Source organism: Streptomyces sp. NPDC048751 (assembly GCF_043198595.1).
Classification (GTDB): Bacteria; Actinomycetota; Actinomycetes; order Streptomycetales; family Streptomycetaceae; genus Streptomyces.
This window is the reverse complement of the sequence record NZ_JBICUX010000008.1, coordinates 281,579-337,269: the sequence shown is the minus strand read 5'-3', so window position 1 is coordinate 337,269 and position 55,691 is coordinate 281,579. Positions and strand designations below refer to the sequence as shown.

Sequence of the window (55,691 nt, the reverse complement as noted above, 5' to 3'; positions counted from 1 at the left end):
ATTTCGCCGACGTGCGAATCCCCGAGCGCACACTGAGCGAAAGGCCCTGGCGCTTATGAACACCACGGTCAGCTGCGAGCTGCACCTGCGCCTCGTTGTGTCGAGCGAGTCCTCCCTGCCTGTCCCCGCAGGCCTGCGGTACGACACGGCCGACCCCTACGCCGTGCACGCCACCTTCCACACCGGAGCCGAGGAGACCGTCGAGTGGGTGTTCGCCCGCGACCTCCTCGCCGAGGGTCTCCACCGGCCCACCGGCACCGGCGACGTCCGCGTCTGGCCGTCGCGCAGCCATGGTCAGGGCGTCGTCTGCATCGCCCTGAGCTCGCCCGAGGGCGAGGCCCTGCTCGAGGCCCCGGCGCGGGCCCTGGAGTCGTTCCTGAAGCGGACGGACGCCGCCGTGCCCCCCGGCACGGAGCACCGCCACTTCGACCTCGATCAGGAGCTCTCGCACATCCTGGCGGAAAGCTAGGGCGGGGCCCCCTCTGAGCCGCCCGGCGCCGTCCACTCGGGGAGACGGCTCGGGCTCGGACAACCGCATACGGCACGCGCAGGCGCCGTCACCGTGGGACACCCCGGTGACGGCGCCTGTCGTCCGTGCCGCCTCCGACCGCCGGCCAGGCGGGCCGGTGCCCCGTCCGGAGGGTGGTCCGGCGCGCCGAGCCATTACCATCGGCCAGCATCGGCGGGCACCCGCCCGACCCACAGGCCAGGGAGCGTAACGTGCTGATCACCCACGACACCCGGTGTGCGCTCGACGCCGTGGTGGATCTGGTGAACACCGCCCCGGAGGACGAGACGACCCCGGAGGGGCTGCCGGACGTCGCGGCCCTCTCGGAGTTCGTACGAAGCCACGACATCAGCGACGTTGGAGTGCTCTCGGAGTTCGATCTCTCGGCGGTGCGCAAGATCCGGGGGCGGTTCGCCACGGTCTTCGCGGCTCAGGACGCCCGGAGCGCTGCCACAGTGATCAACGAGCTGGTCGCCGCCGCGGGTACGACGCCCCGGCTCACGGACCACGACGGCTACGACTGGCATGTGCACTATTTCGCCCCCGGCGCCTCCATCGCCGACCACCTGGCGGCCGACTGCGGGATGGCGCTGGCCTTCTTCGTGGTGGCCGGGGAGCAGGAACGGCTGCGGCGCTGCGAGGCGCCCGACTGCCGACGCGCCTTCGTCGACCTCTCCCGCAACCGCTCACGCCGGTACTGCGACAGCCGCACCTGCGGCAACCGGCTGCACGTGGCCGCGTACCGGGCGCGCCGCAAGGAGGCGGCGGGCTGAGGCCGGGCCGAGGTGTCCCCGGGGTGAGGTGGACGCGGCCCCGGCGGGTGGCGCCGGGGACCGCGGGTAGGGCTCACAGCAACAGCAGATCGTGCAGCGAAGCGATGAGCAGCAGACACCCGATCACCGCAAGGAAGATCATCAGCGGTGGCTGGGAAAGGGCGAAAAGGCATCCGCGAGGCTCGTCCTGAGGCGGCGCGGCATCGCTCTGTGTCGTGTCCAGCATCTCGCGGCGATGATGGCGCAGGTGATGCGGTCGACGCGATCCGGGCCGCCGATTGAACGGGAGTGCGCCGGATTCCGCGCGTCGGCTTTCAGGAAGAGATCGTTTCCGCGCGGGCCAGTGCGCTCTGTGTCGTTTCGGCGGTCACACGCGAGTCATATGCCGTGCTTCTTCAGAATGGCCTCGATGTCGCTGAAGTCGTCCGCCGAGCCGCCGCGGGGTGCTGCGGCGGGCTTGGCCGCCGCCCGGGAGCCCTGTCCCAGGGAGGGCGCGGAAGCCGTCGGGGCCACAGCCTCGTCCCGCGCCTCGGCCCGGGCGGCGGCCCTGCGCTCCCGGCGGGTCCCGCCGCGGCGGCGTTCCACGGCGCGGGTGGTCGTGAACAGCAGCCAGGCCCCGCCCAGCACGACGAAGCCGGCCCACGCCGTGGGGCTGAAGGCGGTTTCGGCGACCCACTCCACGGCACCGGTCATCACCAGGCCGAGCGGCACGAGGGCGTAGGCCGCGATACGGGCGGCCGCGAGGTAGCGCTTGCGCCAGGCCGTGACCACCGCGATGCCCAGACCGGCGGCGGAGACGGCGGCACAGACGGTCTCGGCAATCATCCGGTCCTCCAGGCAGTCGGGCGGGCGAGCGGTCGGACAGACGTCGGCGGACGTCGCTTTCGTCCCCTCCATCCTGCACCTCCCGCACCCCGGCGGGCCATGCCACGGCCGCACATCAGGGACATCTCCGGGTCGGCTCCTCCGCAGGTGCCGGTAGGCCGTACGCCCCCTACGGGCCCCGGAGCCGGCCCCGCGGCCGTCCCGGTTGGGGTGGGGGAACCGGGGCTGGGAGACTGTGACCATGAGCGACTCCCCCGTATCCGCCCCCGTAGGTCCGACCGCCGTTCTCGACGTCTGGTGCGAACTCCAGTGCGCCGACTGCCGCAGCGCCCTGGCCGACCTCCACGCCCTGCGCGAGCGCTACGGCGACCGGCTGGAGCTGCGGCTGCGGCACTTCCCGCTGGAGAAGCACAAGCATGCCTTCGCCGCCGCGCAGGCCGCCGAGGAGGCCGCGGAACAGGGCAAGGGGTGGGCGTACGTCGAGGCGGTGCTCGGCCGGGTCGAGGAGCTGGACCGTGAGGGAGAACCCTTCCTGGTCGAGGTGGCCCGGGAACTCGGCCTGAGCGCTGAGGAGTTCGACACCGCGCTGATCGACGGCCGGCACATCCTGATCGTGGACGCCGACCAGGCCGAGGGCAAGGCGATCGGCGTGACCGGTACCCCCACGTACGTCATCGACGGCGAACGCCTCGACGGCGGCAAGAGCCAGGAGGGGCTGCGCGAGCGCATCGAGCAGATCGCGGACCGGCTGCTCGCCGAACAGGGGTGAGACCGCCCCGGCGGTCTGTTCAGTCGATGACCGCGGTGGCCTCGACCTCGACCAGGTGGTCCGGTACGTCCAGTGCCGCGACACCCAGCAGCGTGGCCGGCGGGACCGGGGTGCCCCCCAGCTTCGCGGCTGCCCGGGAGACGCCCTCCAGGAACAGGGGCAGCTTGTCGGGGGTCCAGTCGACGACGTAGGCAGTGAGTTTCGCCACGTCGTCGAAGGAGGCGCCGGCCGCGGCCAGGGCGGTGGCGATGTTGAGGTAGCACCGCTCGACCTGCGCGGCGAGGTCACCTTCGCCGACCGTGACCCCCTTCTCGTCCCAGGAGACCTGCCCGGCGACGAAGACCAGCTTCGACCCGGTCGCGATCGACACCTGCCGGTACGCGTCGATCTCCGGAAGTCCGCCGGGGTTCACCAGGGTGATGGCCATGCTGTGGGCCCTCCTCGGCATGAGCGTTCGCTCTCTTGTGGTTACTGGGAAACCGTAGGAGAGTGACCGCTGACGTGGAAGAACGCACTTTTCAGTGACGGGGGAACCTTCTGGTGACCAAGCAGTTCAGGAGCCTGCCCGAAGAAGCGAACCTCCGGCGCGCGGACTCCTTGGCGCGGGAGATCTTCTCGGACGTGGCCAACAAGTGGGCGCTGCTGATCATCGAGGCGCTCGGTGAACGGACCCTGCGCTTCAGCGCGTTGCGGGACGAAGTCGAGGGGGTGAGCCACAAGATGCTCACCCAGAACCTGCGCATGCTGGAGCGCAACGGCCTGGTCGAGCGGACCGTGCACCCCACCGTGCCGCCGAGGGTCGAGTACACCCTCACCGAGGCGGGCCGAGCCCTGCGAGCGACGGTCGACACCATGTGCGACTGGACCGTCCGGTACCTCGGTCACATCGAGGCCTCCCGTCTCCGCTTCGACGCATGACTGGTCGCGCTCCGCATGGGCCGCGAGGTCAGAGGAGGTTCTTGTACATCGAGTACGCCACCGGCACGTACCCGAGTGACGCGTAGAGCCGCTCGGCGGGAGTGTTGCCCGCGAAGACGTTGAGGCCGATCACCTGCTTGCCGGCGGCCAGTGCCTGAGCCTCGGCGAGCAGCATGAGGGAGCGGCCGTGCCCCTTTCCGCGATGGCGCTCGTCGGTCTCGACATCGAAGACGTATGCGTTGTCCCCGGTGAGCGACACCCACAGGGCGCCGACCCGGGTGCCCTCGTGTTCCAGGATGCTGATCAGCACGTTGTCCGTGAACAGGCCCTGTGGCAGCAGCTCGGTGTGGTCCCGCTCCGACCTGGCCCGTGCCTCGCCCTCGGGCACTCCGCGGTCGATCCAGCTCTGGGCGTAGTGCGCGACCCCGTGTTCGAGCCACGGCCCGAACTCGGCCTCCGTCATGGGTCTGCCCAGGGTGCCCGCAGGCAGCTCGGGCGCGGTGGCATCGAGTTGCTTCTCCATGCCGTAGTTCCGGCGGACGTAACCGAGGGCAGTGGCCAGCCGCAGCGCGGTCTCGGCGCCGGCCGGCACCCTGAGCTCGACGCGCTTGCAGCCCCAGCCCCGCGCCACCTCCTCGGCGGCGAGCGCGGCCACGGTTCCCCGGCCGCGCCGACGGTCCGGCTCCTCGATGCGCAGGTCGTCGATCCGGGCGACGGAGGGGCCGAAGGCGGGAGACGTCGAGAGGTGTATCGCCCCGACGGGACGGCTGTTCACGCACACCTGGTAGTGGCGTGAGAGCGCCCCGTCGGTGGCACGCTGAAGCGGCTCGGTCGGCCGCAGGGTCGTGGTCATCAGTGGGTTTCTACCCGCCGTGACGACCTGCGTCAGCCCAATTTCCGAGGCCTTTATGGATCTTGATCGTTCCCGGACCGCTCGTCGAAGACGCGCATGGCCTTGGCGGTCACCGGGCCCGGCGCGCCCGGCAGTTCGCGGTCGTCGACGCGGTGCACGGCCTGGATGTCGCGCAGGGTGGAGGTGAGGAAGACCTCGTCGGCCCGTGCGAGCACGTCCAGCGGCAGGTCGGTCTCCCTGGCTCCGGTCCACTCGACGGCCAGCGCGCGTGTGATGCCCGCGAGGCAGCCGGAGGCGAGGGGCGGTGTGTGGATCTCGCCGTCGAGGACGACGAAGACGTTCGAGCCGGTGCCCTCGCAGAGCTGTCCGAGGGTGTTGGCGAACAGCGCCTCGGACGCGCCGTGTTGGCGCGCGCGGGCCAGGGCCACGACGTTCTCGGCGTACGAGGTGGTCTTCAGGCCGGTGACCGCGCCCCGCTCGTTGCGGGTCCAGGGGACGGTGATCACGGCCGTGGAGTCGGGGCGGCGGGTGGTCTCGCCGAGGGCCACCACGAGCGTGGGGCCGCGCTCACCGCGGTCGGAGCCGAGCGGGCCCTGGCCGCCGGTGTAGGTGATGCGCAGCCGGCCGAGCGGCATCGGATTGGCCTCCAGGACGGCGGCGCAGGCGCGGCGGACCTCGTCGAGGTCCGGGTCGGGCAGGCCGAGGCCGCGTGCGGAGCGGGTGAGCCGGTCCAGGTGGCGGGTGAGCGCGAACGGCTTCCCGTCGGCCGCCTTCACCGTCTCGAAGATGCCGTCGCCCACGGTCAGCCCGTGGTCGAAGACGGAGACACGGGCGGACTCGGTGTCCCGCAGTCCGCCGTCGAGCCAAAGCTTCACTGGTCGCCACCTCGCAACGTTGTACCGGGGACTCGGCAGGCGGGCCGGGGGATGCCCCCGGGTTCGGCACGGCGCGTCGGTCCCTCTTCACTCACCTCGTACGTTCCCGACGCTATCGCGAGCAGCCGGGACGCCTTCAGTTCGGTCTCCCTCCACTCCCCCTCGGGGTCCGAGCCCCAGGTGATTCCGGCGCCGGTGCCGAAGCGCAGGACGGCCGTGTCCCCCGAGCCCCGGTCGATCCAGAAGGTGCGGATGCCCACGGCCAGCTCTCCGGTGCCCCGGTCGGCGTCGATCCAGCCGATGCCGCCGCAGTACGGGCCCCGGGGAGCCGCCTCCAACGCGTCGAGGATCCGCAGCGCGCTCGACTTGGGCGCGCCGGTGACCGAGCCGGGCGGGAAGGCGGCGTCGATGAGTTCCGGCCAGCCCGCGCCGTCGCGCAGCTCGCCGCGGACCGTCGACACGAGGTGGACGAGGCCGGGGTGCTTCTCGACGACGCAGAGATCCGGGACGCTCACGCTGCCGGTGGCGCAGACGCGCCCGATGTCGTTGCGGACGAGATCGACGATCATCACGTTCTCGGCGTAGTCCTTCTCCAGGAGGTCCGCCTCCGTGCGCCCGGTGCCCTTGATCGGTCCCGACTCCACGACCCTGCGGTCGCGGCGCAGGAAGAGTTCCGGGGACGCGGTGGCCGTCTCGACACCGTGGTCGGGCAGCCGAATCGTTCCTGCATACGGTGCCGGGTTGCCGCGGGCCAACAGGGCCGTGAGGGCGTCGACGTCGGCGTCGGGCCGCACCGGTGCGGACAGGACGCGGCAGAGGTTCGCCTGGTAGACGTCGCCGGCCGCGATGTGCTCGCGGATGCGTCGAACCCCCGCCGTGTACGCGGCGCGGTCGAGCGACGACGTCCAGTCGCCCGCCGCCGGTCCGCGCCACCGTCCCGGCACCGGCGTCGGTACGGGTTCCTCCCTCACGTCCCGGAAGCGGGCGCAGGTCAGACGGCCTTCGTAGTCGGCGCAGACGGCCCAGAAGCCGGTGGAGTCGAGGGCCGCGGGGTCACTGGTGACGTCGAGGAGACCGGTGGCGACCCGGCCGCCGAAGCGGGCGAGGGGAGGGAGGCGGTGCACGATGTCGAGTCTAGGGCGGGTGCCCCGGGGGTGGCCCCGGCGTGGCTCCCGGCCCCAGGTGGCGAGGTCGCACGGGGTGTGGTGGGGCGCCCGTCGGGTGTTCTTCGGCTGCCGGTCGGATGTGCTTCGGATGCACTTCGGCTGCCGGTCGGAAGTGCTTCGGATGTGCTTCGGACCGCCCGTCGGGTGCGCTGACCTCGTCATCGAGGGGACGTAGCGCAGCACGCTGCACAAACGCGTTTTTGTGCTGGCCCAGGAATCCGCTAGAGTTCAACACGTCGCCGGGCCGCGGGAGCGGACCGAAACGACAGGCGGACGTAGCTCAGTTGGTAGAGCGCAACCTTGCCAAGGTTGAGGTCGCGAGTTCGAACCTCGTCGTCCGCTCGAAGGAAACCAGGGGATCTTCCCGAACCCCTGCACTCCTGGTGGAGTGGCCGAGAGGCGAGGCAACGGCCTGCAAAGCCGTCTACACGGGTTCAAATCCCGTCTCCACCTCCAAGGACGATTAGCTCAGCGGGAGAGCGCTTCCCTGACACGGAAGAGGTCACTGGTTCAATCCCAGTATCGTCCACTGGAGCCTCATGGCTTCGCCCCGCGCGATTAGCTCAGCGGGAGAGCGCTTCCCTGACACGGAAGAGGTCACTGGTTCAATCCCAGTATCGCGCACGCAGTCCCGAGGACGATTAGCTCAGCGGGAGAGCGCTTCCCTGACACGGAAGAGGTCACTGGTTCAATCCCAGTATCGTCCACACTCCGAAGCCCCCAGCCTTGTGACTGGGGGCTTCTTCATGTGCCGGTCAGCTGGAGAACAGCATGTGCCCGAAGCTCTTGTGGCGCTGGTGGCCGTAGTGCCCACCGTGTCCCCCATGCCCACCGTGGCCGCCGTGCGGGGCACCCCAGGCGGGGGCCTGCGGCGCGGTCGGGTACGCCTGCGGGGCGGACGGGGGCGGCGGGGCGGGCTGGGTCCACTGGGACTCGAGGCGGGTGAGTGCCTCCAGCTCGCCGTAGTCGAGGAAGATCCCTCGGCAGTTGCTGCACTGCTCGATCTGGACGCCGTTGCGGTTGTACGTGTGCATCGGCGCATGGCACTTCGGACACTGCATGGTCGGCTCAACTCCTCGCCGGTCGGTCCTGCTTCGTATGTCGCCAGGACAGACTCTGTCCGGCTGCGGTCGGTTGCACCCTACTTCGCGGGATTCGAGAGCAACTGGGGAGGGACCGGACGCATTCGGGCGCAGGCGTCGACGAGCGACTGCTCGACCTCGTCCAGCGGCCGGTCCTGAGTGATGGCCTTCGTGAGGGCCCGGGCCGCGGTCTGCACGGTCAGGGCGCGGGCCGGGACGTCGAGAGCGGGCCAGGGATCGCCTTGGGCCGGTACGGCCGGGCCGTGCGCCTCCCGGTAGGCGGTGAGGAAGCGGCTCCACTCGTCGGGCGGCAGCAGTCCGCAGGCGTACCAGGCAGCGGGCCGTGCGAGGTCCCACGCCGGGACGCCCACACCCAGGTCGTCCACGTCGATGAGGAGCCAGGGCCCGTCGGGGGCGGGGCTCCGGACGAGCTGGCCGAGGTGGAGGTCGCCGTGGCACAGGGTGGTGGTGTCGGGCATGGGGGCTTCGGCGCGGGCCCAGGGGGGCAGCAGGTCCCAGGCCTGAAGGATGGGAGCGGCTGCGGGGTGGGGGTCGGCTTCACGGAGGCGCGCGACGGCTCGGGCTGCTTTGAGGGGGCCGCGCATGTGCGGGAGCGGGGGTGTGGGGGTGGGGGTGGGGCTGTGCGTCGAGGGAAGCGGGGCCGGGGCGGGGCTGTGGACCGGAGGTAGCGAGGTCGGAGCGGCGTCGCCCGTCGGACGAACCGAGGTCGGATCGGCGCCGTGGACCGGACGAACCGAGGTCGGATCGGCGCCGTGGACCGGACGAACCGAGGTCGGATCGGCGCCGTGGACCGGACGAACCGAGGTCGGATCGGCACCGTGGACCGGACGAACCGAGGTCGGATCGGCACCGTGGACCGGACGAACCGATGTGGGCGCAAGGTCGCGCGTCGGACGAGACGGTGTCGGGGTGGGGATCGGGGTGCGGTGGAGGTGGGCGAGGAGGGTGGCCGCCGCTTCCCAGGGGGCGGCGTCCGGGTCCTGGGGGTCCACCGGGGTGCCGTACGGCCAGAGGGTGACGAGGCGGCCGTGGAGGACGGTCGGGGTCGGGGTGAGGGGAGGGAGGAGGACCTCGGGGAGGTGGGTGGCCAGGGCCAGGCGGAGCGCGAGGTCGGCGGTGCTCGTGTCGGAGGCGTGGGCCTTGGCGACGGTGTCGGCGTGGCGGACCACGGTGGCGTCGGGGCGGTCGGCGAGGGTGTCGGTCCCGCAGGCACAGTGATCGAGGGAAGGGTGCGCGGTGCTGCGCACGCGGGCGGTGAGAGCCAGGAGCAGGGGGTCGGCTGGCATGGGGCTCCCTTGGCGGCGCGTGCGATGGGCTCGCTGGTGAGGGTACGGGCACCGGCGGGTCACTGGGCGAAGAGGCCGCGGCGGATGCGCGCCCCCTCCCCCAGCACCCGCACGTCGTCGTGTCCTCAGTGGCGAATCGGTGCCTGTGGGACCCGTGGTGGGGAACGTCATGTGAGCCCCGGAGGGCGGCCGGCGACGGTGTGGTGTCGCCGCAGCAGCTCGTGCGGCCAGTCGATAACGGCGCGCACGAAGCCGGGTTCGACGAAGGCGCCGCTCACAGTCGCGAACGCCAGGCGCGGTGAGGGAACCGTCGGCTCACCGACGAACCCGTCCGAGGGAAAAGCAATGCCGGCGCAGCTCCCCAGCTGCGCCGGCATTTTTGCCGTCCGCCGCACCCCCGTCCCCACGGGGTTTCATGGATGGATGTCCCCGCCCGGACCGCTCTTCCGGGCCTGGGGTCGCCGCTCAGCGCCCCAGCATCGCACCCACGGACGACGCCTGTGTGGCCACTGACTCCCAGCCGTCGAAGACGAAGAGGAGAAGGGCCGCCAGGGGAAGAGCCATGAGTGTCGCCACCACGGGGTGGCGGCGGCCCGTGCGGCGGGGGCGCGTGGTGCGTCCCTGGGGGCGGATCATCGTCCGCGGTGCCGTGTGGGCCATGGTCCCTCTCCTGACCGTTCTTACGTTGTCTTTGGCAGCGGCGGGTGTCTGACCTCGGGGGACGAGTGCTGCACCCGCCGCTTGACATCAAATCTAGGCCTGGGGGCCTCCCGGGTCGTCATGCCCTCGTACCGATTGCCGGGCCTCCCGGAGGATGAGCCGTGACCTGCGGAGTACTCCTCTGGGTGGAGACGTGGGCCTAGGTCTCGGGGTCTTCCCGGAGGGGGTGTCCGCTCCGGCCCGCTATTTCCGAGCTGTCCTCGCGCGGAACCGGCTGCTCGACCAGTGCGAGCACCCGGTTCGCCATGAAGCGGGCAGTCCGGACGACCGAGCCGTTCCGGGTGACTTCGCTCACTTCCACCACCCCTCGGCGTACCGCCGTCTCCACTCGGCGGCCCGCCCTGCTCGCCACCACCTCATAGGTACGTGTGGTGTCCCCTGCGTCCACGACTATCTCCACGCGATCACCCTTCACGCGTCCAATCCCCCTTCGTCGACGGATGGTTGAGGTGGTGAACAGGGCGAAGTCGCCCGGTTCGCCCGTTCTCTGACCACCTTTCAAGTCTCCCACCCGGCACTGACAATCGACCGGGCCGAGAGGGCGCGGCCTCTGCGCGCGAACGGCCGTGGAAACGTAAGCTGTGCCACGTCACACGGACCGGGCAGCGGGGATGAACATGGCGATGATGCGCCTGAGGCGCGAGGACCCGCGCGTCGTCGGCTCGTTCAAGCTTCACCGACGGCTCGGCGCGGGCGGGATGGGCGTTGTCTATCTGGGCTCCGACAAGAAGGGACAGCGGGTCGCCCTGAAGGTGATCCGGCCCGACCTGGCGGAGGATCAGGAATTCCGGTCGCGGTTCGCGCGTGAGGTCTCGGCCGCGCGACGGATCAGGGGTGGCTGCACCGCCCGGCTGGTCGCGGCGGATCTGGACGCCGACCGGCCGTGGTTCGCCACGCAGTACGTGCCCGGGCCCTCCCTGCACGACAAGGTCGCCGACGAGGGTCCGCTGGGGGCCGCGCAGGTCGCCGCCATCGGGGCGGCCCTGTCCGAAGGACTGGTCGCCGTCCACGAGGCCGGGGTCGTCCACCGGGATCTGAAGCCGTCCAACATCCTGCTCTCCCCCAAGGGACCGCGGATCATCGACTTCGGCATCGCCTGGGCCACCGGCGCCTCCACACTCACCCACGTCGGTACGGCGGTCGGCTCCCCCGGCTTCCTCGCGCCGGAGCAGGTGCGCGGAGCCGCGGTCACCCCGGCCACGGACGTGTTCTCGCTCGGCGCCACGCTCGCCTACGCCTCGATGGCCGACTCCCCCTTCGGGCACGGCAGTTCCGAGGTGATGCTGTACCGCGTCGTGCACGAGGAGGCACATCTGCACGGCGTGCCGGACGCCCTGGCCCCGCTCGTCCGGGCGTGCCTCGCCAAGGACCCCGAGGAGCGGCCCAGCACTCTCGACCTCTCGCTGCGGCTGAAGGAGATCGCCGCCCGTGAGGCCCAGGGCCAGTCGGACGTGCGGCCGCCCGCGCCGCGCGCCGGTGAGGCGGACCGGCCCACCGGGCGGCTGCACGACACGACGTACCCGGACCGCGCCCAGCGGCGTCCGCAGGGACAGCCGGGTGGCGCGCCGGGGACTCCGGCCCCCCGTGGGGCGGCCACCCCCTCGCGGGGACCGGCGCCGGTGCGCGGCGGCGGGGCCCCCTCACGCGGCGGCGGCCCCTCGCGGGGCGGCACACCGTCACGCAATGGCAGCGCCTCGCGGGGCGGCAGCGCCTCACGCGGTGGGGGTACGGCGTCCCGGCCGGGGGCCCGGCCCACGCCCGCCTCGCGGAACACGCCGGTGCCCCGCTCCCGCCCCGGCACCGGGAGCCGTCCCGCGCCGCGCAGCGGTACCGGTCGTCCGGGCCCCAGGAACACCGGGACCGGGCGACGGCCGGCCAATCCGCGGCTGCTGCGGCAGCGGCTGTTCGTGTTCGTCGTGGTGACGCTGCTCGTGGCGCTCGGCATCGGCGTGGTGCAGGGCTGCCAGGGACCGGCCCGGGGGCTCGGGGGCAGCGGTGGCGGTGACGTCGTACGGCCGGGGCAGGCGGAACAGGTGCGGCAGGGCGCGTACGACGGTGAGGGCCGGAGCCCGCAGCGCTAATGCGTGGGGCGGCCCGTCGCCACCGCGTAGAAGGCGACCGCCGCCGCGGCGCCCACGTTGAGGGAGTCGACGCCGTGTGACATCGGGATGCGAACCCATTCGTCGGCGGCGACCAGGGCCTGGGTGGACAGGCCGTCGCCCTCGGCGCCGAGCATGAGGGCGACCCGGTCCATCTTGTGGGGGGCGGCCTCGTCGAGGGACCTGGCCTTCTCGTCGGGGGTGAGGGCGAGCAGGGTGAAGCCGGCCTCGCGGACCGAGTCGAGGCCCTTGGGCCAGGTGTCGAGGCGGGCGTAGGGGACCGAGAAGACCGCGCCCATGGAGACCTTCACGCTACGGCGGTAGAGCGGGTCCGCGCAGTCCGGTGAGAGCAGGACCGCGTCCATGCCGAGGGCGGCGGCCGAGCGGAAGATCGCGCCGATGTTGGTGTGGTCGTTGACCGACTCCATGACGACGACGCGGCGGGTGGTGCGCAGCAGTTCGGCCGCCGTCGGCAGGGGCTTGCGCTGCATGGACGCCAGCGCGCCGCGGTGCACGTGGTAGCCGGTGACCTGCTCGGCCAGCTCGGGGCTGACCGCGTAGACGGGGGCCGGGAGCTCGTCGATGACGTCGCGCATGACGTCGACCCACTTGGCCGAGAGCAGCATCGAGCGCATCTCGTAGCCCGCTTCCTTGGCCCTTCTGATGACCTTCTCGCCCTCGGCGATGAACAGGCCCTCCGCGGGCTCGCGCTTGCGGCGCAGCTCGACGTCGGTCAGGCCCGTGTAGTCGCGCAGGCGCGGGTCGTCGGGATCCTCAACGGTGATGAGATCGGCCACAGGGTGATACTGCCTTGTCCTGGGTGTGGTGCCAACGGCTTGGTACAGACTGGGTTACCCGCGGTTACTCGGTGGCCCGCGGCCCCACCCCGACCACCTCGCCGATGACGATGACCGCCGGGGGCTTCACGTCCTCGGCGCGGACCGTCTCCGCGACCGTGGCGAGGGTCGCGTCGACCCGGCGCTGGGCTGCCGTGGTGCCCTCCTGGACCAGGGCGACCGGGGTGTCGGCCGACTTCCCGTGCGCGACGAGCGTCTCCGCGATCCTGCCGATCTTGTCGACGCCCATGAGGATCACCAGCGTGCCGGTGAGCCTGGCGAGGGACGGCCAGTCGACCAGGGAGCGCTCGTCGTCGGGGGCGACATGGCCGCTGACCACCGTGAACTCGTGGGCGACGCCGCGGTGGGTGACCGGGATGCCCGCCGCGCCCGGAACCGAGATCGAGCTGGAGATGCCCGGGACGACGGTGCAGGTGATGCCGGCCTCGGCGAGGGCCTGGAGCTCCTCCATGCCGCGGCCGAAGACGTACGGGTCGCCACCCTTGAGGCGGACGACCGACTTGCCCTGCTTCGCGTGCTCGATCAGCGCGTTGTTGATGGCCTCCTGGGCCATGAAGCGGCCGTACGGGATCTTCGCCGCGTCGATCACCTCGACGTGCGGCGGGAGTTCGGCGAGGAGGTCGCGCGGGCCGAGGCGGTCCGCGATGACGACGTCCGCCTCGGCGAGGAGGCGACGGCCGCGGACCGTGATCAGGTCGGGGTCGCCGGGGCCGCCGCCGACGAGGGCGACGCCCGGGGTGCGGGTGCGGTGGTGGGGGGCGACGAGGGTGCCGTCGCGCAGGCCCTCCACGACCGCGTCGCGAATGGCGGCGGTGCGGCGGGGGTCGCGGCCGCGGGCGTCGGAGGTGAGGACGGCCACCGTCACTCCCTCCGAGGTGCCGGTGGCTGGGGTCCACGCGGTCGCCTGGTCGGCGTCGTCGGAGCGGACGCACCAGACGCGGTGGCGCTCCGCTTCGGCCGAGGCGCGGGTGTTGGCCTCGGTGTCGCTGGTCGCGATGAGGGCGTACCAGGCGTCGGCGAGGTCGCCTTCGGCGTAGGGCCGCTGGTGCCAGGTGAGCTCGCCCGCGTCCGCCATCGCTTCGACGGACGGGGTGGCCTCGGGAGACACGAGGTGGATGTCGGCGCCTGCCGCGATGAGGGCGGGGAGGCGGCGCTGGGCCACCTGGCCGCCGCCGAGGACGACTACGCGGCGGCCGGTGAGGCGGAGGCCCACGGGGTAGGCGGGGTGTTCGGCCATGAGGGTGTGGCTCCTCTTGGTGGCGGTGCGGTGGCCCTGACGTGCGGATTTTACGGCGCGGGCAGGGACGGCGGTTCAGGTGTCCGGTGGCTGGGCGTCGTTGCGGAGTGCACGGCTGGGGGTGCACCTCGACGAGGGGGCCGGTACCGCCGTACCGGAACCCCCCTGTGCCTTTCGGACACCGCTACTTCTCAGTCACCCCAGCCGAGTCGAACGTCGCCACCTCGTGCATGGCGCGGGCCGTGCTCTGGACCAACGGGAGGGCCAGGAGGGCGCCGGTGCCCTCGCCGAGGCGGAGGTCGAGGTCGACCAGCGGGCGCAGACCCAGCTTGTTCAACGCGGCCACATGGCCCGGCTCCGCGCTGCGGTGGCCGGCGATGCAGGCCGCGAGGACCTCGGGGGCGATCGCGCGGGCCACCAGGGCGGCGGCGCCCGCGCTGACGCCGTCCAGGATCACCGGCGTACGCAGGGAGGCGCCGCCGAGGAGGAGGCCGACCATCGCCGCGTGTTCGAAGCCGCCGATCGCGGCGAGGACGCCGATGGGGTCGGCCGGGTCCGGCTGGTGGACGTCGAGGGCGCGGCGGACGACCTCGGTCTTGCGGGCGAGGGTCTCGTCGTTGATGCCGGTGCCGCGGCCGGTGACCTCGGCGGGGTCGGCGCCGGTGAAGACGGAGATCAGCGCCGCGGACGCGGTCGTGTTCGCGATGCCCATCTCGCCCGTGAGGAGCGCCTTGTTGCCGGCGGCCACGAGGTCGCGGGCCGTCTCGATGCCCACCTCGATGGCCTGCTTGGCCTCCTCGCGGGTCATCGCGGGGCCGGTGGTCATGTCGGAGGTGCCCGCGCGGACCTTGCGGGGCAGCAGTCCGGGGGTCGCGGGGAGGTCCGCCGCCACACCCACGTCCACGACGCAGACCTCGGCGCCCACCTGGGTGGCGAACGCGTTGCAGACGGCGCCGCCGCCGAGGAAGTTGGCGACCATCTGGGCCGTCACCTCCTGCGGCCACGGGGTGACCCCCTGCGCGTGCACACCGTGGTCACCAGCGAAGATCGCGACGGCCGCGGGCTCCGGGATCGGCGGCGGGCACTGGCGGGACAGGCCGGACAGCTGCGCGGAGATGATCTCCAGCATGCCGAGCGCGCCGGCCGGCTTGGTCATGCGCTTCTGCCGCTCCCATGCCTCGCCGAGCGCCTTGGCGTCCAGCGGGCGGATCTGCGCGACGGTCTCGGCGAGCAGGTCGTGGGGCTCCTCTCCGGGCAGGGCGCGTCGGCCGTACGTCTCCTCGTGGACCACCCACGACAGCGGGCGGCGCTTGGACCAGCCCGCCTGCAGCAGCTCGGGCTCGTCCGGGAACTCGTCGACGTACCCCACGCAGAGGTAGGCGACGACCTCCAGGTGCTCGGGCAGGCCGAGGGCGCGGACCATCTCGCGCTCGTCGAAGAAGCTGACCCAGCCGACGCCGAGCCCCTCGGCGCGGGCCGCGAGCCACAGGTTCTCCACCGCGAGCGCGGAGGAGTACGGGGCCATCTGCGGCTGGGTGTGACGGCCCAGCGTGTGACGGCCGCCGCGGGTGGGGTCGGCGGTGACGACGATGTTCACCGGGGTGTCGAGGATGGCCTCGATCTTCAGTTCCTTGAACTGCTTCGCCCGGCCCTTCGGGAGTGACTTCGCGTAGGCCTCGCGCTGCCGCATGGCCAGTTCGTGCATCGTGCGCCGGGTCTCGGCGGAGCGGATGACGACGAAGTCCCAGGGCTGGGAGTGGCCCACGGAGGGCGCGGTGTGCGCCGCCTCCAGGACGCGGAGCAGCACCTCGTGCGGGATGGGATCGCTGCGGAAGCCGTTGCGGATGTCTCGCCGTTCGCGCATGACCTTCAGGACGGCCTCGCGTTCGGCTTCGTCGTAGGCGGGCGCGGCCGGGCCGGTGGACTCTCTCGTTTCTTCCACTGCGGCCTTGCTCTCTTCCTGGTCGGCGGCCCTGGTGTCCAGGTCCTCCGCGTTCTGTACGACGTCGGGGTCGGGCTCCGGGTCCGCCCCGCGGGGGGCGGGGACCATGGCCGCGTGGCCCTCCGGGGGGAGGGGGTGGGGCGGGGTCGGGGCCAGGTGCGGGGTCGTTGGCACTGAGCCGTCGACCGGGACGAACTGCCCCAGCGGGCCGCTCTGTTCGGGGCTCGCGGGGATGGCGCCGGGAAGGACGGGGGTGTTCTCGTCGGGGCCGGAGGCGGTGACGGGGGTGGGCTCCGCCGGGTGGGCGGACGGCTGTTGTACGTCGCCGGCTGCGGCCTCCGTTGGCTGGGCGTCCTGCTCCGGGTGGGCGACCTGCTCCGGCTGCGGGGATCGCGCGAGGTGCGGGTCTGCCTCCGTGGTGGGGGCGGTGGCCGACACCGGCATGTGCAGGGGGCCCTGGTTGAGGTCCGGGGCTGCGCTCGGCTGGGCGGCGTCCGCTCTCTGCGGGGCCGCCTCGGCCGAGGCGGCGGCAGCGGGGGGCGCGAACTCGTCCACGGGGTGCGGCGGGTCCGCCGTTCCCGCTGCTGCGGGGAAGGGCACGGGCTCGGGAGTGGGGGCTGTGGGCCCCGTGGCAGGGGTGGCCGCGGCGGGCACTGCTTCTTCGGCAGCGGCCGCAACGCCGGGATCGGTCGCCTCGGTCACGGGCGTGGCCGCGGCGAGGTTGGTCGGCTCGGGCGCAGGGCTGGCCTCGGCGGGCGCGGTCGCATCAGGCGCGGGGGTGGCGGCGCCGGGTGCTGACTGGTCGGCCGTAGACACGGTCGAGTCAGGTGTGGTCGGCTCGGGCGCAGGGCTGGCCTCGGCGAGCACGGTCGCATCAGGCGCGGGGGTGGCGGCGCCCGGTGCTGACTGGTCGGCCGCAGGCACGGTCGAGTCAGGTGTGGTCGGCTCGGGCGCAGGGCTGGCCTCGGCGAGCACGGTCGCATCAGGCGCGGGGGTGGCGGCGCCGGGTGCTGACTGGTCGGCCGTAGACACGGTCGAGTCAGGTGTGATCGGCTCGGGCGCATGCGTGGCCTCGGCGGGCGCGGTCGACTCCGGCGCAGGCGTGGCCGCGGAGGGTGCGGTCACATCAGGCACGGGTACGCCGGGTGCGGTCGCGTCAGGTGCGGCCGCGTCAGGTGCGGCCGCGTCAGGTACGGGCGCGTCAGGTACGGGCGCGGGTACGCCCGGAGTGGTCGGCTCAGCATCAGGCGTGGCCGCGGCGGGTGCGGGCGGCTCAGGAGCGGCCCCTTCCGGCACGGCTGCGGTCGCCTCGGGAACGGGCCCTGTCTCCGGGGCGGTCTGCTCGGCGGCGGACTCCGCCGCGGGCGGGGCCGTTTCGGCGGCCTCCGCGGTCTGCTGGGGGACGGCCTCGGCGGCAGGCGCGGTGTCGGTCATACCCTGGTCAACTGCCTGCGGCGGCTCGGGTACGGCCGCCTCCGGCGCCGGAGCGTTCTCGGGGGCGATGGCTCCCCCACCGACGTGCGGGGCCTCGGCGACAACTCCCTCAGCACCGTCCACCCCCGCACCGGCATGCCCGCTCTCCGCTACGGCGTTCCGCGCGTCGTCCGCCGAGGCGTGCGCGGGCTCGGGGCTCCGCTCCGCCTCGGGTGCCGGTGCGGCTTCCCTGTGGACGGCGTCGGTGGTGGTCGCGGTCTCAGCGACGGGGGCGCCCGCGGGCACGTGCGCGGCGACGGCCGGGGCTTCGCCGAGGGACTGGCCGCCCTCAGCGACAGCGGCGTCCGGAGCCTCGGTCCGGCCGGTCACGGCACCGCCGTCGGCGACGGGCCCGACCTCGGGAACAGCGCCCTCAGTCACCTCACCGGCGCCCTCGGCAACCGGTCCACCCGGAACAACGGCTTCGGCAACCACATCGGGGCCCGGAACAGCCCCCTCGGCAACGACCTCGGCGCCCGCATCGGCGCCCCCGGTCGCCTCGCCGGCGGCCTCCACGACCGGCCCGGCCGCCAAGGCATCGTCGGCGGCGTCCCCGGCGGCCTGCCCGGACGCGGCAACAGCCGCAGCCTCGGCAACAGCGGCTTCCGCGGTCCGGGCCTCGGGAACACTCTCCGCGCCCGCGTCGCCCTCGACGGTCGGCGCCACAGCGGCCCCGGCCTCGGCGACGTCCGCCGTCACACCGTCCTCGGCAACCTCCGGCGCTGCGAAGGCCGCTGCCGCTTCCTCCGCCGGCTGCGAAGCCGTGGCAGCCACCGCCTCCGTCGCGACGCGGGTCACGACGGCCTGGGCCGCGCCGACCGTGGGCTCCGCTGCCGGAACAACCGTTTCGGCAGGGGTGGCCCCCGCGCTCACCTGGGTCTGCGCCACGGCCTGGGCGCCCCACGGCGCGGCGCCCTGAGGGGGCACGTCGAGGTATTCGGGGCCGATGGTCGGCGGGCCGGGGTGGCGTACCGGGGCGCCCGCGGGGCCTCGGTCGGCCAGGGAGCGGACCGGGCTGGCGGAGGTGTCGGGGATGGGCGGGCCGAGGTGCAGGGGGCGGCGGGGCTGGACCGGGGCCGAGGGGGGCGTCGGGTTGGGCAGGCGGACCGCGCTGAGGTCGACGGAACCGCTGTCCCGGCCGGACATCTCGTGCGGGCCGGGTTCGTGGACGGCCTCGACGACCGGCTCCGGCGCCGGCGGGGCCACCTCGTTGCCCCAGGCGCTCTGGGCGCCCGGCAGAAGCAACAGGTCCTCGTCCTCGGCGGTGGTCTCGGAGAGGTAGGCGTACGCGCCGGGTGCGGAGACGCCCGGCTGTTCCACCGTGCCTGCGCTCTCCGGCAGTCCCTCGCTGGGGACCTGGCCGGTGTCCGTCATGCGTACCCCTCGCCCATCGGTTAGTGCTCCTACGACCTGCTCACCCGGGACGGCGCACCGACCGCCCCGTAGTGAAGAACGAGCGTGCGTGCCCAGCGGCACGAACGACCCGTCCGGAAAAGGCGACAAAGCCATTCAGTGGCATTGTCGCGGTCGTTCCCCCGTCACGACAGCATGATCCGCGACGGTCCGCTGTGGACTGCGCCACGTTGCGCGTCCTCCGGTTCTGCCGTACCACACCCGCCCCAAAAGGGGCGTGTTTTCCGGACATTGGCGAACGAATTTCCGGGCCACCCGGTGCGGTACAACGATCGGCCAGCCTACCGCGCGCGGTACGACAACAGGATCACGGGGCGCGATCCGGCAGTACCCCGCTGAGCAGGAACGAGACGCTCCGCTCCTTCTCCGTCCAGGCCTTGATGTCGAGTTCCACGGACTGCAGGAGCGCGCACTCGGCGACATAGCCGTGTTCGGTCAGGGTGCGGCCGACGAGTTCGGCGACGTCGCGGCTCACGGCGTGCGCGACGATGCGCTGGGGGCGCCGGTCGGCGACCGCGGAGACCACCGCCGCTCCCCCGCCGCCGATACGGACGACATCCGGTTCGGGCAGGTTCTCCAGGATGTGCGGGGCGGCGCCGTGGACGATCTGGAGCTGGACTCCGAAGCGGCGGGCGGCGGCGTCGGTGCGCGCGCAGGCGTGCCGGTCGTGGTCGACGGCGAGTACGGCGGCTCCGGCCCGGGCGGCCTCGACGGCGAACGCGCCGCCGCCGCAGCCGATGTCCCACACGAGGTCGCCCACGCGCGGGCCGAGGCGGGCGAGTTGGGCGGCGCGGAGCAGCTCCGTCTCGCCCTCGCCGAGCTGTCCGCCGTAGGCCTCGGCGGGCAGGGCCCAGCCGCGTGGGCCGGTGCCGGGGTCGCGTCCGGAGATCCAGCCGCCGTCGTCCCCGGCGCCGACGAAGCCACCGATGACGATGACGACATTGGGGTCGCGCCAGGTGTGGTCGGCGGCCTTCTCGGAGGTGACGACGCTGACCTGTTCGCGATCGGTGCCGAGTTCCTCGCAGATGACGAAGGTGCGGTGGACGCCCTCGAGGAGCAGGCCGAGTTCGGCGGGGCCCGCGCCGGGTGAGGTGAGGACGGCGACCTTGGTGTGGGCGCGGCACACGTTCACGGCGCGTCGCAGGGTCCGCCGGTGTGCGACGACCACCTGGGCGTCGTCCCAGGGCATGCCCGCACGAGCGAAGGCCGCGGCGACGGAGGAGACGGCGGGGACGACTTCGACCTCGAGGCCGAACTCGGGGGCGCGCAGGGTCCGTACGACTCCGAAGAACCCGGGGTCGCCGTCGGCGAGCACGACCGCGCTGCCGCGGTGGGCGGCGATGCGGCGGGCGGCGAGGGAGACGCTGCCGAGGCGGATGCGTTCGGCGGCGGGGGGCACCTCGGGCAGTGCCAGGTGGTGGGCGGCGCCGGCCACGAGCGTCGCGGCGCCCAGGGCGGCGCGTGCCGCCGCGGTCAGCGGCGAGCCGTCCCAGCCGATCACCGTGACCCGGTCGGCCATCGTCGTCAGTCTCCTGGAGGTTTCACGCAGGTCGTCAGTGGCCGGCCCGTGGGCGGGCGGGCTCCGTGAGGGTACCTGGTCGCGCCGGGAGCGAGCGGAGGCGGCTGTGCCGGCTTCGGTCCGGGTGGGTCAGTTCCAGTCGGAGTACGTGGTGAAGTCGCCGCTCTCGGCGAGCTGCTCCCCCGCGCCCTCCAGATCCTCCGGAAGGAGGCTCCACACGATGAAGTCGGTGCGGACGTCGGTCCACGTGCCGTCCTCGGCACGTGCGCGGGCTATGCAGGCGTTGCGCAGCACGCCCTCGCTGATACAGCCGATCTTCTGGGCGACCTGCTGGGAGGCGGTGTTGCCGGCCGCCGTGCGCAGTTCGATGCGCTCGAACTTCTGGTCCGTGAAGAGCCACTGGGCGGTGGCGAGGGCGGCCTCCGAGGCGTAGCCCTCGCCGCGGGCCCAGGGGGCGATGATGTACGACAGCTCGGTGGAACGGATGTGCCAGTTGGTCCTGCCGAGCTGGATGACGCCGACCAGGCGCTGGGTGAGGAACTCGGTGACCGCGAGGTCGAGGCCGCGTCCCGCGGTGCGTTGGGTGAGGGCGTGGCCGGTGACCCAGGTGCGGGCGCCGTCCTCCGTGAACGGCTGGGGGACGTCGGTCCAGGCCGCGACCTGCTCGTCGTTCATCATCGCAGTCAGGGCGGCGACGTCGTCCTCGTCGAGGGGACGCAGCACCAACCGCTCCGTGCTGATGGAGATGTTGGGGAAGGTGCTCGTCATGCGCCGCTCCGTAACCTTCGAAACCTTCAGGGCCTTGCTGAACTGCCCAGCATGCAGCATGAAAGCACTGGACCGCACCCCTGGGGTCCACTCCCGGTGAGCGAGCGGACCCCGTGGGTGGTCATGGGCGGTGTTCGAGTCCGTACGGGGCTCAGAACGACGGCAGGACCGAGCCGGCGTACTTGTCCTCGATGAACTTCTTCACCTCGGGGGAGGTGAGGAGCTTGGCGAGCTTGGTGACGCGCGGGTCCTTCTCGCTGCCCTTCTTGACGGCGAGGAAGTTGCCGTAGGGGTTGTCCTTCGGGGACTCCAGGACGAGGGCGTCGTCGGCGGGCTTGAGGTCCGCCGCGATCGCGTAGTTGCCGTTGACGACGGCGGCGTCCACGTCGTTCAGCGAGCGCGGGGTCTGGGCGGCCTCCAGCTCCTTGAACTTGAGCTTCCTGGGGTTCTTGGCGATGTCCGCGGGGGTCGCCGAGTTGCCCGCGCCGTCCTTGAGGGTGATGAGACCGTTGGCGGCGAGCAGCTTCAGGGCGCGCGCCTCGTTGACGGTGTCGTTCGGGACGGCGACGGTGGCGCCGCTCTTGAGTTCGTCGACCTTCTTGAACTTGTTCGAGTAGAGGCCGAGGGGCTCCAGGTGAACCGTGACGACGGGCACGATGTCGGTGCCGTTCTTCTTGTTGAAGTCGTCGAGGTACGGCTGGTTCTGGAAGTAGTTGGCGCCCACGGAGCCGTCCTGCGTCGCCGTGTTCGGCGTGACGTAGTCGGTGAACTCCTTGACCTCCAGGTCGAGGCCCGCCTTCTTCGCCAGGTTGTCCTTGACGAAGTTCAGGATCTCGGCGTGCGGGGTGGGGCTCGCGGCGACGACCAGCGGGCCGTCGGTGGAGGCGGAGTCCTTGTCCGCGCCGCAGGCGGTGAGCCCGAGGGTGAGGGCTCCTGCGGCGAGGACGGCGGTGGTGAGCTTGGCGGTGTTACGCACGAAAAGTGCCTTTCCTGATGGGTGGTACGGCCCCGTGAGTGGGTGGACGGGGAGTCTTGGGGGGCAGGCGGGTGCTCAGGCGACCTTGCTGATGTCCGCGGTGGCGGATTCCCTGGCCTTGAGCAGGCGCAGCTTCGGCGCGGGGCCCGAGCGTCCGCCGCGGTGGTGCAGGGAGCGGGCCGCGTAGTCGCCGGCGAACTGGATGACCGAGATGACGACGGCCAGGATCGCGACGGTGATCCACATGAGGTCGGTCTCGAAGCGCTGGTAGCCGTAGCGGATGGCGATGTCGCCGAGTCCGCCGGCGCCGACCGTCCCGGCCATCGCGGAGTAGCCGATGAGGGCGACGATCGTGGTGGTGGTACTGGCGATCAGCGAGGGCAGCGCCTCGGGTACGAGGACCTTGCGGACGATGGTCCAGGTGTTGCCGCCCATCGACTGCACGGCTTCGACGAGCCCGCCGTCCACTTCGCGGACAGCCGTCTCGACGAGGCGCGCGAAGAACGGGATGGCGCCGATCGCCAGCGGCACGATGGCGGCCTCGCGGCCGATGGTCGTCCCGGTGATCGAGCGCGTGAAGTTCATCAGCGCGACCATCAGGATGATGAACGGCATCGAGCGGGCGACGTTCACGATCTGCCCGATGACCCGGTTGACGAGGACGTTCTGCAGGAGTCCGCCCCGGTCGGTGAGGACCAGCAGCACGCCGAGCGGGAGTCCGCCGGCGACGGCGATGAGCGTGGACCAGCCGACCATGTAGAGGGTGTCCCAACACGCCTGGGACAGCAGGGGCTGCATGTCGGACCAGGTCACTTGGCACCTTCCTTCACCAGCACGGAGCTCTGATCCGCGGCGCCCACGACGTCGATCTGGAGGCCCTGTTCGCGCAGGAATCCGATGGGCACGACGTTGTCCTCGTAGTGGCCGGGCAGTTCGATGCGCATCCGGCCCACCTGGAGGCCGCCGACGGTGTCGATGGCGGCGCCGAGGATCGCTATGTCGATGTTGTAGGTGCGCGAGAGCTGGGAGATGACGGGCTGCGTGGCGGCCTCCCCCTGGAAGGTGACGTCGACGACCGTACGGTCCTCGCCCGCGGCCGCGCCGCCGAGGGGGAAGAGGGCGGAGGCCAGCTCGGAGCCGGGGGTGGCGAGCAGTTCGCTGACCGTGCCGGCCTCGACGATGCGACCCCGCTCCATGAGGGCGGCCGAGTCGCAGACGCTCTTGACGACGTCCATCTCGTGGGTGATGAGCAGGACGGTCAGGCCCAGCTGCCGGTTCAGGTCGCGCAGCAGCTGGAGGATGGAGCGGGTGGTCTCCGGGTCGAGGGCGCTGGTGGCCTCGTCGGAGAGCAGCACCTTGGGGTCGCCGGCGAGGGCGCGCGCGATGCCGACGCGCTGCTTCTGACCGCCGGACAGTTGGGCCGGGTAGGCCTTGGCCTTGTCGGCGAGACCGACCAGGTCGAGCAGTTCGAGCGCCTTGCGGGAACGTTCCTTCCCGGACCTGCCGAGGATCTCCAGCGGCAGCTCGACGTTGTCCTGCACGGTCCGCGAGGAGAGCAGGTTGAAGTGCTGGAAGACCATGCCGATACGGCTGCGCGCCTGCCGCAGCTCACGGCCGGCCCGGGGGCCGCGGCCGGCGAGCGCGGTGAGGTCCTGGCCTGCGACGGTGACCGTGCCGGAGGTGGGGCGCTCCAGCAGGTTGACGCAGCGGATGAGTGAGGACTTGCCGGCGCCGGACTGGCCGATGACGCCGTACACCTCGCCTTCCCGGACGTGCAGGTCGACGCCGTCCAGGGCGGTGACCTCTCGTCCGCGGGAGCGGTAGACCTTGGTGAGGCCCGATGTGGTGATCACTGGGGTTTCCGTCACTGTCGAGTGGGCGGGCATGGGTGTGCCCGCACAGGGGGGCATACGGGCCGCGCACAGTTCTCGTCTGTGCCGTGCTACCGGGGAGAACCTGTGCGCGGGGCGGCTTCAGTCACGTACGGCACACGCGCACGGACATGCCAAGGCGTCTCGCTTCGGGGCGCGAGGCTCGGGGGTGGTGCAGGGGCCCTCTAGAAGGCGCACATTCGACACATACAACGAGCACCGGGCGTCAGGGTCGCCTCGGTCGCAAGGGTGCGGCAGCTCGTGGTGGTCATGCGATCAGTAAAGCAGACGCATGGTCCTGACCAAGCACAGCTGTCCGCATGCTGGACAGTGGTGGACAACAGCCCAAGGCCGCGGGACCGAGTGCGGGCCCGGCGACAGAGGGCCATTTCGGCCGTAATAAGGTCGCTGCATGCTTGATGCCCTGACGCTGGCGACCGGCGTCGCCGCGCTGCTGCTCGCCGCATGGTCCGGCTGGGCGGCCTACCGTGACCAGCCCACGAAGGACTGGCACTTCATCGGGATGGCCGTGGTCTCGGTGCTGGCGCTGGTCCAGCTGATCGTCGGGATCGTGCAGCTGGCGCGGGGCGAGAAGCCGGAGCAGGGGACGACGATCTTCGTGGCGTACCTGCTCGGGGCGTTCGCCTGCGTCCCGGCGGCGGGCTTCATGTCACTGGCGGAGCGGACCCGGTGGGGATCGGTGACGGTCGCCGCCGGCGGTGTGGTGCTGGCGGTGCTGGAGGTGCGGCTCTATGACATCTGGGGCGGGTGAGATGGAAGCGACCAGAACGCGGTTGATCAGCGGGCCGGGCATCGTGCTGGTGTGGCTGTACGGCGTGATGGTCGTCGGCGCGGTGTCGCGGTCCGTGTACCAGATCGCGACGGAGTTCGACCGGGCGCCGCTGGCCTACGCACTGTCGGCCGTCGCCGGGGTGGTGTACGGGTTCATCACGTACTCGCTGGTCAGGGGCGGGGAGACGGCCCGTAGGGCGGCGGTGGTGTGCTGTGCGGCCGAGCTGGCGGGCGTGTTGATCGTGGGGACGTGGACGCTGGTGGAGCCGTCCGCGTTTCCCGACGCGACGGTGTGGTCGAAGTACGGGATGGGGTACGTGTTCATCCCCGTGCTGCTGCCGTTGTCCGCGCTGTACTGGTTGCGGAAGGCGCGCGGGGAGCAGCGGGAGGACTGAGGGGCGTCGGGGGCCGCGGGCCGTGTGCGGCTGGTCGCGCCCACGCGGCGGAGCCGCACATCGACACAGCCTCGCGCCCCCTTCTGGTCACGCCGTCTGCGCGTACGCCCCGGCCGGCTTCTCCAGGACGATCATGAGTACGCCGTCGTTGCCCTGGGACGTGCCCACCGTTTCGTAGCCCACGCGGCGGTACAGGCGGAGGTTGTTCTCGCTGCGGTGGCCCGTGTGGAGGCGGAACTTCGTGGCGCCGCGTTCCTCGGCCAGGGCCGACTCGGCGGCGCGGAGGAGCCTCGCGCCGATGCCGTGACCCTGGAGGCGCGGGTGGACGCAGAGCCTGCCGATGGCGGCGGCGCCGTCCTCACTGACGCTGCCGCGGACCGAGCCCACGACCTCCTCGCCGAGCCGGGCGACGAAGACGCAGTCGGAGACGACCTCCTGGCGCACCGAGTCCAGGGTTTGGACGAGCGGGTCGATGCGGTAATTGCCATACAGCGCCGCTTCGCTCTGGAAGCACAGGTACTGCAGTCTGAAGATCTGCTCGGCATCCTGCTCGGTCGCCACCGAGATGGTCACGCTCATGCCCATGTGCGCACGCCTCCCGCTCATCTGATCGCCGGTCGTCCCTCACTCCTATCCCCGTGCATCACCGGCCGCAACCTCCGATGCGAGCAAACGACGTAGACATCCCAGACATCTGGAACGTTCCGGTCCGAGACTTCCCTGTGAGATACCCAACTCCCCCGCGATCTCCCGGTATGTGAGGTCCCTCGGGGACAGCAGGGCGACCATCAGACGGGGACAGCGGCCGGGCAGCCGGCGCACCGCCTCGCGCAGGGCGCGGCGGCGGGCCGCGGCGAGGGCGAGATCCTCGGGACCGAGCGCGTTCACCTCGGCGGGCTCGGTGTCATACGGCCGTTCGACGCGGTGCGTACGGCGGGTGCGACGCGACTCGGCGCGGACGGCTCTGCGGAGCCAGCCCGGCGGGTCGAGCGGCGGGCCGTCGCTGTCCAGGCGCTCCAGGAGCCGGAGCCAGACCGCCTGTTCCAGGTCGCCGGGTTCGGTGCCGGTGGCGTGGGCCTCGGCGGAGGCCTCCGCCGCGAGCAGGGGGTGCAGGGCGGCGAGCAGGTCGTGCTTCATGTGCGGCTCGACGCGGCCGCCCGGGTGGAGGTTGCCCGGGCGGGCCGACTGTCACCCCAACGGGTCGATCAGCTGTTGACGAAGTCCTCGCGGGCCAGCAGACCCGTGTCGGGGTTGTCCGTGAAGACGCCGTCGATGCCCGTGGCGAAGTAGGTCTTGAAGGCGCCGAAGGGGTCACCGTAGGCGTCGGCGTCCGTGCCCTTGCGGAAGTTCGCGGGCAGGAAGGGGTTCTCGTTGCGCATGGTGTACGGGTGCAGGATCAGGCCCCGCTTGTGCGCGTCGGTCACGAGCGTGGTCGGCGTGGTGAGGTTGCCGTTCGCGTCCTTCGGGATGATCAGGTCGAGGGTCGGTCCGATGCCCTGCGCGTAGCCGGCGATCTCCCTGAGGCCCTTGGGCGTGACCAGGTCGGCGACCGTGCGCGGGTCACCGGTCTCGACGAAGTCCCAGGGGCGGCTGGTGGCGCTGGAGAGCAGGACGACCAGCGGGTTGTCGACCAGCTTGTTCAGGCGCTGGATGCTGGTCGGCTCGAAGGACTGGAGGATGACGGGCGAGTTCCGCTTGTCCTTGCCGTACTTGTGGAGCAGCTTGGCGACCCGCTCCTCGAGGCCCAGACCCAGCCTGCGGAAGTAGGTGGGGTGCTTGGTCTCGGGGTAGATCCAGACCTGCCGGCCCCGCTTGCGGGTCTGCTCGTCCTGCCACCTCAGGACCTCTTCGAAGGTGGGGATCTCCCAGCGGCCGTTGTAGAGGGTGTTGTGCGGGCGGTTGGCCGGAATGCGCTCGATCGCACGCAGCGTCTTCAGCTCGGCGAGCGTGAAGTCCTCGGTGAACCAGCCCGTGGTGGACACGCCGTCGAGGACCTTCGTGGTCCTGCGGTCGGCGAACTCGGGGTGGTCGGCGACGTTCGTGGTCCCGCCGATCTCCGGCTCGTGGCGGCAGACCAGATGACCGTCCTTGGTGGGCACGAGGTCACCGGCCTCGACGATGTCGGCGCCGAGGTCGAGGGCGAGCTCGTAGGAGCCGAAGGTGTGCTCCGGCCGGTAGCCGCTGGCCCCGCGGTGCCCGATGACCGTGGGCACGGGCAGGCTCTTCAGCCCGCCGCCCGAGTGCGACGCGCCCACCGCTCGCGCCGGTCCGGACATCCCGAGGACCGCTCCGCCGGCGCCGAGCACCGCCGCGCCGAGGAGCGCCCGTCGCCCGGTTGTACCCGTCTGTCCGTTCGACTCCTGCGTTCCCATGAGCGCCCTCCTTCGTCGGCCCTTCAGTGCGCGCTGATCGTAGGGGCGTGCACATGACGGAAGGGAGGCCTCGCGCGGAACACGCGGGTGACGCGTGATGTCGTGCGTGAGGCGAGTGGTGACGGTCCGTCGGCTTCGGGTGGGCCGACAGGGGTACGCGGAGGTCGGAGGCGGTCGGACCGCGGTGGGGCGATGTCCGTCACATCGTTGCGTCCCGGTTGCACGCGGGCGGCACAGGTGCGCCGCAGGTAAACGTACGTCAACAGTGCGTAAGACCTCGGTGTCCCGATGTGCGCCACCCCCGGGACCGCGAGTATCGTCCTCACCTGCACAGACTCATACAGTTCTCGGCATCGGAGGAACCGTTGTCCCGCTTCGCGCTCATCAAGGCAGTGCTCGGACCGATCATGCGCCTGATGTTCCGCCCCCGGGTGGAAGGCGTGGAGCACATCCCGGGGGACGGTCCGGTGATCCTCGCCGGAAACCACCTCACGTTCATCGACTCGATGATCCTCCCGCTGGTGTGCGACCGGCAGGTCTTCTTCATCGGCAAGGACGAGTACGTCACCGGCAAGAGCCTCAAGGGCCGGCTGATGGCCTGGTTCTTCACCGGCGTCGGCATGATCCCGGTGGACCGCGACGGCGGCCGGGGCGGTGTGGCCGCGCTGATGACCGGTCGTCGGGTTCTCGAGGAGGGCAAGGTCTTCGGCATCTATCCGGAGGGCACCCGCTCCCCCGACGGCCGCCTCTACCGCGGCCGCACCGGCATCGCCCGCCTCACCCTCATGACGGGGGCGCCCGTCGTCCCGTTCGCCATGATCGGCACCGACAAGCTCCAGCCGGGCGGCGCCGGCATGCCGCGCCCCGGCCGGGTCACGGTCCGCTTCGGCGAGGCGATGGAGTTCTCCCGCTACGACGGCATGGACCGCGACCGCTATGTGCTGCGGGCGGTGACCGACTCCGTGATGACCGAGGTCATGCGGCTGTCGGGGCAGGAGTACGTGGACATGTATGCGACGAAGGCGAAGGCCGCGTAGCGCCTTTGGCGGTCGGCCGTTCGTCGGGTGCGGGTGCCGTGTGGTCGTTCGCGCCCACGGGGCGGAACCGCACGTCCCCCGCGCCCCTCAGCGTCCGGTGTCCAACCGTTGGCCCCGCAGCAGGAACCACGCAGCTGCCGCCGTCGCGAGCAGTACGGCGGCTCCCGCTCCGGCTGCGATCGAGAGACCGTCCACGAACGCCTCCCGGGCTGCGGACAGCATCGCGTGGGCCGTGTTCGTCGGCATTGCCGTCGCCGCCTCCATCGCTCCGCCCAGTGACTCGTGCGCCTCTTCCGGGGTGCCCGCCGGGGCCGTGAAGCCTCGGTACACACCCGTCACGATCGAGCCCAGTACGGCGATGCCCAGGGCGGCGCCGAGTTCGTACGCCGTCTCCGACACCGCCGAGGCGGCTCCCGCCTGTTCCTTGGGGACCGAGGAGAGGATGACGTCGGCGGTCACCGTGAAGGAGAAGCCGGCGCCCACGCCGACGACCAGGAGGGCGGCTCCCAGGATCGGGTAGCCGGTGGACTCGTCGATCACCGTGAGGGCGGCGAGCGCCAGGCCGATGGCCGCGAGGCCGCCGGAGACCACAGCGCGTACCGAGAAGCGGCGGGCCGCGCGGCCCGCGATCAGGCCGGCTGCCACCGCGCCGATCGCGGCGGGGAGTTCGGCCAGGCCGGCCTCCAGCGGGCGTCGGCCCTGCACGAGTTGCAGGTACTGGGAGAGGAAGAACACCAGGCCGGACAGGCCGAGGATGGTCAGCAGGTCGGCCAGGACGGCCGCGCTGAAGCCTCGGTTGCGGAACAGGCGCATGTCCAGCAGCGGAGCCGGCAGGGTGAGCTGGCGGCGGACGAAGCCGTACAGCGCGGCGGCCCCCAGCAGGCCCGCGGTCAGCGTTTCCCACGTGAGGCCATGGGTGGCGGCCTCCTTGACGGCGTAGACGATGCCGATCACGCCGATGAGTGACAGGGCCACGCTGAGCATGTCCCACGGGCCCGGGTTCGGGTTGCGGGACTCCGGCAGCAGGCGGCTGCCGACGAGGACGAGGACCGCCATCACGGGCAGGTTGATGAGGAAGACCGAGCCCCACCAGAAGTGTTCGAGCAGGAAGCCGCCCGCGATGGGGCCGACGGCCGTGCCCGCGGACGCGGTGGCGCCCCAGATCCCGATGGCGAGGCTGCGCTCGCGCGGGTCGTGGAAGAGGTTGCGGATCAGGGCCAGCGTGGCCGGCATGAGGGTGGCGCCCGCCACGCCGAGGAGGGCCCGGGCCAGGATCAGCAGTTCGGGGGTGCCGGCGTAGGCGTTGAGGACCGACACCGCGCCGAACGCCGTGGCGCCGACGAGGAGGATCCGCTTGCGGCCGATGCGGTCGCCGAGGCTGCCCATCGACACCAGCAGGCCCGCGATGACGAACGAGTAGACGTCGCCGATCCACAGGAGCTGGGTGCCGGTCGGCCTCAGGTCCTCGCTGATGTACGGGGTCGCGAGGCCGAGGACGGTCGCGTCGACGGCCACCAGCAGCACGGCGAGCACGAGGACGCCGAGCGCGAGCCAGCGGCCCGGGCGCTTCACCGCCTCGGTCGTGGTCGCCGGCTGCAGGGTGCTGGTCATGGTTCCTCTCTCCGGAGGGCGCCGCCGAGCAGCAGCTCGACGATCATGTGGGTGAAGTCCCTGGGGGCCACTCGGCCTTCCGACACCGCCCAGGCGCCCGAGGCCAGCAGGCCGTACAGCGCCTCGGTGAGCCAGGCCGGGGTCAGGTCGATACGGAACTCGCCGGCCGCCTGGCCGCGCCGGAACAGGGCCGCGATGCGGTCGTCGATCCGGGTCCAGCCCGCGTTCTGCTCCTCACCCTCGAACAACTGGTTCTCGGAGTAGAGGAAGGCGAGGAGTCCGGCGGACGGTTCGATCGCCCGCACGAGCCGCCGTACGCCATCGCTCGCCGGCCCCTCGTCCAGGCGGGCCGCGTCGAGCGCCGCGTCGCACTCCGCGATACCGAGCGACTCCAGGGCCCGGACCAACGCGTCGCGCCCGGCGAAGTGGCGATGCAGCGTGGCCCGGCTGATCCCGGCGGCCCGGGCGACCTCGTCCATCGTGGCGGTGGACTTGCGGGTCAGCAGGGCCGCGGCGGTGCGGAGGACGTGGTCGCGGTCGACAGGCATGAGACGAGTGTAGTCCAGGTGAGACATTCATGTCTCAGCATGGGCACGCGTGACTCATGGTGGGGGGTGCGCGAGGAGGTGTGACCGACCGAACCGCAGCCAGGAGCGGGTGTGGCTCAGCCGGTTGGGACGGGTGCGGTTCAGCCGGTGAGGGTCGCGGGGCGGGCAGGTTGCGGCTGATCCGCCCGCAGGGCGTGGTTCAGCCCGGCACGGACATGGCTCGGCCGGGCATGGGTGGGGCAAGGCCGGGCGCGGGCGTCGCTCAGCCGGGCGGGGGGCGGCCGGGTGTCAGGGGGCCGGTCGGGCGTGGGTGGGGCTCAGTGCCAGGGCAGGTCCGCGCGGTGTTCCCAGTACGCTCGCGGGTCCTCGACGAGTGTGGCGAGGTGGGCGAGCTGGCCGTCGTCGAGGTCGACGACCGCCGCGTGCAGGTTGGAGGCGAGCTGGGTGGCGGTCGCGGCGCCCGAGAGAACGACGCCGGCCCAGGGCTGGCGGAGGATCAGGGCGAGGGCGACCGCGTCACAGCCGAGGCCCGTCCGCGCGGCCACGACCTTCAGCGCGTCCGGTGCGTGCGGCTCCGCCAGGCGCCCGTTGGCCATGCCCTCCTTGACGATCACCGTGAGTCCGGCCTCGTGGGCCTCGGCGAGGGCGGGGGCGGCGGAGGTCTCCAGGGCGTTGTACGTCGACTGGACGGTACGGAAGAGGGGCTCGCCCTCGACCGTCACGGCGAGCGCGGCGCGGATGGCGTCCGCCTGGGCGGGGCCGCTGGTGGAGAAGCCGATGGTGATGCCCCGGGCGGCGGCTTCCGCGAGCTGTGCGTGGAGTTCCTTGTCGGTGAGGGCCGGGCTGTCCGGGGTCACCGAGTGGATCTGGTAGAGGTCGAGCCGGTCGCCGAGCAGGGCTTCGGTCTCGGCGCGCTGGCGCTCGAACGTGGCGAGTCCGTGGTCCTTGACCTCGTGCTTCTCGGCGTCGGTCGTCCAGTCCGCGGTGTAGGTGTAGCCCCACTTGCTGCCCACGACGACGTCGTCGACCTCGGGGCGGGCCCTCAGCCAGTCGGCGAGGAACTCCTCCGAACGGCCGTAGGAGCGGGCGGCGTCGAAGTAGCGCACACCCTGGGCGTAGGCGGCGTCGAGGAGTTCGTGGGTGCGCTTGCGCAGGGCGTCGACGCTGCGGTCGGCCGGGAGGTCCTGTTCGCGGCCCAGGTTGATGTAACCGGGGCGGCCGACGGCGGCGAGACCCAGGCCGATGTGGCAGGTGGGGGTCGTGGCTGAGGCCAGTCGGGCGAAGGGCATCGCGGGCTCCGTTCGGTCGGCTCCTTGCGGCTCATGACCAACGTAACCGCGATACCCCTGCTTCACGCGTGCGTGGAGCCACGAGAGCGGCACGCGTGAAGCCATGTGAACGACACGCGCGCGTGGCACCACCTGGGCCACCTGCACGCGTGCGTGGCACCCCATGAGTCGCGAGCGCGCGCGTGGCACCGCGTGGGCCACACACACGCGCGCGTAGCCCGCCATCCGGCCACACACGGGTGCGGCGCCACGTGAGCCCTCGCCGCGCGGGTGGCATCACGCCAACCCTCGCGCGGGCACCCGAACCCCCGCACGGCACGCACGCGCGCGGGACAACCGGGACCGCACGCGCGCGTCTCACCGCGTGATCCCCACGCGCGCGTGTGCCCTACTTCGCGCTCTTCGCGGTGGCCCAGGCGTGCTGCGCCGCAACGTCCGTCTTGACCTCGGTGAGCTGGACGGCGACCGCGCTGGGGGCCGTGCCGCCGCGGCCGTTGCGGGAGGCGAGGGCGCCGGCGACGTTGAGGACGGAGCGCACCTCGGGGGTCAGGTGGGCGGAGATCTTCGCGAACTGCTCGTCGGTGAGCTCGTCGAGCTCCTTGTCCTCGGCCTCGGCGACCTTCACGCACTCGCCCGCGACCTCGTGCGCCACACGGAAGGGCACACCCTGCTTGACCAGCCACTCGGCGATGTCGGTGGCGAGGGAGAAGCCGGCGGGGGCCAGCTCCTCCATGCGCTCGCGGTTGACGGTGAGGGTCGCCATCATGCCGGTGAAGGCGGGGAGCAGAACCTCCAACTGGTCGCAGGAGTCGAAGACCGGCTCCTTGTCCTCCTGGAGGTCGCGGTTGTACGCCAGGGGCAACGCCTTGAGCGTGGCCATCAGGCCGGTCAGGTTGCCGATCAGGCGGCCGCTCTTGCCGCGCGCCAGTTCCGCGATGTCCGGGTTCTTCTTCTGCGGCATGATCGACGAGCCGGTGGAGAACGCGTCGTGCAGGGTCACGAAGGAGAACTCCTTCGTGTTCCAGATGATGACCTCCTCCGCGATCCGGGAGAGGTTGACGCCGATCATCGCGGTGATGAAGGCGAACTCGGCGACGAAGTCACGGGACGCCGTGCCGTCGATCGAGTTGCCGACGCTGCCGTGCTCGAAGCCGAGGTCCTCGGCCACCGCCTCCGGGTCCAGACCGAGGCTGCTGCCCGCGAGGGCTCCCGAGCCGTACGGGGAGACCGCCGTGCGCTCGTCCCACTGGCGCAACCGCTCGGCGTCCCGGGACAGGGACTGGACGTGTGCGAGGACGTGATGGGCGAAGAGGACCGGCTGGGCGTGCTGGAGGTGGGTTCGGCCGGGCATCGCGACGTCCGGGTGGGCCTCCGCGAGGCCGATCAGGGCGTCCTGGAGGTCCGCGATCAGGCCGCCGATGATGCGGGCGTGGTCCCGCAGGTACATCCGGAAGAGGGTCGCGACCTGGTCGTTGCGCGAGCGTCCCGCGCGCAGCTTGCCGCCGAGGTCGGGGCCGAGGCGCTCCAGGAGGCCCCGCTCGAGTGCGGTGTGGACGTCCTCGTCGGCGATGGTGCCGGTGAAGGAGCCGTCCGCCACGTCCGCCTCGAGCCGGTCGAGACCCGCGAGCATGCTCGTCAGCTCGTCGTCCGTGAGCAGGCCCGCCTTGTGCAGCACGCGCGCGTGGGCACGCGAGCCGGCGATGTCGTAGGGCGCGAGCCGCCAGTCGAAGTGGACGGACGCGGACAGCTTCGCCAGGGCCTCGGCGGGGCCGTCGGCGAAACGGCCGCCCCAGAGCCGTACGTCACCGCTGTTGCTGCTCACGTGGGTCGCTCCTAGAGAAGGTGTGGGTGAGGTGACCTCGGTATGCATGATTATGCAGTGCACTGCATGGTTGGTCAATTCGAAGAGTTTTGAAGATGCCTTGAACAACGGCAACCGCTTACCCGTACTCACGGGAGAACGCCGGCGCCGCGTTTGTAAACCCACTCCTGACCCAAGTGAGGCATCCGCATGTCCAGGGCTCTTCCCAAGTACAACAAGCGTCGTGTGGCGATCATCGGCGGCGCCGCCGCTCTGGCCCTGTCCGGTGCGGTGGTCGTGAACTCCGCCCTCGCAGGGGAGTCGTCCAACAGCGGCGCCACCAACGCCAAGACGCTCGCCGCCGGCCCCGGCACGATCTCCTGCCCGGACGTGGCCTCGCAGCTGCCCGCCGTCCCCGCCACCGCGAAGGCCGAGGTCGACCGCAACCTCGCCCTGCTCAACACGCAGATCGCCGAGGCCAACAAGCGCCTGGTCGACACCGTGGGCCAGGGCGGCCCCAACTTCGTCCAGAACGCGATCCTGGGCCCGCTGGAGGACAAGCGCATCTCCACCGTCAACCGCATCGCCACCGCGATCGGCCGTACGGCAGAGAAGCCGCAGGGCCTCGAGGCCCTCGCGCCGTGCACCCTCAACGCGGACGGCGCGGCCAACGGCGGCGACGCGGCGGGCAACGCGGGTGACGCCGGCAACGCAGGCGCGGGCAACGCCGGTGACGCAGGCAACGCGGGCAACGCAGGCGAGATGGGCAACGACGCCGGCAACGCCGGTAACGCAGGCGAGATGGGTAACGACGCCGGTAACGCAGGCGACGCCGGTAACGCAGGCGACGCGGGCAACGCCGGTGACGCCGGCAACGCCGGTGCCGCCGGCACGATCTCCTGCCCGGACGTGGCCTCGCAGCTGCCCGCCGTCCCCGCCACCGCGAAGGCCGAGGTCGACCGCAACCTCGCCCTGCTCGACACGCAGATCGCCGAGGCCAACAAGCGCCTGGTCGACACCGTGGGCCAGGGCGGCCCCAACTTCGTCCAGAACGCGATCCTGGGCCCGCTGGCGGACAAGCGGAACTCCACGATCGACCGCATCGCCATCTCCATCAGTCGCCAGGGGACCAAGCCGCAGGGCCTGAACGCCCTCGCCACCTGCACGCTCAACAAGTGACGTGACGGATGCCGTGGCCGCCCCGGGAGGAACACCGACCGGAGCGGCCACGCAGGCGTTTCCGAAATTCATCGGACAAGTAAGCGGCGTCCATCGATAATTGTCAGACATGGGAAAGACTTATGAGCGCATAGACGGACGACTGCGTACGTTCATCGAGCAGCAGCCCCTCTTCTTCACCGCGACCGCCCCTCTCGACGGCGACGGCACGGTCAACCTCTCCCCCAAGGGCCTCAGAGGCTCCTTCGCGGTACTCGACGAGCACACCGTGGCCTACCTCGACTTCGCCGGGTCCAACGCCGAGACGATCGCGCACCTGCGCGAGAACGGGCGCATCACCCTGATGTGGTGCGCGTTCCAGGGGCCGCCGAACATCGTGCGGGTGCACGGCCGCGGGGAGCCGGTCTTCCGGGACGACCCGCGCTTCACGGAGTTCCTCGCCCACTTCCCGGACATCGACACCACCCAGCACGGCCTGCGCGCGATCATCGTGGTGCGGGCCGAACTCGTCCGGGACACCTGCGGATACGCGGTGCCCTTCATGACGTACGACGCGGACCGCGACCTGCACGGCAAGCGCTTCGCGCGTGAGGACGACGCCTCGCTGAGCGCGTACTTCAGCAAAAAGGACCACGTGGCGAGCAGCCTGGACGGGCTGCCCGGACTGCCGTTGCCGCTGCCTCCCACTCCCGCTTCCACTCCCACCTCCACCGAATGACCGATTTGACCATGCATGAGCCTTCCGGGCGTTGTACAACCAGAAGGGATCATTAAGGCATTTGATGGAATCCTCCCTTCCGTCGCGGTTGTCACTTACGGTGTGGCCAACCAGCGGTACCACATGGGGGATTCATGTTCCGACCCACACGCGAACCACAGAACAAACGGCACGTCCGCAGCTCGTACTTCGTCGTCGGCGAGGGCGCCCTCGGCGACACCCCGGACGACGGCCCTGCGGAGCCCAGCCCGCTCTCCGACGTCGCCGCCCTGCGCAGGTTCCGGTTCTCCCGGCTGGGCCCCAAGGCGGAGGAGTCCCAGCAGCTGGACCGGGCCACCCGTCAGGCGCTCGCCGAGGCGATGACCGACCGCGCCCAGACCCAGCCGAACACGAAGGACCGGACCGTACCGGCCGGCTTCACCTACCTGGGGCAGTTCGTGGACCACGACCTGACCCTGGACGCGACGGCCGCGCATCTGGAGGACGACATCACCGTCGGGCAGCTCCTCCAGGGCCGCTCACCCGCGCTGGACCTCGACAGCCTCTACGGCCTCGGCCCGAACCACCCCTTCGACCGCCGGTTCTACCAGGACGACGGCATCCGGCTGAAGACCGGTACGACCGCCCCGGTCCCGGGGGACGACCGCACCAACCGCGCCCTCGCCGGCTTCGACCTGCCCCGGGTGGGGGTCGGCTCGCTGATCTCCGAGCGGCGCAGGGCGCTGATACCGGACCCGCGCAACGACGAGAACCTCCCCGTGGCCCAGATCCACTGCGCCTTCATCCGGTTCCACAACCGGTTCGCGGCCGAGCTGGCGGGCAAGGGCGTGTCCAGCGCGGTCCTGTTCGAGTCGGCGCGCGAGGCGGTCGTCAAGCACTACCAGTGGGTGGTGCGCCATGACTTCCTGCCCAGGATCGTGGACCGGGCCATCGTCGACGAGGTCTTCGCCAAGGGCCGTCGGATCTTCGAGCCCGAGCCCGACCGGCAGAACCTTCCGACCATGCCGATCGAGTTCTCCGTGGCCGCCTACCGGCTGGGCCACAGCATGGTGCGCGGCGCCTACAACTGGAACCGGATCTTCGACAACGGCGGCGGAACGCTGGTCCGGCTGTTCGTCTTCACCGGCACCAGCGGTAACTTCTCCCCTCGCCCCGAAGACCTCGGAAACCCCGAGGCCGGGACGCTCGAGAGCCTGCCCACCAACTGGATCGCGGACTTCCGGCGCCTCTTCGACTTCGGTGCGGCGGGCCGGGCCGACCTCGCCGTGGACGACGCGCAGTTCAACGTCGCCAAGCGCATCGACACGCTGCTGGTCAACCCCCTCGCCGACCTGCCGCTCGGCACCTTCGGCGGGCGAGGACAGCCCGCGCCCCCGGCCGTCGAGCTGAACCTGGCGTTCCGCAACCTCACCCGGGCGAACATGATGAGCCTGGCCTCCGGCCAGCAGCTGGTGGAGCACCTCAGGAAGAGGAGGGTCAACGTCAGGGAGCTGCCCGCCTCCGCGTTCGACAACCGGCCCGGCGGGGCCCAGCTCGGCGACGACCTGCGCAGGAAGCTCGTCCGCAACTGCCCGCTGTGGTTCTACATCCTCCGCGAGGCCGAGCTGAACGCCGGGGAGCGGCTGACCGGCCTGGGTGGGCGCATCGTCGCCGAGGTGTTCCACCGCGCCATGGAGGGCAGCCGGTACTCCATCGTCCGGGACCCGTTCTGGCGGCCGTTCCTCAGCCCGGTCGAGGACCGCCGCAAGGCCGGCACCTTCGAGATGACCGACCTGCTGCTGTACGCGTTCGAGCAGAACGCCGAACTGCTCAACCCGGTGGGCGTGTGAGGCGCGGGCAGCGCGGGACTCCACCTGATGGCCCTGCTCGCGCTGCCCTCGCCGGACACCTCGCCTAGCGTCTGGCACATGCGCCACCGCCGTGCTGCCGCCTTGGCCCTCGCGTCCGTGCCCCTGCTCGGCTCCGCCCCGGACAGGGCGGCGCCGCTGCCCGCGCTCATGTCCGACACCGGCGGCGGCAGCCAGCTGATCACCGCGCTCGCCCCTGGCACCGGCTCCACCTCGGGCACCGTCACCTGGTGGGACCTGCGCAACGGGCAGTGGGTGGAAGCCGGTTCCACGCGGGCCCGCTTCGGCGCGAAGGGGCTCGTCGAGGGCACCTCGCGCAGGCAGGGGACGAGCACCACCCCGACCGGTCTGTACGACCTTCCGTTCGCCTTCGGCGTCAAGGCGGCACCGCGCGGCACGGCCTACAAGTACCGCCCTGTGCGCCGGGACTCCTGGTGGTGCCAGGACAACGCCTCCCGCTCCTACAACCGCTGGACCGAGCCCCGGCCCGCCGACTGCCGGGCCGCCGAGTCCGAGCACCTGCTCTCGTACCGCGCGCAGTACGCGCACGCGCTCGTCATCGGCTTCAACTACCGCAATCCGGTGCGTGGGCGGGGGGCCGGTATCTTCCTGCACGTCAACGGGCGTGGAGCGACGGCGGGTTGCGTGTCGGTGCCGGCGGACGCGATGCGGCGGATCCTGGCGTGGGCCGAACCGGCCGCGCAACCGCACCTCGGGGTCGGCACGACGAGCGGCCGTACGGCGATCACGCGGTACTGAAGGTCTCGCCGAGTCCTCGGTGTCGGTGGTGGATGCCATCATGTTCCCCTGTCGGGGGAGGGGACATGGAACAGGTGCGCAGGGCACTGCTGATCGGCGTGGGGCGGGCGCCCGGCACGGCGGAGCTGCTCGAACCGCTCGACGAGGTGGTGAAGGCCGACCTGCGGCTGATCGGTTCGGTCCTGGACGCGGCCGGTTACGAGGTGGAGGTCGTGCACGACGCCGGCCTCAGCCGGATCAAGGCCGAGATCTACGAGGCCGCCAGCGACGTCCCGGAGGATGGCACCCTCCTGCTGTACTTCACCGGGCACGGCATCCGGGTCGGGGGTACCGACTACCTCGTCCCCGCCGACGCCAGCCCGCCACGGGACGGCGTCTGGCGAGAGCCGTACGTGGACTCCCTGCTGCCCGCGAACATCAGCCCGCTCCTGAAGGAATGCGCGGCGCGGACGGTCCTGTGGCTGATCGACGCCTGCCGTACGGACCTCGGGGACGACTCGGTGGCCTTCGGCAACTCGATCGACAACGGTCCGCCCCAGGGCGGCTTCGCCGTGCTCACCGCGTGCTCCGCCGGGCAGCGCAGCGGCTACACCCCCGAGGGCAGCTTCTTCACCCGCGGTCTGGCGGACGCCCTCGGACCGCTGACACCCGCGCGGACCGTCGACGAGGTCTTCGCCGCGGCCCGCGCCAGGACGGCTGCCGCCGCCCTGCGCCACGGGCTGACGCAGACCGCCGTGATCCGCTATGGCACCAACGCCGAGGCGGAGACCAGGGAGGTGGAGATCTGCGAGGGCCGGCCGCTGCTGGAAACCTGGCTCCGGGCGGCGCTCGAGACGCCCCTGTGGGAGCGGGTCAGGCCCGAGGACCAGCCCCATGTGCCGTTCTTCAAGGAAAACTTGGGCGCCTTCGTCGAGCGGTGTGCCCGCACCCTGCACCTCGCCCAGAACCGTCTGCCGCGCCCCGACCCCTGGTCCGACGAGACGTTCCCGGCGCGCCTGGTGCGCCACCGGCTGCCCCTGCTGCTCCCTGCGTCGGAACCGCTGTCCGCGGTCGAGGTGGTGTTCCTCGTCGCGGCGCCGTTCCTGCGGGAGGTCGCGTGGGCCGACCGGATGAGCCAAGCCGTCGAGATCGACCCGTACTGTCCGCGTCGGCGTCCGGGCGCCGACGCCCACCGCAGGCACTACGAGCAGATCGGCGACGAGCACGCGCGGATCGTGCGCAAGGCGGACCAGTGCCGTGCCCGTGGCCGGGTCGAGGACGAGACCGCGGTCACCATGTGGCTGGTGCACCGCTGGATCGCCGACCGTGTCGAGACCGACGACGAGCCGGCGCCGACGGCCCCCGCGCAGGCCCTGCTCGCCGCGCTCGGTGTGGCGCAGGACAGAGTGCGCGAGGTCGCGGAACTCCTGTGCTCGGCAGCCTCCGGCATCGGCCTCGGCGAGCCGTCCGACGCCCTGTCCGGCCGCGTACCCGGCAAGGTGGTCCTGCCGGACGGCCACCAGCCGTTGCGGGTGCGGCCCCTCGCCGCGCTGCTGCGGCTCGCCGCGGTCCTCACGGTGGACGTACGGACGTTTCCCGAGATCGTCGCCGAGCACCTGGCCGTGACGGATCCCGTCCTGCCGGAGCACGTCGTCGGCGTCGCCCGCGGGCTGAGCTGGGAGCGGGAGGACGCAGCCCTTCACTTGGACGCGCCGTGCCCGCACCAGGCCGTGCACGCCGCGCTCGCCGAGATCGTCGACGAAGCCGACCAGCTCGCCGCGCAGGTGCTCGACCTGGCCGCGGAGCTGCGCGGGCCGGAGGCGGCTCTCTTGACCGCCGTGCCCAGACGGATCACCGACCGCGACCTGCGCCCCGCGAGGACCGGCAGCCGGGAGCGGTACGAGGTGCCGCTGCAGCGCTTCCACCTCGCCCAGTCCGAGGTCCGGGAACTGCTGATGGGCGAGCAGTTGTACGGCGGTGAGCCGCACCTGGCCCTGCGCGAGCTGTACCAGAACGCCATGGACGCCTGCCGGTACCGAGCGATGCGGTGGGCGTATCTGCGCAGCAGTGGCACCCGCCCCGCCGACTGGAGCGGGCGGATCACCTTCAGCCAGGGCGAGGACGAGCGCGGCCGGTACGTCGAGTGCCGGGACAACGGCGTCGGTATGAGCACGGAAATGCTCACCCACACCTTCACCCGGGCCGGCAGCCGCTTCGAGCGGTCCAAGGCGTTCCGCCGCGAGCAGTCCCGCTGGCTGCGCCACGACCGGTCTCTGCGCCTGTACCCCAACAGCCGTTTCGGCATCGGGGTGTTCAGCTACTTCATGCTCGCCGACGAGATGACGATCGTGACCCGCCAGGTCAGCCCCGAGGGCATCCCCGCGGAGCACGCGCTGCGCGTCGACATCCCGAGCAGCGGCAGCCTGTTCCGCGTCCAGCGCCACGACGGGCCGGACGACGGTCTCGCGGAGGGCGGGACACGGGTTCGGCTGTATCTGCGGGAGGGTCCCGCCACGGCGGACCTGTCGTGTACGCGGGTGTTGCGCGAGTTGGTGCGGGTGAGTGAGTTCGAGGTGGAGGCGCGGGACGAGGAAGGGTGGGAGCACCGGTGGCGGACCGGTGAGTTGCAGCCGCCGCCGGGGCGCAGTGAGTACGCGTCCCTGGTCGGGGTGCCCGGAGTGCTGTGGTGGGTCAACGGCGAGGGGGCGGTCCTGTGCGACGGGATCATGACCGATCAGGAGCCGTACGGGTACGTGCTGAACCTGACGGGGCCGCACGCCGGGAAGCTCAGCGTCAGCCGGAAGGAACTCCAGGACTTCGACCGTGGCTGGGCGGAGGAGCAGTGGCGGCTGGGAGCGGGAGCGCTGGCGAAATGGCCGGAGCTGACGCTCCCGTGGACGGCGGAGCTGGAGCGCAGGAGCCTGCGCGTGGCCCAGGTGCTGGACGAGGAGTGGCGTGGCACGGGCGTCGTCCTGGCGGGGGAGAAGCGGGGTCAGCTGCCGCTGGACTCCGTGGGATGGTTCCATCTCGACCATGGCGTCCGGTTCCATGACCTCAAAGCCAAGTGGCTTTGGCCCTGGCGCAGTGCCGTCCTGGGGAGATCGGTGGGCTACATGCCCTCGGTCCCTCCGCGCAGTACCGACGGTTATCCCGTACCGGCGCCCGGAGACGCGGACCTCGCGGTCGAGAGGGCCCCTTCCTGGCGGGCCGTCGTGTCCTACGCCGCTCAGCACAGGTTGGTGCTGTCCGACCTGTTGCGCCGCCAGCGGCAGTTGCGGATCCTGCACCCCTCGTACGCTCCCCCCGCCACCAGCGGCGGCGACCTCGACTGGGTTCCCGACGCACTCGACGGCTCCCTTGCACGGGCGCTGAGCGGCGATCCGCAGGCCGCCGGCAATCGCCGTGAGCGAACCGCTGTGAGCGAGGGCCGCATCGACGACCTCGGTGGCCTGGTGCTGGCCTCGCAGAGGCTGGGCGTGCCGCTCGGCAGACTGGCGCGGTCCCTTGCCCGCTGTGCTCCCCTGCACTCGTTGACGGTTCCGTCCGCACCGGAGCACCACATGGACCACGTGTGCACCGAGGACGACGTCCATTGCCTGTTCGTCCCCGCGGACAACTACCGTGACGTGCACCGGGTGAAGAGCCCCCAGGACGTCCTGGACGTCTGCCGTCGTACCGGGACACCCGTGGAGGAGGTGCTCGGCCGCCTGGCACGGTTCGGCTGGCTGGGCTGGACGGCACCCTCTCCGGACGAGGTGGCTCCCTGGATGGAGCTGACCGACGAGTTCGGCGAGCTCGTGAGGGCCTTCACCGCTGCGGGGCCCGACGGCCGCCCACGGCTGGGCTGGGCCGCCACCATCTGGGCCGCGGGCGTCTTCGAGGTCCCGCTCGCCGAAGCCGAACGGCGGCTCGCCGAGAAGGCGACGGAGCTGGGACTGGCCTACGAACGGCGTTGCGCGGACGGCCGTTCGGACGGCACCCTCGTCCCGTCCCGCGCGGTCGCCGACGACCTCGGGAGGCTCGTCAGGGAGCTCGACGGCCCTCTGGAGAACGGGCTGGACCTTACGGACCTGTACTTCGCCGGCGCCTTCGGATGGGCCTCGGACGACACGTTCAAGGTCCTGCGGGACACGGGTTTCCCCCTCCCCGCCGACGACTGGATCGCCCGGCGGTATTCGACGCTGGGGCTGAGGGACCGCTATGTACTCTCGGGCAAGGACGCGGCCGTGGACGACCACGACTACCCCGCTGGAGTCCTCACCTCGGCCGTTCTGTTCACTGCCGCCCGCTATCTGACGGAGTCACTTGGCGAGGTGTGGGCACTCGCCGCCGGGTACGCTCCCTCGTCCGGGGACACCATCCCTCCCCTGCCGAAATCGCTCACGGGATACCACCCCTTCGAGGACGTCTGTGACGTGCTCTGCGAGACCGACGACCGCCACAGCGATGGTGGAACCCCGCACTGGTGTCCCGTGACTCCCGTGGCGCTGGCCCGCTATTCCAAGCGACGCGACCTCACCCCGGCCGCCGCCTACGAGCGGTTGGCCGCGTTCCGCGTCATCGGCGCGCTCGTGCAAGAGCTGAGCGCGGAGGAGGTGGCCGAGCTGCCGGACGGCGTGCCGGACGACTGGGACCTCGTGGCTCTCTCCCCCGACCACCGCGTGAGCGCCGCGGACTCCCCCTACACGCCCCTCGACCTGGTCGGCATCGCCGCCCGTCTCGGCGAGCCGGTGTCCGAGACGGTGCGGAGGATCTCGCCGTACCTGCCCCTGTGCCCCACGTCCGGCGACCTGCCGCCCGCCCCGGACACCATCCCCTGCTGGCAGGACCTCATCCTTCTCACACAGCACTTCGACGGCCGGCTGCCCGCCGTACAGGGTCGGGTGACGGCACGTCACATCCGTCTCGCCGCCGAGGCGACCGGAGAGAGCGAAGCATGGATCCGGACCCGGCTGCGGCTCTACGCCACCCTGTTCGGCCTGGAGATCGACGAGAGCGAGACCGACCCACATGACTGAATCCCCTGCCCGCGGCCACGACTTCGCCGTCGACTACGCGGAGGAGGACATGGGCCGGGCGTCCGCCCCCTTCACCCAGTGGTCCGCCCCGGACGGGCACGGCGTCGTGGTCGAGGGCGACTGCCCCCGGTGCCACGGCCGGACGAGGACGGAGTACCGGCACGGAGTGCCCGGCACGGGCACGAAGGGGCTGCGGTCCTGGCTCACCGGCCGGCACCCGGTACCCGCCGAGGACGCCCACGCCCTGCTGGACGAAGTGCACTTCTGCGAGTGCGGGCATCCGCATCCGAACCTTCCGCCCGACGCCCCGTTCACCGGCTGCGGAGCCAGCTGGCGTGTCCGGGCGCTGGTCCCGGGCGAGGCGGCGTGAGCGCACAGTCCGACCGGCGTTGGGCCGAACTCGCCCGGGAGCTGGAGTTCACCCAGCTCCCGGAGTTGAGGAGGCAGGCGGAAGGCTGGCGTACGGGGCTGACCGGCCTGACCGCGTTGCTCGCCGTGCTGGTGACGCTCAAGGGCCGCGACGATCTGTCCGGGCTGCCACCGGCGGCCCGGCACACGGCGACGGCGCTGATCGGTGCCGCCTTCCTCCTGCTCGTCGTCGGCTCGGTGCTCGCCGTGCGGGCCGCCCACGGCCGCCCCGGGAGCCGAGTGCTGCTCGCCGGGCAGTCCCTGCGCCGGTGGACCGAGACCGAGGCGGTCCGGGTCACGCGCTCGCTGCGCCTCGCCTCCGTGTGCTGCGCGGCCGGCATCGCCCTGACGGCCGCCGCGGTGGTCCTCGCCTGGGCCACGACCGAATCGCCGCCGGACCACCTCGTACGGGTCGTGACGACGGATGGGGAACGCTGCGGGGAGTTCCTGGGCTCCGGCCCGGACGGTGTGGTGCTGGGGACGAAGGGCGACAAGCGGACCGTTCTGCCCATGCGCACGGTGACGTCCATGGTGCCGGTGTCCGCATGCGCCTCCGCCGGATGACCACCCCTGTTCCGCGGCAGCCGCACCTTGAACCGGGGCTCTGAACACTCACGCGGTTCGGCGCGTATTTGTGGGCCAAGGGTCCACCCACGGAGGAACCGTGACCACCACGCTCGCAGGCGGACGTGCCGCCCGCCGACAGACGATGCGCCGCATCCGCCCGCGCCGCTCCCCCGCCGTCCCGCTGCTGCTCGCCGTGTGGGCCGGTGCGGCGGGCGTGCTGTGGTTGTGGTGGAACAACACGCCGGCCATCGCGGACCAGGCCGGGAAGATCATCAACGCGGGGCGGATCACCGGTCTGCTCGCCGGGTACTTGATGGCGCTGGTCGTGCTGCAGATGGCGCGGGTGCCCGCCCTGGAGCGGCGGGTCGGCTCCGACCGGGTCGCCCGCTGGCACGCGATGAGCGGCCGCTACACGATCTGCCTGGTGCTGGCGCACATCTTCCTCACCATGTGGGGCTACGCGCTGCAGGCCGGCAAAACGCTCGGCGACATCGTCCAGCAGACGATCGACTCCATCAACCAGCTGCCGGACATGGGCAAGGCGGCCATCGGTACCGGTCTGCTGGTGCTGATCGGCCTGGTGTCGGTCGGCGGGGTCCGCAAGCGGCTGCCGTACGACACCTGGTACCACATCCACCTGATGACGTACGCCGCGGTGTTCCTGACGTTCTGGCACCAGATCACCACCGGCAACGACTTCGCCGTCGAACCCACCGCGAAGACCGCCTGGTACACGCTGTACGGGTCGGTCACGGTGCTGGTGATCTGGTACCGCGTCATCACTCCGGTGCGGCTGAACCTGCGTCACCGGATGCGGGTCGAGGCCGTGATCGAGGAGACGCCCGGCATCGTGTCGGTGCTGATCAGCGGACGGAAGCTGCACCGGATGGGTGCGGAGGCCGGTCACTTCTTCCGCTGGCGGTTCCTCGCGCCGGGCATGCGATTCAGCTCCCACCCGTACTCGCTGTCGGCGGCGCCGCGTCCCAGCACGCTCCGGATCACGGTGAAGGCGAACGGCGACCACAGCGCGGCCCTGCGCGAACTCACGCCCGGCACCCGGGTCTGGGCCGAGGGGCCCTACGGGGCGATGACCGCGTCCCGACGCAGCCGCGGCAAGGTGCTGCTGGTGGCGGGCGGCGTCGGCATCACCCCGATGCGCGCGCTGTTCGAGACGCTGCCCGGCGGGGCCGGGGACATCACGCTGCTCTACCGGGCCAACAGCACGCAGGACCTGGCGCTCTGGGACGAGCTGGCCAAGATTGCGGACGAGCGCGGGGCGCGGCTCATGTACGCGGTCAACAGCCCGGACGGGGAGCGGCCGGACATCTCCGCGGAGAGTCTGCGCCGCAAGATCCCGGACATCGACAGCCACGACGTCTTCATGTGCGGGCCGAACGGCTTCGCCCAGTCGGTCTACGAGGCACTGCGCGGCGCGGGGATCCCCGCCCGCCGTATCCATCACGAGTCGTTCGAGATGTGAGCGACGGGACCTCACGGGAATGACCTCAACTCACGGGAACCTGGAGCGATGAAGAAAAGCCACCCCATCCGACGCGTCGTGCTCGCGACCGCCGCCACCGTGTCCGGAGTCGTGCTGCTGCTGTCGCTGAAGCCGGCCACGGACCCGGCCGGCGCGGCCGCGGCCCCGCAGGCGGGGGCGTCGGCCCAGGGCGGCGCGGCGGCCGCCGGGTCCGGAACGGTCACCGGCAGCGCGGTGCAGACCCAGTACGGGCCCGTGCAGGTGCGCCTGACCGTGAGCAACGGGAAGGTCACCCAGGCGGAGACGGTGCAGGCGCCCAAGGGCGGCCGCAGCGACCAGATCACCGCGGACGCGGTCCCCAAGCTGAACCAGGCGGCGGTCGCGGCACAGAGCGCCGAGATCGACGCGGTGTCCGGGGCGACCTACACCAGCGCCGGGTACAAGCAGTCGCTGCAGTCGGCGCTGGACCAGGTGAAGGCGAGCGGCGGTTCTGCGGGGGGCGGTGCGGCGCAGGCGGGTACCTTCACCGGTGCTGTGGCGCAGACGCAGTACGGGCCGGTCCAGGTCCGCGTCACGGTCAGCGGCGGGAAGATCACCAAGGCGGAGACCGTCCAGGCGCCCAAGGGCGGCCGCAGCGACCAGATCACCGCGGACGCGGTGCCCAAGCTGAACCAGGCGGCCATGGCGGCCGGCAGCGCCGACATCGACGCGGTGTCCGGGGCGACCTACACCAGCGCGGGCTACAAGCAGTCGCTGCAGTCGGCGCTCGACCAGGCGAAGGCCGGCGGCGGCTCCGCGGAGGCGGGGTCCGGCGCGGGCGCGGGTTCCGGTTCCGGGGCGGCGCAGGCGAGCACCGTCACCGGTGCTGTGGCGCAGACGCAGTACGGGCCGGTCCAGGTCCGTATCACCGTCAGCGGCGGGAAGATCACCAAGGCCGAGGCGGTCCAGGCGCCCAAGGGCGGTCGCAGCGACCAGATCACGTCGGACTCCGTGCCGAAGCTCAACCAGGCGGCGGTGGCGGCCGGCAGCGCGGACATCGACGCGGTGTCCGGGGCCACGTACACGAGCGCGGGTTACAAGCAGTCGCTGCAGTCCGCGCTGGACCAGGCCGGTGGCTGACACGGTGGCCGAGTCCGCGCAAGCTCCCGCCGCGGTACGTCACGCGGAGGAGGTCATGGGGACTGTCTTCTCCTTCGACGTCCGCGGCGGGGATCCCGGGGCGGTGAAGGCGGCGCTGGAGGAGGCGGTCGCCGGGCTGCACCGGGTCAACGAGGTGTTCAGCACGTACCGGGACGACAGTCAGGTGTCCCTGCTGGCACGGGGTGAACTCACCGTCGAGGAATGTGATCCCGAGGTCGCCGAGGTGCTGGAGCTGGGCGCCGAGGCGGAGCGGGTCAGCGAGGGCTGGTTCAGCACGACGTACGAGGGGCGCCTCGACCCGACCGGGATCGTCAAGGGCTGGGCCGCTGAGCGGGCGGCCCGGCGGATCGCCGAGGTGGCCGGCGTGAGCGGGGTGAGCGTCAACGGGGGCGGGGACGTTCAGCTGCTGGGCGTGCCCGGGCCGGCGCGGCCGTGGCGGGTGGGCGTGTCGGATCCGTTGCGGCCGGGCGGGCTGGCGGCGGTCATCTCCGCGGCCGGCGCCGACGAGCTGGCGGTCGCGACCTCGGGGACGGTCGAGCGGGGCGCGCACATCGTGGACCCCCGCACCGGCAGGTCCGCGGTGACGGACCTGGTCGCCGTGACGGTCGTCGCCCCCCGCCTGACCTGGGCGGACTGCTGGGCCACAGCGGCGTTCGCCATGGGGTCGCGGGAGGCGCTGACCTGGCTGGAGGGCCTGCCGGACGTCGAGGCGCTGCTGATCACGGCCGGCGACGAGGTGCGGTGCACCGGGGGCCTGGCGGCGCGGCTCGGCTGAGCGGCGCCACCGTGGCATGCCCGTGGTCTCCCGGCGGGCGGGTCAACGAGGCTGCTTCTTCTTGATGTTCCCGACGAACAGGTAGCTCGCCCCGTAGATGCAGACCGTCATGAGCAGCACCACCCAACCGCCGGAGTTGCCCAGCGCGATGAGGATCACGGACAGGATCACTCCCGCGACGGCGAAGAGCGAGGCGAACAGCATCCACCGCTTCACCGCCGCGCGCTGTTCGAGGGACCATCCGACGTACGGCATGTGCACTCCTTCGGTATCGGTGGGCGCCGGGGCCGGGCCGTGGACAGCCCGGCCCCGGCTTCTGCTTCAGGCAGGTCCTAGCCCCCGCTGACCGCGTTCGAGGCGATCTGCCCCGCGCTCCACGAGATCGCGTAGCAGCCGGCCGAGGCCCCCAGTGAGCCTCCGAGCGTGGCGGGGGTCGCCGCGGCGACGGCGGCACCGCAGGCTGCTCCGGCCAGGCCGCCGACCACCACACCGGCGACGTCGCCCCACAGCGCCCTGGTGTCGCCCTGGAACAGGTGTGCCGTGCCGGTGATCAGATCTCCGGCCGGGCCCAGCGCGTCGGCGACGGCATTGAGGCTGAGGGTGCCCTGCGGGTCGATGCGGTTGACGGGGTCGCCCTCCGCGTAGAGGTAGGGGTTCTTCTCACGGCCGCTGGGGTCGGGCTGGGTGAAGCGGCCGATGTTCGGGTCGTAGTAGCGGGCCTGGAGGTGGTACAGGCCCGTGGGGTCCTGGTAGGTGCCCGCGAAGCGGTAGGGCTGGGCGACCTGTTCGTCGGTCCGGGCCAGGATGCGGACGCCTCGGGGGCTGTAGGCGTAGGTGTCGACCTTGGTGCCGTTCTCGTCGGCCAGTCCGACCACGCTGCCGATCGCGTCGGTCAGGTAGTAGTAGGTCTTGCCCCCGGTCGTCATGGAGTTCAGGGTGCCCCCGGGCTCCCGGTTGAAGCCCATGTCCACGCCGGCGGTCGTCTTGGCGGACAGGCCGAGGGGGCCGTTGTGGAAGAAGGTGTCACCGAGGCGGATGCGTTCGCTCTGGTCGGTCGAGCCGTACTGTCCTGAGTAGGTCTTGCCGCCCTCGGTGATCGAGCTGAGCTGGGAGTGGTCGGTCCAGGTCTCCCCCGTGCGCACGCGGTCGTCGGTGGAGGCGGCGGCGGTCTCGTTGCCGATCTCGTCGTAGGACCAGGTTCCGGTGGTACTGGACTTGCCCGTCAGTTGCTGGGCGTCGTTGTAGGTGTAGGTGGTGCCGCGCGGGCAGCCCTGTTCGGTGCCCTGGGAGGTGAGGTTGCCGGCCAGGTCGTAGCAGTACTGCCAGGAGTCGGTGAGCGTGCCGCTCTTCTCCTCCTTGGCGTAGGAGAAGCGGCCGGCGCCGTCGTAGGTGTGGCTCCGCTTCAGGCCGCTGACGTTGTCGGTGACGGTACGGATCTTGTTGCCGTCGGTCTTGCCGTCCGTGCCGTAGCCGTAGGAGTACGCCAGGTCGACCAGGGTGCCCTTGGGTGAGGTGGTCCTGATGGTCTGGGGCCGGTTGGAGTTGTCGGGCTTGACCTCCTGCACCGTGCCGCCGGGGTAGGTGGTGGTGGTGCGGACGTCGTTGTTGTTGTAGGCGTACTTCGTCGACCGGCCCTGCGGGTCCTTCAGCTCGATGAGCTTGTTGACCTCGTTCCAGGTGTAGTCGGTGCGGCCTGCCGGGTCCTCGTAGTAGTCGACGTTGCCGGCGGCCGTGTACGCGAGGAGCGTCTGGGAGCCGTCCTGGAGGGTGCGGACGGTCTCCCGCTGGAGGGGGTCGAACTCGTACTTGACGGTTCCGGTGGAGTCCGAGCGCTGGGTCAGGTTGCCGTCTCCGTCGTACCAGTAGCTGACGGTGTCGTGGGTGGAGGACACCGTCTTGACGCGGTCCAGGTTGTCGTAGGTGTAGACGACCTTGACGCCTCGGGCGTCGGTGACGGTCTCGGTGCGGCCCAGCGCGTCGTAGGTGTACGTCGTCCTGGCCAGCGGGGCGGGCGGCTGGGCCCACTCCAGGTTGCCCTTGGCGTCGTAGTGGAAGTCGGTCGTGACCGTCTTCGTCGACGACATCTTCGTCTTGGCCGTGCAGCGCTGGCCCTCGAAGCCGCCGCAGGTCGGGCTCGACCCGTTGTAGGTGTACGTGAGGTTGCCGCCGCCGGTGCCGGTCTGCGCCACCGACATGGTGTTGCCGGCCGTGTCGTAGGTGAACGAGGTCTTCTCGCCGTCGGCGTTGGTGGAGTCCTTCGGTACGTCACCGCCCGCGACGGTCTGCCAGGTGTTGACGGTCCTGCCGCCCGTGGGCGCGGTGACGCTCTCCAGGTTGCCCCGGGCGCTGAAGCCGTAGTCGGTGACATTGCCCGGAGTCGTGCCCGAACCCATCGCGTCGGTCGCGGTGTCGATGTTGTGGTTCGCGTCGAACTTCGTGGACCGCTTGCGGTTCTTGGCGTCCGTGACCTCGGTGACCTGGCCGTTCGCGTCGTGCTGGTACTTGGTGGCGTGCAGCTCGGGGTCCGTCGCGGTGGTCGTGCCGGCGGCGGTCGGGGAGGCGCCGGTGTAGGCGTAGGTCCAGGTCGGGCCCGTGTGGCCGTCGCTGTTGAAGCCGGTGCCGCGCAGCATGGAGGTGACGCGGTTGTCCTCGTCGTAGGTGAAGACGGTGACGCGGCCCTCCGCGGTGGTGATCTTGTCGAGGCGGCCGGAGGAGTCGTAGCGGAAGGTGACCGTCTTGCCCTCGGTGTCGGTGGTGGTGGCCAGGTTGCCCGTGCTGTCCAGGTTGAACACGGCTGTGCGGCCGGTGTTGTCCTTGGCCTGCCACTGCGAGGGGTAGGTCTTGTACAGGTCGATCCAGCGGCCCGAGCGGGTCTCGGTCAGCTTGAAGCCCTTGTGCTCGCCGTCCTCGTCGTGCTGGGTGATGGTGATCGTGCCCTTGTTGCGGTCGGTGACCTTCGTCAGGGTGCCGTTCGCGTCGTAGGTCTCCTTGGCGCCCGACTTCCACTTCGTCAGCGTGTAGGTGCCGTCGGTGTTCTTCTTCAGGTCCTGCGAGTAGCCCTTCGGCGTGGTGAAGGTGCCGTCGCTGTTCTTGGTGAAGCGGACGGCCGCGCCGGAGGCGTCGTAGAAGACGGCTTCCGTGTCGGAGAGGGAGAGGTAGCGCTCGTACTGCTGCCACCAGCGCTGCGAGACCTTCCCCCAGGGCGCGTCCAGGGAGTTGTACGTCCGTGCCAGGGTCAGGCGCTGTCCCACACCGGCGATGTCGAAGTCCGTCGCCGTCAGCATCAGGTTGCCGGTGGAGTAGTCGATCCGGGCGGTGAGCGCGTCCGTGATGGCGAAGCTGGTGAAGCGGTGCCAGGGGACGTCGCCCTGTCCCTCCGGCACCACGTTGGTCAGGGAGGCGTCAGGGGCGGAAGGCCGCGACGCGACGGGCTTGTTGGGGCCGACCTTCACCGCCGGCATCGCAAACTCGGGGCTGTGCGGCCCCCATACCGAGGTGGGTCTCTTGTCGTCGGCGGCCGCACTCGCGGCCGGTAACACCGAGACGGCCAGCGCGGCCGCCGTGATCAGGGCCAGCGCGGGCAGACGGGGCGATCTGGGCATGGCTTCCCCCCACAGGAAGACAGACCCCGGTGACCCCGTTGGTCACCGGGCGCCCACAACCTGACACGGGAAACACACACGAACGCGCGCCGTGCCCCGGAAGTCGTCCCGCATACGGGCCGGAATCAGTCCCACCCCTTGAGTGGGGCGAACCGTTGCAAAAGCGAGGGAAGCGGTATGCAGACCGACGTCATCCGGTCACGAACCATGCACCCAGGAGCCGGAGTCAGTCCGAAAACGACGTGTCAGTGCCCGTTCTGAGCCAGCCGCAGCAGATGGTCCGCCAACGCCTGCCCGCCCACCGGGTCCCGGCTGATCAGCAGCAGCGTGTCGTCGCCCGCGATCGTGCCGAGGATGTCGTGCAGTTCGGCCTGGTCGATGGCCGAGGCGAGGAACTGGGCGGCACCCGGCGGGGTGCGCAGGACCACCAGGTTCGCGGAGGCCTCCGCGGAGATCAGCAGCTCCTGGGACAGGCGCCGCATCCGCTCCTCCTTCGCCGACTCCCCCAGCGGCGCGCGGGGCGTGCGGAAACCGCCCTCGCTCGGCACCGCGTAGATCAGGTCGCCGTCGGTGTTGCGGATCTTGACCGCGTTCAGCTCGTCCAGGTCCCGGGAGAGCGTCGCCTGGGTGACGCTCAGCCCGTCGTCGGAGAGCAGCTTCGCCAACTGGCTCTGCGAGCGCACCGCCTGCCGGTTGAGGATGTCCACGATCCGGCGGTGGCGGGCGGTGCGGGTCTGCGGGAGGGCGGGCCCGTTGCCCCCGTTCTGCTCATGCTCCTGCGCCTGACTCATCGTCGTCTCATTCTCCGGATCGTCCGTCCCCGTTCGCTGCCGCGAGGATGCCGGACAGCGCCCCGAGGAAGGCGTCCACCTCGTCGTCGCCGAGATTCAGCGCCGGCATCAGCCGTACGACGTCAGGGGCGGGCGCGTTCACCAGGAATCCGGCCTCCTGAGCCGCCTGCTGCACCTGGGGCGCGAGCGGCTCGGTGAGCACGATACCCAGGAGGAGGCCCGAACCCCGGACATAATCGATCAACGGGTGGCCGAGGCCCTCGATTCCGTCCCGCAGCTTTCCGCTCTGCCGCTTGACGTTCTCCAGCAACCCCTCGTTCCCGATGGTGTCGAGGACGGCGAGTCCGGCGGCGCAGGCGACGGGGTTGCCGCCGAACGTCGTGCCGTGCTGGCCGGGCTGGAGCAGCTCGGCGGCGCGCCCGAAGGCGACGGTCGCTCCGAGGGGCAGTCCGCCGCCGAGGCCCTTGGCGAGGGTGACCACGTCGGGCAGGACGCCCTCGTGCGCCTGGTACTCGAACCAGTGGCCGGTGCGGCCGATGCCGGTCTGCACCTCGTCCAGGACCAGCAGGGAGCCGGTGGAGGCGGTGATCGCGCGGGCCGCCTTGAGGTAGCCGGCCGGGGGTACCACGACCCCGTTCTCCCCCTGGAGCGGTTCGATGATCACCAGGGCGGTCTCCTCGGTGACCGCGGCCGCCAGGGCCTGCGCGTCGCCGTACGGGACGTGGGTGACGTCGCCGGGCAGCGGCAGGAAGGGGGTCTGTTTGCCGGGCTGGCCGGTCAGCGCGAGGGCGCCCATCGTGCGGCCGTGGAAGCCGCCCTGGGTGGCGACCATGTGCGTCCGCCCGGTCAGGCGGCCGATCTTGAACGCGCCCTCGTTGGCCTCGGCGCCCGAGTTGCAGAAGAAGACCTTGCCGTCACGGCCGAAGAGCTGGAGCAGCCGTTCGGCGAGGGCGACGGGCGGTTCGGCGATGAACAGGTTGGAGACGTGACCGAGGGAGGCGATCTGCCGGCTCACCGCCTCCACGACCGCCGGGTGGGCGTGGCCGAGCGCGTTGACCGCGATGCCGCCGACGAAGTCGAGGTACTCCTTGCCGTCGGCGTCCCACAGCCTGCTGCCCTCGCCGCGCACGAGAGGCAGGCGCGGAGTGCCGTAGTTGTTCATGAGCGCGCCCTGCCAGCGCTGGGTGAGCTCTGCGTTGGTCGCGGTGTCGGTCATTCGGCATCCCCCTCTGGCTCGTCGGCCACGACCATCGTGCCGATGCCCTCGTCGGTGAAGATCTCCAGCAGGATCGAGTGCTGGACCCGCCCGTCGATGACCCGGGCGGTCGTGACGCCGCCCCGCACGGCGTGCAGGCAGCCCTCCATCTTGGGGACCATGCCGGAGCTCAACTCAGGCAGCAGCGTCTCCAGTTGGGAGGCGGTGAGGCGGCTGATCACCTCGTCGCTGTGGGGCCAGTCCTCGTAGAGGCCCTCGACGTCCGTGAGGACCATGAGGGTTTCGGCGCCAAGTGCCGCAGCGAGTGCCGCAGCCGCCGTATCAGCATTGACGTTGTAGACATGTCCGTCGTCCTGGGAGCGGGCGATCGACGAGACGACCGGGATACGGCCGTCGGCGAGCAGGGCCTCGATCGCGCCCGTGTCGATCGCGGTGATCTCGCCCACCCGCCCGATGTCGACCAACTCTCCGTCGATCTCGGGCTGGTGCTTGGTGGCGGTGATGGTGTGCGCGTCCTCGCCGGTGAGTCCCACGGCGAGCGGTCCGTGCTGGTTGAGCAGGCCGACCAGCTCGCGCTGCACCTGCCCGGCGAGCACCATGCGTACGACGTCCATGGCGTCCTCGGTGGTGACGCGCAGGCCCGCCTTGAACTCGCTGACGATGCCGTGCTGGTCGAGGGCGGCGCTGATCTGCGGGCCGCCGCCGTGCACGACGACCGGCTTGAGGCCGGCGTGGTGCAGGAAGACGACGTCCTGCGCGAAGGCGGCCTTCAGGTCCTCGTCGATCATGGCGTTGCCGCCGAACTTGATGACGACGGTCTTGCCGTTGTGGCGGACCAGCCAGGGCAGCGCCTCGATGAGGATCTGCGCCTTGGGCAGCGCGGTGTGTTTGCGGGTCACGTTGCTCATGAGGAATAGGCGCTGTTCTCGTGGACGTAGTCGGCGGTGAGGTCGTTGGTCCAGATGGTGGCGGTCTCGGAACCGGCGGCGAGGTCGGCGACGATGTGCACCTCGCGGTAGCGCATGTCGACCTTCTCGCGGTCCTCGCCGACACCGCCGTTCTTGCACACCCAGACGCCGTTGATGGCGACGTTGAGCTGGTCCGGCTCGAAGGCGGCGGACGTGGTGCCCATCGCGGAGAGCACGCGGCCCCAGTTGGGGTCCTCGCCGTGGATGGCGCACTTGAGGAGGTTGTTGCGGGCGATGGAGCGGCCCACCTCGACGGCGTCGTCCTCGCTCGCCGCGTTGATCACCTCGACCTTGATGTCCTTGCTGGCGCCCTCGGCGTCCCGGATCAGCTGCTGACCGAGGTCGTCGCAGACGTGCCGTACGGCCTCGGCGAACTCCGCGTACTCCGGGGTGACTCCGGCCGCTCCGGAGGCGAGCAGCAGCACGGTGTCGTTGGTGGACATGCAGCCGTCGGAGTCGACGCGGTCGAAGGTGACCTTGGTGGCGGCGCGCAGGGCCCGGTCCAGGGTCGCGTTGTCGAGGTCGGCGTCGGTGGTGAGGACGACCAGCATGGTGGCGAGGCCGGGGGCGAGCATGCCCGCTCCCTTGGCCATGCCGCCGACGGTCCAGCCGTCCTTGGTCACGACGGACGTCTTGTGGACGGTGTCGGTGGTCTTGATGGCGATGGCCGCCTTCTCGCCGCCGTGCTCGCTGAGGGCCTCGGCGGCCGTCTCGACTCCGGGGAGCAGCTTGTCCATCGGCAGGAGGACACCGATGAGGCCGGTGGAGCAGACGGCCACCTCGATGGCACCGCGACCGAGGACCTCGGCGACCTTCTCGGCGGTGGCGTGGGTGTCCTGGAAGCCCTTCGGGCCCGTACAGGCGTTGGCGCCGCCGGAGTTGAGGACGACGGCCGACACCTGGCCGCTCTTGAGCACCTGCTCGGACCACAGCACGGGCGCGGCCTTCACCCGGTTGGAGGTGAAGACACCGGCGGCGGCGCGGCGGGGTCCGTTGTTGACCACGAGGGCCAGGTCCGGGTTGCCGTTCTCCTTGATCCCGGCGGCGATGCCCGCCGCCGTGAACCCCTTGGCTGCCGTGACGCTCACGGTGCGACTCCGATCGTGGAAAGTCCGGTGGTCTCGTCGAGACCCAGGGCGATGTTCATGCTCTGGACGGCACCGCCCGCGGTGCCCTTGGTCAGGTTGTCGATGGCGCTGATCGCGATGATGCGGCCCGCCGCCTCGTCGTACGCGACCTGCACCTGAACGGCGTTGGAACCGTAGACGGACGCCGTCGCGGGCCACTGGCCCTCGGGGAGCAGGTGGACGAAGGGCTCGTCGGCGTAGGTCTTCTCGTAGGCGGCGCGCAGCGAGTCCGCGGTGACGCCGTCGGTGGCCTTGGCGCTGCAGGTGGCGAGGATGCCGCGGGGCATCGGCGCGAGGGTCGGCGTGAAGGAGACGGAGACG

50 protein-coding genes and 5 tRNA genes (1 of these 55 cut by a window edge) are annotated in these 55,691 nt (G+C 71.4%); 23 read left to right on the top strand and 32 right to left on the bottom strand.

Annotated features, from left to right (window positions below; genetic code table 11):
- The first annotated feature begins 55 nt into the window (after positions 1 to 55).
- Together ACGFNV_RS26420 and ACGFNV_RS26415 are read left to right on the top strand one after the other, a co-directional pair.
- Positions 56 to 469: an SsgA family sporulation/cell division regulator gene (locus tag ACGFNV_RS26420; protein ID WP_004002642.1), complete on the top strand. Its 414-nt coding sequence runs from the start codon at positions 56 to 58 to the stop codon at positions 467 to 469.
- Positions 470 to 720: 251 nt separating this feature from the next.
- Positions 721 to 1,281 (top strand): CGNR zinc finger domain-containing protein, encoded by a 561-nt coding sequence (locus ACGFNV_RS26415; protein ID WP_393625465.1) that lies wholly within the window; start codon positions 721 to 723, stop codon positions 1,279 to 1,281.
- A 73-nt stretch (positions 1,282 to 1,354) separates the two neighbouring features.
- Here ACGFNV_RS26415 and ACGFNV_RS26410 read toward each other — a convergent pair whose 3' ends face one another.
- Entirely contained in the window at positions 1,355 to 1,507 is a 153-nt protein-coding gene (locus ACGFNV_RS26410; RefSeq protein ID WP_166662397.1) for a hypothetical protein, read from the bottom strand.
- 152 nt (positions 1,508 to 1,659) lie between these two features.
- On the bottom strand, positions 1,660 to 2,106 hold the full coding sequence (locus ACGFNV_RS26405) for a hypothetical protein (protein ID WP_393625671.1): 447 nt from the start codon (positions 2,104 to 2,106) through the stop codon (positions 1,660 to 1,662).
- A 241-nt stretch (positions 2,107 to 2,347) separates the two neighbouring features.
- On the opposite strand from ACGFNV_RS26405, the gene ACGFNV_RS26400 reads away from it, so the two are divergent.
- Entirely contained in the window at positions 2,348 to 2,875 is a 528-nt protein-coding gene (locus ACGFNV_RS26400) for a DsbA family protein (protein WP_393625464.1), read from the top strand.
- 19 nt (positions 2,876 to 2,894) lie between these two features.
- Here the strand turns inward: ACGFNV_RS26400 and ACGFNV_RS26395 are convergent, their stop codons facing one another.
- On the bottom strand, positions 2,895 to 3,302 hold the full coding sequence (locus ACGFNV_RS26395; protein ID WP_393625463.1) for a RidA family protein: 408 nt from the start codon (positions 3,300 to 3,302) through the stop codon (positions 2,895 to 2,897).
- Positions 3,303 to 3,412: 110 nt separating this feature from the next.
- On the opposite strand from ACGFNV_RS26395, the gene ACGFNV_RS26390 reads away from it, so the two are divergent.
- Positions 3,413 to 3,793: a winged helix-turn-helix transcriptional regulator gene (locus tag ACGFNV_RS26390; RefSeq protein WP_393625669.1), complete on the top strand. Its 381-nt coding sequence runs from the start codon at positions 3,413 to 3,415 to the stop codon at positions 3,791 to 3,793.
- A gap of 28 nt (positions 3,794 to 3,821) precedes the next feature.
- Here the strand turns inward: ACGFNV_RS26390 and ACGFNV_RS26385 are convergent, their stop codons facing one another.
- From ACGFNV_RS26385 to ACGFNV_RS26375, 3 genes are read right to left on the bottom strand one after another with little or no spacing between them, the layout of a single operon-like run.
- Positions 3,822 to 4,646, bottom strand: coding sequence for a GNAT family N-acetyltransferase (locus ACGFNV_RS26385; protein WP_393625462.1), 825 nt, complete (start codon positions 4,644 to 4,646; stop codon positions 3,822 to 3,824).
- A 53-nt stretch (positions 4,647 to 4,699) separates the two neighbouring features.
- Entirely contained in the window at positions 4,700 to 5,521 is an 822-nt protein-coding gene (locus ACGFNV_RS26380) for an aminotransferase class IV (RefSeq protein WP_393625461.1), read from the bottom strand.
- Positions 5,518 to 6,645: a chorismate-binding protein gene (locus ACGFNV_RS26375; RefSeq protein ID WP_393625460.1), complete on the bottom strand. Its 1,128-nt coding sequence runs from the start codon at positions 6,643 to 6,645 to the stop codon at positions 5,518 to 5,520. Before ACGFNV_RS26375 ends, ACGFNV_RS26380 begins: the two co-directional genes overlap by 4 nt.
- A 311-nt stretch (positions 6,646 to 6,956) precedes the next feature.
- On the opposite strand from ACGFNV_RS26375, the gene ACGFNV_RS26370 reads away from it, so the two are divergent.
- The 5 genes from ACGFNV_RS26370 to ACGFNV_RS26350 all read left to right on the top strand — a co-directional run bounded on the left by ACGFNV_RS26370 (position 6,957) and on the right by ACGFNV_RS26350 (position 7,394).
- Positions 6,957 to 7,029 (top strand) — tRNA-Gly (locus ACGFNV_RS26370).
- A 40-nt stretch (positions 7,030 to 7,069) separates the two neighbouring features.
- Positions 7,070 to 7,143: transfer RNA gene (locus ACGFNV_RS26365), tRNA-Cys, on the top strand.
- Between the two features lies 1 nt (position 7,144).
- Positions 7,145 to 7,216: transfer RNA gene (locus ACGFNV_RS26360), tRNA-Val, on the top strand.
- Between the two features lie 23 nt (positions 7,217 to 7,239).
- Positions 7,240 to 7,311, top strand: a tRNA-Val gene (locus ACGFNV_RS26355).
- Positions 7,312 to 7,322: 11 nt separating this feature from the next.
- A tRNA-Val gene (locus ACGFNV_RS26350) sits at positions 7,323 to 7,394 on the top strand.
- A gap of 48 nt (positions 7,395 to 7,442) precedes the next feature.
- Here the strand turns inward: ACGFNV_RS26350 and ACGFNV_RS26345 are convergent.
- From ACGFNV_RS26345 to ACGFNV_RS26330, 4 genes are all read right to left on the bottom strand, one after another.
- Complete coding sequence (locus tag ACGFNV_RS26345) at positions 7,443 to 7,748, bottom strand: zf-TFIIB domain-containing protein (RefSeq protein WP_393625459.1); 306 nt, start codon at positions 7,746 to 7,748, stop codon at positions 7,443 to 7,445.
- An 80-nt stretch (positions 7,749 to 7,828) separates the two neighbouring features.
- Positions 7,829 to 9,076 (bottom strand): phosphotransferase, encoded by a 1,248-nt coding sequence (locus tag ACGFNV_RS26340; RefSeq protein WP_393625458.1) that lies wholly within the window; start codon positions 9,074 to 9,076, stop codon positions 7,829 to 7,831.
- Between the two features lie 465 nt (positions 9,077 to 9,541).
- Positions 9,542 to 9,736 (bottom strand): hypothetical protein, encoded by a 195-nt coding sequence (locus ACGFNV_RS26335; protein ID WP_393625457.1) that lies wholly within the window; start codon positions 9,734 to 9,736, stop codon positions 9,542 to 9,544.
- A gap of 199 nt (positions 9,737 to 9,935) precedes the next feature.
- On the bottom strand, positions 9,936 to 10,211 hold the full coding sequence (locus ACGFNV_RS26330) for a hypothetical protein (protein WP_393625456.1): 276 nt from the start codon (positions 10,209 to 10,211) through the stop codon (positions 9,936 to 9,938).
- Positions 10,212 to 10,407: 196 nt separating this feature from the next.
- On the opposite strand from ACGFNV_RS26330, the gene ACGFNV_RS26325 reads away from it, so the two are divergent.
- Positions 10,408 to 11,877 (top strand): protein kinase, encoded by a 1,470-nt coding sequence (locus ACGFNV_RS26325; RefSeq protein ID WP_393625667.1) that lies wholly within the window; start codon positions 10,408 to 10,410, stop codon positions 11,875 to 11,877.
- Here the strand turns inward: ACGFNV_RS26325 and ACGFNV_RS26320 are convergent.
- From ACGFNV_RS26320 to ACGFNV_RS26285, 8 genes are all read right to left on the bottom strand, one after another.
- Positions 11,874 to 12,692, bottom strand: coding sequence for a TrmH family RNA methyltransferase (locus tag ACGFNV_RS26320; protein ID WP_393625455.1), 819 nt, complete (start codon positions 12,690 to 12,692; stop codon positions 11,874 to 11,876). The genes ACGFNV_RS26325 and ACGFNV_RS26320 overlap by 4 nt on opposite strands.
- 64 nt (positions 12,693 to 12,756) lie before the next feature.
- On the bottom strand, positions 12,757 to 13,989 hold the full coding sequence (cobA, locus tag ACGFNV_RS26315) for a uroporphyrinogen-III C-methyltransferase (protein WP_393625454.1): 1,233 nt from the start codon (positions 13,987 to 13,989) through the stop codon (positions 12,757 to 12,759).
- Positions 13,990 to 14,173: 184 nt separating this feature from the next.
- On the bottom strand, positions 14,174 to 18,778 hold the full coding sequence (gene cobT, locus ACGFNV_RS26310) for a nicotinate-nucleotide--dimethylbenzimidazole phosphoribosyltransferase (RefSeq protein ID WP_393625453.1): 4,605 nt from the start codon (positions 18,776 to 18,778) through the stop codon (positions 14,174 to 14,176).
- 346 nt (positions 18,779 to 19,124) lie between these two features.
- The gene (gene cbiE, locus ACGFNV_RS26305) at positions 19,125 to 20,336 is read right to left on the bottom strand and encodes a precorrin-6y C5,15-methyltransferase (decarboxylating) subunit CbiE (RefSeq protein WP_393625452.1); all 1,212 of its coding nucleotides are present in this window, start codon (positions 20,334 to 20,336) and stop codon (positions 19,125 to 19,127) included.
- Positions 20,337 to 20,465: 129 nt separating this feature from the next.
- Positions 20,466 to 21,104 carry a GNAT family N-acetyltransferase gene (locus tag ACGFNV_RS26300; RefSeq protein ID WP_393625451.1) on the bottom strand — a complete coding sequence of 213 codons (639 nt, stop codon included), beginning with the start codon at positions 21,102 to 21,104 and terminating at the stop codon, positions 20,466 to 20,468.
- Between the two features lie 151 nt (positions 21,105 to 21,255).
- Positions 21,256 to 22,080 carry a MetQ/NlpA family ABC transporter substrate-binding protein gene (locus tag ACGFNV_RS26295; protein WP_393625450.1) on the bottom strand — a complete coding sequence of 275 codons (825 nt, stop codon included), beginning with the start codon at positions 22,078 to 22,080 and terminating at the stop codon, positions 21,256 to 21,258.
- Between the two features lie 75 nt (positions 22,081 to 22,155).
- Positions 22,156 to 22,893: a methionine ABC transporter permease gene (locus ACGFNV_RS26290; RefSeq protein ID WP_393625449.1), complete on the bottom strand. Its 738-nt coding sequence runs from the start codon at positions 22,891 to 22,893 to the stop codon at positions 22,156 to 22,158.
- Entirely contained in the window at positions 22,890 to 23,933 is a 1,044-nt protein-coding gene (locus ACGFNV_RS26285; protein WP_393625448.1) for a methionine ABC transporter ATP-binding protein, read from the bottom strand. The genes ACGFNV_RS26290 and ACGFNV_RS26285 overlap by 4 nt, the downstream gene beginning before the upstream one ends.
- Before the next feature lie 430 nt (positions 23,934 to 24,363).
- Here ACGFNV_RS26285 and ACGFNV_RS26280 point away from each other — a divergent pair, with 430 nt between their 5' ends.
- The gene (locus ACGFNV_RS26280) at positions 24,364 to 24,723 is read left to right on the top strand and encodes a hypothetical protein (RefSeq protein WP_393625447.1); all 360 of its coding nucleotides are present in this window, start codon (positions 24,364 to 24,366) and stop codon (positions 24,721 to 24,723) included.
- Positions 24,704 to 25,138 (top strand): hypothetical protein, encoded by a 435-nt coding sequence (locus ACGFNV_RS26275; protein ID WP_208299069.1) that lies wholly within the window; start codon positions 24,704 to 24,706, stop codon positions 25,136 to 25,138. Before ACGFNV_RS26280 ends, ACGFNV_RS26275 begins: the two co-directional genes overlap by 20 nt.
- A gap of 87 nt (positions 25,139 to 25,225) precedes the next feature.
- On the opposite strand, the gene ACGFNV_RS26270 is transcribed toward ACGFNV_RS26275, so the two are convergent.
- From ACGFNV_RS26270 to ACGFNV_RS26260, 3 genes are all read right to left on the bottom strand, one after another.
- Positions 25,226 to 25,723 carry a GNAT family N-acetyltransferase gene (locus tag ACGFNV_RS26270; protein ID WP_393625446.1) on the bottom strand — a complete coding sequence of 166 codons (498 nt, stop codon included), beginning with the start codon at positions 25,721 to 25,723 and terminating at the stop codon, positions 25,226 to 25,228.
- 45 nt (positions 25,724 to 25,768) lie between these two features.
- On the bottom strand, positions 25,769 to 26,275 hold the full coding sequence (locus tag ACGFNV_RS26265; protein WP_393625445.1) for an RNA polymerase sigma factor: 507 nt from the start codon (positions 26,273 to 26,275) through the stop codon (positions 25,769 to 25,771).
- A gap of 68 nt (positions 26,276 to 26,343) precedes the next feature.
- Positions 26,344 to 27,510 (bottom strand): glycerophosphodiester phosphodiesterase, encoded by a 1,167-nt coding sequence (locus ACGFNV_RS26260; protein WP_393625444.1) that lies wholly within the window; start codon positions 27,508 to 27,510, stop codon positions 26,344 to 26,346.
- Between the two features lie 365 nt (positions 27,511 to 27,875).
- Between ACGFNV_RS26260 and ACGFNV_RS26255 the strand changes: the two genes are divergently transcribed.
- The gene (locus ACGFNV_RS26255) at positions 27,876 to 28,547 is read left to right on the top strand and encodes a lysophospholipid acyltransferase family protein (RefSeq protein ID WP_393625443.1); all 672 of its coding nucleotides are present in this window, start codon (positions 27,876 to 27,878) and stop codon (positions 28,545 to 28,547) included.
- Between the two features lie 87 nt (positions 28,548 to 28,634).
- Here the strand turns inward: ACGFNV_RS26255 and ACGFNV_RS26250 are convergent, their stop codons facing one another.
- From ACGFNV_RS26250 to argH, 4 genes are all read right to left on the bottom strand, one after another.
- On the bottom strand, positions 28,635 to 30,158 hold the full coding sequence (locus tag ACGFNV_RS26250) for an MFS transporter (protein WP_393625442.1): 1,524 nt from the start codon (positions 30,156 to 30,158) through the stop codon (positions 28,635 to 28,637).
- The gene (locus ACGFNV_RS26245; protein ID WP_393625441.1) at positions 30,155 to 30,706 is read right to left on the bottom strand and encodes a TetR/AcrR family transcriptional regulator; all 552 of its coding nucleotides are present in this window, start codon (positions 30,704 to 30,706) and stop codon (positions 30,155 to 30,157) included. Before ACGFNV_RS26245 ends, ACGFNV_RS26250 begins: the two co-directional genes overlap by 4 nt.
- Before the next feature lie 317 nt (positions 30,707 to 31,023).
- Positions 31,024 to 31,995, bottom strand: a complete 972-nt coding sequence (locus tag ACGFNV_RS26240; RefSeq protein ID WP_393625440.1) for an aldo/keto reductase — start codon at positions 31,993 to 31,995, stop codon at positions 31,024 to 31,026.
- A 388-nt stretch (positions 31,996 to 32,383) separates the two neighbouring features.
- Entirely contained in the window at positions 32,384 to 33,817 is a 1,434-nt protein-coding gene (argH, locus tag ACGFNV_RS26235; RefSeq protein WP_393625439.1) for an argininosuccinate lyase, read from the bottom strand.
- 189 nt (positions 33,818 to 34,006) lie between these two features.
- On the opposite strand from argH, the gene ACGFNV_RS26230 reads away from it, so the two are divergent.
- The 10 genes from ACGFNV_RS26230 to ACGFNV_RS26185 all read left to right on the top strand — a co-directional run bounded on the left by ACGFNV_RS26230 (position 34,007) and on the right by ACGFNV_RS26185 (position 47,666).
- Positions 34,007 to 34,975, top strand: a complete 969-nt coding sequence (locus ACGFNV_RS26230; RefSeq protein WP_393625438.1) for a hypothetical protein — start codon at positions 34,007 to 34,009, stop codon at positions 34,973 to 34,975.
- 109 nt (positions 34,976 to 35,084) lie between these two features.
- Entirely contained in the window at positions 35,085 to 35,693 is a 609-nt protein-coding gene (locus ACGFNV_RS26225; protein ID WP_393625437.1) for a pyridoxamine 5'-phosphate oxidase family protein, read from the top strand.
- A gap of 134 nt (positions 35,694 to 35,827) precedes the next feature.
- On the top strand, positions 35,828 to 37,522 hold the full coding sequence (locus ACGFNV_RS26220; RefSeq protein WP_393625436.1) for a heme peroxidase family protein: 1,695 nt from the start codon (positions 35,828 to 35,830) through the stop codon (positions 37,520 to 37,522).
- Positions 37,523 to 37,600: 78 nt separating this feature from the next.
- Positions 37,601 to 38,299, top strand: a complete 699-nt coding sequence (locus ACGFNV_RS26215; protein WP_393625435.1) for a L,D-transpeptidase — start codon at positions 37,601 to 37,603, stop codon at positions 38,297 to 38,299.
- 65 nt (positions 38,300 to 38,364) lie between these two features.
- Complete coding sequence (locus ACGFNV_RS26210) at positions 38,365 to 43,296, top strand: caspase family protein (protein ID WP_393625434.1); 4,932 nt, start codon at positions 38,365 to 38,367, stop codon at positions 43,294 to 43,296.
- A complete protein-coding gene (locus ACGFNV_RS26205) occupies positions 43,289 to 43,666 on the top strand; it encodes a hypothetical protein (protein ID WP_393625433.1) in 378 nt (125 codons plus the stop codon). The genes ACGFNV_RS26210 and ACGFNV_RS26205 overlap by 8 nt, the downstream gene beginning before the upstream one ends.
- The gene (locus ACGFNV_RS26200) at positions 43,663 to 44,268 is read left to right on the top strand and encodes a hypothetical protein (protein WP_393625432.1); all 606 of its coding nucleotides are present in this window, start codon (positions 43,663 to 43,665) and stop codon (positions 44,266 to 44,268) included. Before ACGFNV_RS26205 ends, ACGFNV_RS26200 begins: the two co-directional genes overlap by 4 nt.
- A 100-nt stretch (positions 44,269 to 44,368) precedes the next feature.
- Positions 44,369 to 45,751, top strand: coding sequence for a ferric reductase-like transmembrane domain-containing protein (locus ACGFNV_RS26195; protein ID WP_393625431.1), 1,383 nt, complete (start codon positions 44,369 to 44,371; stop codon positions 45,749 to 45,751).
- Between the two features lie 48 nt (positions 45,752 to 45,799).
- Entirely contained in the window at positions 45,800 to 46,870 is a 1,071-nt protein-coding gene (locus ACGFNV_RS26190; protein ID WP_393625430.1) for an FMN-binding protein, read from the top strand.
- Positions 46,863 to 47,666: an FAD:protein FMN transferase gene (locus ACGFNV_RS26185; protein WP_393625429.1), complete on the top strand. Its 804-nt coding sequence runs from the start codon at positions 46,863 to 46,865 to the stop codon at positions 47,664 to 47,666. The genes ACGFNV_RS26190 and ACGFNV_RS26185 overlap by 8 nt, the downstream gene beginning before the upstream one ends.
- Positions 47,667 to 47,708: 42 nt before the next feature.
- Here ACGFNV_RS26185 and ACGFNV_RS26180 read toward each other — a convergent pair whose 3' ends face one another.
- From ACGFNV_RS26180 to argC, 7 genes are all read right to left on the bottom strand, one after another.
- Entirely contained in the window at positions 47,709 to 47,921 is a 213-nt protein-coding gene (locus tag ACGFNV_RS26180) for a hypothetical protein (protein WP_393625428.1), read from the bottom strand.
- Between the two features lie 77 nt (positions 47,922 to 47,998).
- Positions 47,999 to 51,268, bottom strand: coding sequence for an RHS repeat-associated core domain-containing protein (locus ACGFNV_RS26175; protein WP_393625427.1), 3,270 nt, complete (start codon positions 51,266 to 51,268; stop codon positions 47,999 to 48,001).
- 245 nt (positions 51,269 to 51,513) lie between these two features.
- Positions 51,514 to 52,059 carry an arginine repressor gene (locus tag ACGFNV_RS26170; RefSeq protein ID WP_393625426.1) on the bottom strand — a complete coding sequence of 182 codons (546 nt, stop codon included), beginning with the start codon at positions 52,057 to 52,059 and terminating at the stop codon, positions 51,514 to 51,516.
- 7 nt (positions 52,060 to 52,066) lie between these two features.
- The gene (locus tag ACGFNV_RS26165; protein ID WP_393625425.1) at positions 52,067 to 53,275 is read right to left on the bottom strand and encodes an acetylornithine transaminase; all 1,209 of its coding nucleotides are present in this window, start codon (positions 53,273 to 53,275) and stop codon (positions 52,067 to 52,069) included.
- The gene (argB, locus tag ACGFNV_RS26160) at positions 53,272 to 54,183 is read right to left on the bottom strand and encodes an acetylglutamate kinase (RefSeq protein WP_393625424.1); all 912 of its coding nucleotides are present in this window, start codon (positions 54,181 to 54,183) and stop codon (positions 53,272 to 53,274) included. Before argB ends, ACGFNV_RS26165 begins: the two co-directional genes overlap by 4 nt.
- Entirely contained in the window at positions 54,180 to 55,331 is a 1,152-nt protein-coding gene (gene argJ / locus ACGFNV_RS26155) for a bifunctional glutamate N-acetyltransferase/amino-acid acetyltransferase ArgJ (protein WP_393625423.1), read from the bottom strand. Before argJ ends, argB begins: the two co-directional genes overlap by 4 nt.
- On the bottom strand, positions 55,328 to 55,691 hold the final stretch of the coding sequence (gene argC / locus ACGFNV_RS26150; RefSeq protein ID WP_393625422.1) for an N-acetyl-gamma-glutamyl-phosphate reductase. 665 nt of this gene lie beyond the right edge of the window; 364 of the gene's 1,029 nt are visible here — the last part of the coding sequence; its start codon lies off the right edge, out of view; the stop codon is at positions 55,328 to 55,330. The genes argJ and argC overlap by 4 nt, the downstream gene beginning before the upstream one ends.

Coding starts and splice junctions, on each gene's coding strand:
- ACGFNV_RS26270 (WP_393625446.1), bottom strand. CDS start 25,723: ATGGGCATGAGCGTGACCATCTCGGTGGCGACCGAGCAGGATGCCGAG.
- ACGFNV_RS26420 (WP_004002642.1), top strand. CDS start 56: ATGAACACCACGGTCAGCTGCGAGCTGCACCTGCGCCTCGTTGTGTCG.
- cbiE (WP_393625452.1), bottom strand. CDS start 20,336: ATGGCCGACCGGGTCACGGTGATCGGCTGGGACGGCTCGCCGCTGACC.
- ACGFNV_RS26260 (WP_393625444.1), bottom strand. CDS start 27,510: ATGGGAACGCAGGAGTCGAACGGACAGACGGGTACAACCGGGCGACGG.
- ACGFNV_RS26275 (WP_208299069.1), top strand. CDS start 24,704: ATGACATCTGGGGCGGGTGAGATGGAAGCGACCAGAACGCGGTTGATC.
- ACGFNV_RS26410 (WP_166662397.1), bottom strand. CDS start 1,507: ATGCTGGACACGACACAGAGCGATGCCGCGCCGCCTCAGGACGAGCCT.
- ACGFNV_RS26205 (WP_393625433.1), top strand. CDS start 43,289: ATGACTGAATCCCCTGCCCGCGGCCACGACTTCGCCGTCGACTACGCG.
- ACGFNV_RS26225 (WP_393625437.1), top strand. CDS start 35,085: ATGGGAAAGACTTATGAGCGCATAGACGGACGACTGCGTACGTTCATC.
- ACGFNV_RS26325 (WP_393625667.1), top strand. CDS start 10,408: ATGAACATGGCGATGATGCGCCTGAGGCGCGAGGACCCGCGCGTCGTC.
- ACGFNV_RS26165 (WP_393625425.1), bottom strand. CDS start 53,275: ATGACCGACACCGCGACCAACGCAGAGCTCACCCAGCGCTGGCAGGGC.
- ACGFNV_RS26240 (WP_393625440.1), bottom strand. CDS start 31,995: ATGCCCTTCGCCCGACTGGCCTCAGCCACGACCCCCACCTGCCACATC.
- ACGFNV_RS26300 (WP_393625451.1), bottom strand. CDS start 21,104: ATGACGAGCACCTTCCCCAACATCTCCATCAGCACGGAGCGGTTGGTG.
- ACGFNV_RS26230 (WP_393625438.1), top strand. CDS start 34,007: ATGTCCAGGGCTCTTCCCAAGTACAACAAGCGTCGTGTGGCGATCATC.
- cobT (WP_393625453.1), bottom strand. CDS start 18,778: ATGACGGACACCGGCCAGGTCCCCAGCGAGGGACTGCCGGAGAGCGCA.
- ACGFNV_RS26250 (WP_393625442.1), bottom strand. CDS start 30,158: ATGACCAGCACCCTGCAGCCGGCGACCACGACCGAGGCGGTGAAGCGC.
- ACGFNV_RS26265 (WP_393625445.1), bottom strand. CDS start 26,275: ATGAAGCACGACCTGCTCGCCGCCCTGCACCCCCTGCTCGCGGCGGAG.
- ACGFNV_RS26170 (WP_393625426.1), bottom strand. CDS start 52,059: ATGAGTCAGGCGCAGGAGCATGAGCAGAACGGGGGCAACGGGCCCGCC.
- ACGFNV_RS26395 (WP_393625463.1), bottom strand. CDS start 3,302: ATGGCCATCACCCTGGTGAACCCCGGCGGACTTCCGGAGATCGACGCG.
- ACGFNV_RS26215 (WP_393625435.1), top strand. CDS start 37,601: ATGCGCCACCGCCGTGCTGCCGCCTTGGCCCTCGCGTCCGTGCCCCTG.
- ACGFNV_RS26210 (WP_393625434.1), top strand. CDS start 38,365: ATGGAACAGGTGCGCAGGGCACTGCTGATCGGCGTGGGGCGGGCGCCC.
- ACGFNV_RS26335 (WP_393625457.1), bottom strand. CDS start 9,736: ATGGCCCACACGGCACCGCGGACGATGATCCGCCCCCAGGGACGCACC.
- ACGFNV_RS26405 (WP_393625671.1), bottom strand. CDS start 2,106: ATGATTGCCGAGACCGTCTGTGCCGCCGTCTCCGCCGCCGGTCTGGGC.
- cobA (WP_393625454.1), bottom strand. CDS start 13,989: ATGGCCGAACACCCCGCCTACCCCGTGGGCCTCCGCCTCACCGGCCGC.
- ACGFNV_RS26175 (WP_393625427.1), bottom strand. CDS start 51,268: ATGCCCAGATCGCCCCGTCTGCCCGCGCTGGCCCTGATCACGGCGGCC.
- ACGFNV_RS26385 (WP_393625462.1), bottom strand. CDS start 4,646: ATGACCACGACCCTGCGGCCGACCGAGCCGCTTCAGCGTGCCACCGAC.
- ACGFNV_RS26190 (WP_393625430.1), top strand. CDS start 45,800: ATGAAGAAAAGCCACCCCATCCGACGCGTCGTGCTCGCGACCGCCGCC.
- ACGFNV_RS26340 (WP_393625458.1), bottom strand. CDS start 9,076: ATGCCAGCCGACCCCCTGCTCCTGGCTCTCACCGCCCGCGTGCGCAGC.
- argB (WP_393625424.1), bottom strand. CDS start 54,183: ATGAGCAACGTGACCCGCAAACACACCGCGCTGCCCAAGGCGCAGATC.
- ACGFNV_RS26280 (WP_393625447.1), top strand. CDS start 24,364: ATGCTTGATGCCCTGACGCTGGCGACCGGCGTCGCCGCGCTGCTGCTC.
- ACGFNV_RS26220 (WP_393625436.1), top strand. CDS start 35,828: ATGTTCCGACCCACACGCGAACCACAGAACAAACGGCACGTCCGCAGC.
- ACGFNV_RS26345 (WP_393625459.1), bottom strand. CDS start 7,748: ATGCAGTGTCCGAAGTGCCATGCGCCGATGCACACGTACAACCGCAAC.
- ACGFNV_RS26400 (WP_393625464.1), top strand. CDS start 2,348: ATGAGCGACTCCCCCGTATCCGCCCCCGTAGGTCCGACCGCCGTTCTC.
- ACGFNV_RS26245 (WP_393625441.1), bottom strand. CDS start 30,706: ATGCCTGTCGACCGCGACCACGTCCTCCGCACCGCCGCGGCCCTGCTG.
- ACGFNV_RS26180 (WP_393625428.1), bottom strand. CDS start 47,921: ATGCCGTACGTCGGATGGTCCCTCGAACAGCGCGCGGCGGTGAAGCGG.